This window comes from Draconibacterium orientale (assembly GCF_900111425.1).
Classification (GTDB): Bacteria; Bacteroidota; Bacteroidia; order Bacteroidales; family Prolixibacteraceae; genus Draconibacterium; species Draconibacterium orientale.
Genome location: NZ_FOHT01000031.1, coordinates 1 through 57,671 on the forward strand (window position 1 = coordinate 1; position 57,671 = coordinate 57,671).

49 protein-coding genes (1 of these 49 running past the window's edge) are annotated in these 57,671 nt (G+C 38.8%); 26 read left to right on the top strand and 23 right to left on the bottom strand.

The genetic code is table 11. The annotated features are described in order from the left end of the window. Positions 1–128: 128 nt before the first annotated feature. The 5 genes from BMW53_RS15575 (at position 129) to BMW53_RS15600 (ending at position 5,744) form a co-directional block, all read left to right on the top strand. A complete protein-coding gene (locus tag BMW53_RS15575; protein WP_038562884.1) occupies positions 129–1,079 on the top strand; it encodes an NAD(P)H-dependent flavin oxidoreductase in 951 nt (316 codons plus the stop codon). Positions 1,080–2,235: 1,156 nt separating this feature from the next. Further along, complete coding sequence (locus BMW53_RS15585; RefSeq protein WP_038562881.1) at positions 2,236–3,066, top strand: prephenate dehydratase; 831 nt, start codon at positions 2,236–2,238, stop codon at positions 3,064–3,066. A gap of 17 nt (positions 3,067–3,083) precedes the next feature. Next, on the top strand, positions 3,084–3,608 hold the full coding sequence (locus BMW53_RS15590) for a flavodoxin (protein ID WP_038562878.1): 525 nt from the start codon (positions 3,084–3,086) through the stop codon (positions 3,606–3,608). Positions 3,609–3,764: 156 nt separating this feature from the next. After that, positions 3,765–5,078 (top strand): aminotransferase class I/II-fold pyridoxal phosphate-dependent enzyme, encoded by a 1,314-nt coding sequence (locus BMW53_RS15595; protein WP_038562876.1) that lies wholly within the window; start codon positions 3,765–3,767, stop codon positions 5,076–5,078. A gap of 99 nt (positions 5,079–5,177) precedes the next feature. Further along, the gene (locus BMW53_RS15600) at positions 5,178–5,744 is read left to right on the top strand and encodes a Crp/Fnr family transcriptional regulator (protein WP_038562873.1); all 567 of its coding nucleotides are present in this window, start codon (positions 5,178–5,180) and stop codon (positions 5,742–5,744) included. A gap of 4 nt (positions 5,745–5,748) precedes the next feature. Here the strand turns inward: BMW53_RS15600 and BMW53_RS15605 are convergent, their stop codons facing one another. The 3 genes from BMW53_RS15605 to BMW53_RS15615 form a co-directional block, all read right to left on the bottom strand. Next, complete coding sequence (locus BMW53_RS15605; protein ID WP_038562870.1) at positions 5,749–6,585, bottom strand: mechanosensitive ion channel family protein; 837 nt, start codon at positions 6,583–6,585, stop codon at positions 5,749–5,751. Further along, complete coding sequence (locus BMW53_RS15610) at positions 6,585–7,355, bottom strand: DUF432 domain-containing protein (protein WP_038562868.1); 771 nt, start codon at positions 7,353–7,355, stop codon at positions 6,585–6,587. The genes BMW53_RS15605 and BMW53_RS15610 overlap by 1 nt, the downstream gene beginning before the upstream one ends. A gap of 165 nt (positions 7,356–7,520) precedes the next feature. After that, positions 7,521–7,889 carry a YccF domain-containing protein gene (locus BMW53_RS15615; RefSeq protein ID WP_038562865.1) on the bottom strand — a complete coding sequence of 123 codons (369 nt, stop codon included), beginning with the start codon at positions 7,887–7,889 and terminating at the stop codon, positions 7,521–7,523. A gap of 186 nt (positions 7,890–8,075) precedes the next feature. On the opposite strand from BMW53_RS15615, the gene BMW53_RS15620 reads away from it, so the two are divergent. The 4 genes from BMW53_RS15620 (at position 8,076) to BMW53_RS15635 (ending at position 10,811) form a co-directional block, all read left to right on the top strand. After that, positions 8,076–8,486, top strand: coding sequence for a secondary thiamine-phosphate synthase enzyme YjbQ (locus tag BMW53_RS15620; RefSeq protein ID WP_038562862.1), 411 nt, complete (start codon positions 8,076–8,078; stop codon positions 8,484–8,486). Positions 8,487–8,564: 78 nt separating this feature from the next. Continuing rightward, positions 8,565–8,831: a cupin domain-containing protein gene (locus BMW53_RS15625; protein WP_038562860.1), complete on the top strand. Its 267-nt coding sequence runs from the start codon at positions 8,565–8,567 to the stop codon at positions 8,829–8,831. 63 nt (positions 8,832–8,894) lie between these two features. Beyond that, positions 8,895–10,220 (top strand): alpha-L-fucosidase, encoded by a 1,326-nt coding sequence (locus BMW53_RS15630; protein WP_038562857.1) that lies wholly within the window; start codon positions 8,895–8,897, stop codon positions 10,218–10,220. A gap of 72 nt (positions 10,221–10,292) precedes the next feature. Next, complete coding sequence (locus BMW53_RS15635) at positions 10,293–10,811, top strand: hypothetical protein (RefSeq protein WP_038562854.1); 519 nt, start codon at positions 10,293–10,295, stop codon at positions 10,809–10,811. 18 nt (positions 10,812–10,829) lie between these two features. Here BMW53_RS15635 and BMW53_RS15640 read toward each other — a convergent pair whose 3' ends face one another. The 6 genes from BMW53_RS15640 to ligA all read right to left on the bottom strand — a co-directional run bounded on the left by BMW53_RS15640 (position 10,830) and on the right by ligA (position 18,807). After that, positions 10,830–14,084, bottom strand: a complete 3,255-nt coding sequence (locus BMW53_RS15640) for a UvrD-helicase domain-containing protein (RefSeq protein ID WP_038562851.1) — start codon at positions 14,082–14,084, stop codon at positions 10,830–10,832. A 62-nt stretch (positions 14,085–14,146) separates the two neighbouring features. Then, complete coding sequence (locus BMW53_RS15645) at positions 14,147–14,683, bottom strand: hypothetical protein (protein WP_038562849.1); 537 nt, start codon at positions 14,681–14,683, stop codon at positions 14,147–14,149. Between the two features lie 75 nt (positions 14,684–14,758). Then, positions 14,759–15,640: a 4-hydroxy-tetrahydrodipicolinate synthase gene (dapA, locus tag BMW53_RS15650; protein ID WP_038562846.1), complete on the bottom strand. Its 882-nt coding sequence runs from the start codon at positions 15,638–15,640 to the stop codon at positions 14,759–14,761. Next, positions 15,637–16,155, bottom strand: a complete 519-nt coding sequence (locus tag BMW53_RS15655) for a DUF6913 domain-containing protein (protein ID WP_038562844.1) — start codon at positions 16,153–16,155, stop codon at positions 15,637–15,639. Before BMW53_RS15655 ends, dapA begins: the two co-directional genes overlap by 4 nt. Before the next feature lie 11 nt (positions 16,156–16,166). Then, positions 16,167–16,742, bottom strand: coding sequence for a hypothetical protein (locus tag BMW53_RS15660; RefSeq protein WP_038562841.1), 576 nt, complete (start codon positions 16,740–16,742; stop codon positions 16,167–16,169). A gap of 58 nt (positions 16,743–16,800) precedes the next feature. Then, positions 16,801–18,807, bottom strand: a complete 2,007-nt coding sequence (gene ligA / locus BMW53_RS15665) for an NAD-dependent DNA ligase LigA (RefSeq protein ID WP_038565616.1) — start codon at positions 18,805–18,807, stop codon at positions 16,801–16,803. A 213-nt stretch (positions 18,808–19,020) separates the two neighbouring features. Here ligA and BMW53_RS15670 point away from each other — a divergent pair, with 213 nt between their 5' ends. Beyond that, positions 19,021–19,605: a thioredoxin family protein gene (locus BMW53_RS15670; protein ID WP_038562837.1), complete on the top strand. Its 585-nt coding sequence runs from the start codon at positions 19,021–19,023 to the stop codon at positions 19,603–19,605. Between the two features lie 444 nt (positions 19,606–20,049). Then, positions 20,050–22,383, top strand: coding sequence for a DNA topoisomerase 3 (locus tag BMW53_RS15675; RefSeq protein ID WP_038562834.1), 2,334 nt, complete (start codon positions 20,050–20,052; stop codon positions 22,381–22,383). A gap of 5 nt (positions 22,384–22,388) precedes the next feature. On the opposite strand, the gene BMW53_RS20980 is transcribed toward BMW53_RS15675, so the two are convergent. Next, positions 22,389–22,559, bottom strand: a complete 171-nt coding sequence (locus BMW53_RS20980; protein WP_157470893.1) for a hypothetical protein — start codon at positions 22,557–22,559, stop codon at positions 22,389–22,391. 42 nt (positions 22,560–22,601) lie between these two features. Between BMW53_RS20980 and BMW53_RS15680 the strand changes: the two genes are divergently transcribed. The 11 genes from BMW53_RS15680 to BMW53_RS15730 all read left to right on the top strand — a co-directional run bounded on the left by BMW53_RS15680 (position 22,602) and on the right by BMW53_RS15730 (position 36,971). After that, entirely contained in the window at positions 22,602–22,967 is a 366-nt protein-coding gene (locus tag BMW53_RS15680) for a response regulator transcription factor (protein ID WP_038562829.1), read from the top strand. An 11-nt stretch (positions 22,968–22,978) separates the two neighbouring features. Next, positions 22,979–24,187, top strand: a complete 1,209-nt coding sequence (locus BMW53_RS15685) for a sugar transferase (RefSeq protein ID WP_051568086.1) — start codon at positions 22,979–22,981, stop codon at positions 24,185–24,187. A gap of 1 nt (position 24,188) precedes the next feature. Next, positions 24,189–24,935 (top strand): TolC family protein, encoded by a 747-nt coding sequence (locus tag BMW53_RS15690; protein ID WP_168136448.1) that lies wholly within the window; start codon positions 24,189–24,191, stop codon positions 24,933–24,935. Beyond that, on the top strand, positions 24,932–27,196 hold the full coding sequence (locus tag BMW53_RS15695; RefSeq protein ID WP_139178203.1) for a GumC family protein: 2,265 nt from the start codon (positions 24,932–24,934) through the stop codon (positions 27,194–27,196). The genes BMW53_RS15690 and BMW53_RS15695 overlap by 4 nt, the downstream gene beginning before the upstream one ends. Before the next feature lie 119 nt (positions 27,197–27,315). Continuing rightward, the gene (locus BMW53_RS15700; RefSeq protein ID WP_074780945.1) at positions 27,316–28,461 is read left to right on the top strand and encodes a polysaccharide pyruvyl transferase family protein; all 1,146 of its coding nucleotides are present in this window, start codon (positions 27,316–27,318) and stop codon (positions 28,459–28,461) included. A gap of 17 nt (positions 28,462–28,478) precedes the next feature. Next, entirely contained in the window at positions 28,479–29,975 is a 1,497-nt protein-coding gene (locus BMW53_RS15705) for an O-antigen ligase family protein (protein WP_051568085.1), read from the top strand. Between the two features lie 11 nt (positions 29,976–29,986). Further along, a complete protein-coding gene (locus BMW53_RS15710; RefSeq protein WP_074780948.1) occupies positions 29,987–30,952 on the top strand; it encodes a glycosyltransferase family 2 protein in 966 nt (321 codons plus the stop codon). 146 nt (positions 30,953–31,098) lie between these two features. Next, positions 31,099–32,316, top strand: coding sequence for a glycosyltransferase family 2 protein (locus BMW53_RS15715; protein ID WP_051568084.1), 1,218 nt, complete (start codon positions 31,099–31,101; stop codon positions 32,314–32,316). 51 nt (positions 32,317–32,367) lie between these two features. Further along, on the top strand, positions 32,368–33,546 hold the full coding sequence (locus BMW53_RS15720; protein WP_081804920.1) for a glycosyltransferase: 1,179 nt from the start codon (positions 32,368–32,370) through the stop codon (positions 33,544–33,546). Positions 33,547–33,612: 66 nt separating this feature from the next. Continuing rightward, a complete protein-coding gene (locus tag BMW53_RS15725) occupies positions 33,613–34,803 on the top strand; it encodes a glycosyltransferase family 2 protein (protein ID WP_038562815.1) in 1,191 nt (396 codons plus the stop codon). 182 nt (positions 34,804–34,985) lie between these two features. Then, positions 34,986–36,971 (top strand): T9SS type A sorting domain-containing protein, encoded by a 1,986-nt coding sequence (locus BMW53_RS15730; RefSeq protein WP_081804919.1) that lies wholly within the window; start codon positions 34,986–34,988, stop codon positions 36,969–36,971. Positions 36,972–36,983: 12 nt separating this feature from the next. Here BMW53_RS15730 and BMW53_RS15735 read toward each other — a convergent pair whose 3' ends face one another. The 6 genes from BMW53_RS15735 to BMW53_RS15760 form a co-directional block, all read right to left on the bottom strand. Further along, entirely contained in the window at positions 36,984–37,850 is an 867-nt protein-coding gene (locus BMW53_RS15735) for an SDR family NAD(P)-dependent oxidoreductase (RefSeq protein ID WP_051568083.1), read from the bottom strand. Then, entirely contained in the window at positions 37,828–39,192 is a 1,365-nt protein-coding gene (locus BMW53_RS15740; protein WP_175463513.1) for an MATE family efflux transporter, read from the bottom strand. The genes BMW53_RS15735 and BMW53_RS15740 overlap by 23 nt, the downstream gene beginning before the upstream one ends. Before the next feature lie 199 nt (positions 39,193–39,391). Then, on the bottom strand, positions 39,392–41,131 hold the full coding sequence (gene menD, locus BMW53_RS15745) for a 2-succinyl-5-enolpyruvyl-6-hydroxy-3-cyclohexene-1-carboxylic-acid synthase (RefSeq protein ID WP_038562808.1): 1,740 nt from the start codon (positions 41,129–41,131) through the stop codon (positions 39,392–39,394). Between the two features lie 116 nt (positions 41,132–41,247). After that, entirely contained in the window at positions 41,248–42,357 is a 1,110-nt protein-coding gene (locus BMW53_RS15750; protein ID WP_038562805.1) for a hybrid sensor histidine kinase/response regulator, read from the bottom strand. A gap of 96 nt (positions 42,358–42,453) precedes the next feature. Continuing rightward, positions 42,454–43,404 (bottom strand): UDP-glucuronic acid decarboxylase family protein, encoded by a 951-nt coding sequence (locus BMW53_RS15755; protein ID WP_038562802.1) that lies wholly within the window; start codon positions 43,402–43,404, stop codon positions 42,454–42,456. 34 nt (positions 43,405–43,438) lie between these two features. Next, the gene (locus BMW53_RS15760; RefSeq protein ID WP_038562799.1) at positions 43,439–44,761 is read right to left on the bottom strand and encodes a UDP-glucose dehydrogenase family protein; all 1,323 of its coding nucleotides are present in this window, start codon (positions 44,759–44,761) and stop codon (positions 43,439–43,441) included. A 357-nt stretch (positions 44,762–45,118) separates the two neighbouring features. On the opposite strand from BMW53_RS15760, the gene BMW53_RS15765 reads away from it, so the two are divergent. Further along, a complete protein-coding gene (locus BMW53_RS15765) occupies positions 45,119–45,655 on the top strand; it encodes a heme NO-binding domain-containing protein (RefSeq protein ID WP_038562796.1) in 537 nt (178 codons plus the stop codon). 1 nt (position 45,656) lies between these two features. After that, positions 45,657–49,022 (top strand): PAS domain S-box protein, encoded by a 3,366-nt coding sequence (locus tag BMW53_RS15770; RefSeq protein WP_038562793.1) that lies wholly within the window; start codon positions 45,657–45,659, stop codon positions 49,020–49,022. Between the two features lie 14 nt (positions 49,023–49,036). Here the strand turns inward: BMW53_RS15770 and BMW53_RS15775 are convergent, their stop codons facing one another. Genes BMW53_RS15775 through BMW53_RS15805 form a run of 7 tightly spaced genes read right to left on the bottom strand, consistent with a single transcriptional unit; the run spans position 49,037 to position 55,228 of the window. Next, positions 49,037–50,143: a hybrid sensor histidine kinase/response regulator gene (locus tag BMW53_RS15775; protein WP_038565596.1), complete on the bottom strand. Its 1,107-nt coding sequence runs from the start codon at positions 50,141–50,143 to the stop codon at positions 49,037–49,039. Continuing rightward, positions 50,130–52,331 (bottom strand): ATP-binding protein, encoded by a 2,202-nt coding sequence (locus BMW53_RS15780; RefSeq protein WP_081804918.1) that lies wholly within the window; start codon positions 52,329–52,331, stop codon positions 50,130–50,132. Before BMW53_RS15780 ends, BMW53_RS15775 begins: the two co-directional genes overlap by 14 nt. Next, complete coding sequence (locus BMW53_RS15785) at positions 52,291–53,352, bottom strand: ATP-binding SpoIIE family protein phosphatase (protein WP_038562791.1); 1,062 nt, start codon at positions 53,350–53,352, stop codon at positions 52,291–52,293. The genes BMW53_RS15780 and BMW53_RS15785 overlap by 41 nt, the downstream gene beginning before the upstream one ends. After that, on the bottom strand, positions 53,343–53,768 hold the full coding sequence (locus BMW53_RS15790; protein WP_051568079.1) for an anti-sigma regulatory factor: 426 nt from the start codon (positions 53,766–53,768) through the stop codon (positions 53,343–53,345). Before BMW53_RS15790 ends, BMW53_RS15785 begins: the two co-directional genes overlap by 10 nt. Before the next feature lie 12 nt (positions 53,769–53,780). Beyond that, the gene (locus BMW53_RS15795; RefSeq protein WP_038562788.1) at positions 53,781–54,170 is read right to left on the bottom strand and encodes an STAS domain-containing protein; all 390 of its coding nucleotides are present in this window, start codon (positions 54,168–54,170) and stop codon (positions 53,781–53,783) included. 2 nt (positions 54,171–54,172) lie between these two features. After that, complete coding sequence (locus tag BMW53_RS20670) at positions 54,173–54,862, bottom strand: STAS domain-containing protein (RefSeq protein ID WP_081804917.1); 690 nt, start codon at positions 54,860–54,862, stop codon at positions 54,173–54,175. 3 nt (positions 54,863–54,865) lie between these two features. Next, entirely contained in the window at positions 54,866–55,228 is a 363-nt protein-coding gene (locus BMW53_RS15805) for a hypothetical protein (protein WP_038562785.1), read from the bottom strand. Positions 55,229–55,456: 228 nt separating this feature from the next. Here BMW53_RS15805 and BMW53_RS15810 point away from each other — a divergent pair, with 228 nt between their 5' ends. Next, positions 55,457–55,828, top strand: coding sequence for a hypothetical protein (locus tag BMW53_RS15810; protein ID WP_139178205.1), 372 nt, complete (start codon positions 55,457–55,459; stop codon positions 55,826–55,828). 50 nt (positions 55,829–55,878) lie between these two features. After that, positions 55,879–57,671, top strand: partial view of a TonB-dependent receptor domain-containing protein gene (locus BMW53_RS15815; RefSeq protein ID WP_038562777.1) — the 5' portion only. It continues 478 nt past the right edge of the window; the window shows 1,793 of its 2,271 coding nt (coding positions 1–1,793); it begins with the start codon at positions 55,879–55,881; the stop codon falls past the right edge of the window.

Genomic DNA, 57,671 nt, shown 5'->3' on the forward strand with positions numbered 1-57,671 from the left:
ATTAGTACGATTTGAAACAAATGCGACACATTGGAAAGCACTGAATTTACTTGCATTTACCGTGATTTTACTACGTAAACTTTAAACAACTTCATAATCACAATTTCTAATATTTTGAAGAAAGAACTATGAATCGTATTTGTAATTTATTCAATATAAAATACCCCGTCATTCAAGGGGGAATGGTTTGGTGTTCGGGATGGAAACTGGCTTCGGCAGTTAGTAACAGTGGTGGACTGGGGCTGCTTGGTGCCGGATCGATGCACCCCGGAACTTTGGAGGAGCACATTGTGAAAACAAAAGCTGCCACCGATAAGCCATTTGGGGTGAACGTGCCTTTACTGTACCCCGAAACTGAGCGGATTATGAATATTATTGCCGCACACGAAGTGCCGGTGGTTTTTACCTCGGCCGGTAGTCCTAAAAAATGGACCGGCTGGTTAAAAGACAAAGGGATTACTGTGGCACATGTGGTGTCGAGCTCTTTTTTTGCCGGCAAATGCGAGGCCGCCGGTGTTGATGCGATTGTTGCCGAAGGTTTTGAAGCCGGTGGCCACAACGGACGCGAAGAAACCACAACGATGACTTTGATTCCATCGGTACGAAAAGCCACCAACTTACCCTTGCTGGCTGCCGGAGGAATAGGATCGGGAGAGGCCATGCTGGCCGCAATGGTTTTAGGTGCTGATGGGGTGCAGATAGGATCGGCATTTGCTGTGGCCGAAGAATCGTCGGCGCACCCTGCGTTTAAACAATTGGTTACCGAGTTAGGCGAAGGCGGTACAAAACTGGCGCTAAAAAAACTGGCTCCAACGCGGTTGGTAAAGAACAGCTTTTTTAATCAGGTTGACGAAGCCGAAAAAGCCGGGCAATCACCTGAAGCAATGGCCGAATTACTTGGTCGTGGCCGCGCCAAAAAGGGAATGTTCGAAGGCGATCTCGACGAAGGCGAACTGGAAATTGGCCAGGTTTCGGTACAGCTAAATCAGATTAAGCCTGTTGCCGAAATAATGAATGATATTATTAATGCATACGAAGCTGCTCAAAAAGCTGCAGGGCAGGGGCGCTTTGCGTTTTAGCCGGAGAGCATTGGGAGGATGAGCCCGTGGGCGCTGAGACGGTAAGCACTGAGAGGGTGAGACTGAAGGAGATTGTAAAACTGTTAAATTGCAAACTGTTCTTCTCGATGACGTTTTTTCTTTCTCTCTGTGCAACTCTGTGCCTGCTTTGTGGTAAGAAAAGATTGATAGAGATTGATATAAGATTGAAGCAGATTGCAAAGTTGTAAAATAGCAAACAGCAACTGCGACTGATAACTGCGACAGAGAACTGCGACTGCTACTTTTCCTCTCTGTGCAACTCCGTGACTTCTCAGTGCAACTCTGTGGTAGAAATAATTGCAAAACTGATAAATTGCAAACTGTTCTTCTCGATGACGTTTTTTCTTTCTCTCTGTGCAACTCTGTGCCTGCTTTGTGGTAAGAAAAGATTGATAGAGATTGATATAAGATTGAAGCAGATTGCAAAGTTGTAAAATAGCAAACAGCAACTGCGACTGATAACTGCGACAGAGAACTGCGACTGCTACTTTTCCTCTCTGTGCAACTCCGTGACTTCTCAGTGCAACTCTGTGGTAGAAATAATTGCAAAACTGATAAATTGCAAACTGTTCTTCTCGATGACGTTTTTTCTTTCTCTTTGTGGAACTTTGTGCCTGCTTTGTGGTAAGAAAAGATTGATATAAGATTGAAGGAGATTGCAAAGTTGTAAAATAGCAAACAGCAACTGCGACAGAGAACTGCGACTGCTACTTTTCCTCTCTGTGCAACTCCGTGACTTCTCAGTGCAACTCTGTGGTAGAAATAATTGCAAAACTGATAAATTGCAAACTGCGACAGAGAACTGCGACTGCTACTTTCCCTCTCTGTGCAACTCCGTGACTTCTCAGTGCAACTCTGTGGTAAAAAGAATTGCAAAACTGATAAATTGTAAAATTGCAAACTGAGAACTGAAGAACTGCGACTTTTTACCGAATCTTCAATCCATAAAGTATTGAAAAATTAATTTCGTGAATAATGACGGTTGTTTTTTAAATTTTGAAGCATTCTACCCCTAAAAACTTTCACTTAGCGCATAATTCGTATATTTGGTCTGCTTAAAAGTAATGGGTGAAACGAGTCCGGAAAATTGGCGAGTTACATCTTGTTCCATAAAATATAAGCACTTTTAATAAAAATGAAACGGATAGCAATTCAAGGAATAGCCGGCTCTTTTCACGAGGATGCGGCCCGACGATATTTTGATGAAGATATTGAGGTGGTTGAATGTAAGACATTTACTACCGTATGCGATAAGATTGACAATGACGAGGTGGATTATGCGGTTATGGCCATTGAAAATTCCATTGCCGGTAGTTTGTTAAACAATTACCAGTTGATTCGCGATTATCATTTGCGTATTATTGGCGAAATCTACATTCATATTCAAATGAATTTGCTGGTGAATGATGGTGTGAAACCGGAAGATATTAAAGATATTCACTCGCATCCCATTGCTTTGCGGCAGTGTATGGAGTACATCGAACACAATTATCCGAATGCGCAGTTACACGAAAAACTCGATACGGCAGCGTCATCAAAATTAGTATCGGATAAAAACCTAAAAGATGCCGCGTCGATAGCCAATCTGCGGTCGGCCGAATTGTATGGTTTGAATGTGCTGGATACCGGAATTGAAACCAACAAGAAGAACTACACCCGCTTTTGGGTTCTGTCGAAACATGGTAACCCAACCGAAGGAAGCAACAAAGCATCGGTGTGTTTTGAAGTGGGGCACTTTTACGGATCCCTGGCAGCGGTGTTAAATACCTTTGCCAAAAATGAAATCAACCTCACCAAAATTCAGTCGGTACCAAAAATTGGTAAGCCCAATGAATACATGTTCCATGTTGACATCGAATGGGAAAAACCTGATAACTACGATCGCGCTATTCACCAGGTACTGAAATGTGCATCGAGCCTGTCGATTTTAGGCGAATATCAAAAAGGAAACCTGCATAATGAATAAAACTAAAACAATACGATATGAGTAAAATAGCAATTTTTTACGGTCCCGAAGGTGGATCAGTAAACCGCGTGGCAGACAAAATAAAAGAACTAATTGGCGAAGATAAAGTGGAGATGGTAGCCGTTAAAAATGCTTCGGCTGCCGACCTGGAGAAATACGATAAGATAATTTTTGGTCTTTCAACGGTTGGAAAAGATACCTGGGATTCGAGTTTCTCAAGCAACGACTGGGGAAAATTCTTGCCAGAAATTTCAAAGGTGGACTACAGCAATAAAACAGTAGCTGTTTTTGGATTGGGCGATCATGTTACCTATGCACATGCTTTTGTTGACCATATCGGGTTACTGGGAAAAGAGCTGATGAAAAACGATGCCGTTCTAGTTGGTCCGGTTGATACCGAAGGTTATGAGTTTGAAGAATCGGACGCTGTGGTTGACGGAAAATTTATCGGGCTACCGCTCGACGAAGATTTTGAGCCGGAGATGACCGACGAACGTGTAACTGCCTGGGTGGAACAAATTAAACCTGATTTCGGATTCTAAAGACCTTGATTACAGAGACTGGCGGACTGTGAGTTGATGAGACATTGAGCCTGAAAACTGCGATTGTGACTTTTCGCTTTGTGCAACTCTGTGATTTCTCTGCGGCGCTCTGTGGTAAAGGCTGAACGCTGAACTCGAAACCTTGAAATTTAAAGTATGAACAATTCACCTCTCAACAAAAAACTTGTTGAAGAAAAGATAGCGCAATTGCGCATCCCCAATATTGGCAAAGCATCCATTCGCGAAATTGTTGCCCTGGTAAACCTGGTGGAAGAAGCCAGCGATTTTAAATACGTGCGCATGGAAATGGGTGTGCCCGGTTTGCCACCGGCAAAAGTTGGTGTTGAAGCCGAAAAAGAGGCACTCGATCGTGGTGTATCGGCCATTTATCCAATGGTTGACGGAATAAAACCACTGAAGGAAGAATCGTCGAAATTCATTAAAAACTTTTTGAATGTAGATGTGGCACCCGCAGGCTGTATTCCAACTACCGGATCGATGCAGGGAACTTACGCTGCGTTTATGGCGGCCGGAAACTGCGATAAAAAGAAAGATACCGTTTTGTTTATCGATCCCGGATTTCCGGTGCAGAAACAACAAATGATGGTGCTGGGCCAGAAATACGAAACTTTTGATGTATTTAATTACCGCGGCGAAAAGTTGAAGGAAAAACTGGAATCGTTTCTTGCAAAAGGAAACATTAATTCCATTGTATATTCCAATCCAAACAACCCGGCCTGGATTTGCTTTAACGATGAGGAATTACAGATTATTGGCGAGCTGGCCAACAAATACGATGTGATTGTAATGGAAGACCTGGCTTATTTCGGTATGGATTTCCGCACCGATTTCTCGAAGCCGGGAGAAGCGCCATATCCGCCGTCGGTAGCTCATTACACCGATAATTATGTGCTGTTTATAAGCAGTTCGAAAATATTTTCTTATGCCGGTCAGCGCATTGGCATAATGGCCATTTCCGATAAATTGTTTAGCCGCGATTATCCCGACCTGCAGGAGCGTTTTAAAGGAACAACCTTTGGCGCAACCATTACCCTGCGTTTGTTGTATTCGCTTTCGTCGGGTACCAGCCATTCGGCACAGTGGGCACTGGCGGCCATGTTTAAAGCGGCCAACGATGGCGAGTTCAATTTTGTGGATGGCGTAAAAGCCTATGGCGAACGTGCCAAAGAGATGAAACGCCTGTTCCTTGAAAATGGTTTCAAGGTGGTTTACGAAAACGATTTGGGCGTACCCATTGCCGACGGTTTTTATTTCACAATCGGTTATCCGGGGATGACAGGAAACGAGCTGGTTGCCAATTTACTTTTCTACGGAATTAGTGCCATTGCACTCGATAATACCGGTAGCGACGAAGAAGGTATTCGCGCTTGTGTTTCGTTTGTGTTGCCCCATCAGTTTGGCGATCTGGAAGAGCGCCTGAAATTGTTTAACGAGAATTTTTCAAAATAAACTTTTGTCATTCGGAACGCGGGAAGCGAGAGAGAAATCTGTTTTGAAATAGATTTCTCTCCGTTTCTCTTCGAAATGACGGATGAAGATTAGAGCGAAATGGATAGACAAAAGATAATATCGCGATTTGAGCATACCCTGAGCCTGATTGATACTTTCGATTTGAAGAACGAGCCGGTGGTGCTAAAAAAGGGCGAATTATTTATTGACTACGGCGAAAAGAATAAAAAACTGGGCATTCTGCTCGATGGTTTGCTTTTTGCTTCCTATCTGTCCGACAGTGGTACCGAGTGGGTTTCACGCTTTTTCTTTCCTCCCAACAACTTTATTGTAAGTAATCATCGTGGTTTTGTGCTGGGCAAAGATTCGTCCGAGGCCATTCGTGCCTACGAAGATTCGCGCCTGATTTTTATCGAAAAGGACGAGTTTAAAGCTTTGCTCGATGAGAACCATAAGTTTGAACGTACGGTGCGTATTCTTGCCGAAGAAAGTTACATCCAGGCGATGGATCGGATACACTCTTTCCAGTCGCTGAATGCTGAACAACGCATTCGCAAATTTTTTGTAGAATACCCTGAGTTGGCACAGAAATTACAGCGCCAGCACATTGCATCGTATCTTGGAATTCACCGAAACATATTAACCCGGATTCTGTATAAATTGTAGATCTTTATTTGCCTGCTGTTGTATTTATAACCGGAAAAGGCTTTGTGGCTTCGCCCGTGTACAAGGTAAGGTGTGGGAACGGAATTTCGATTCCTTCTGCATCAAAACGGGCTTTTATTTCCTGGAAAACAGAGTTTTTTACCTTCAGGTAGTTTTGCTTCTCGAACCATATTCCCACCAAAATATCGATGCCACTGGCACCAAACGCTTTAAACGTAATCAGTGGTTCAGGCTCGTCTAAACTTAGCGGATTGGCTTTTACCACTTCTTCCAGCACGGTTTTTACTCTTGCCAGGTCTTCTTTATAGGCCACGCTAACAATAATATCGAGGCGTCGGATAGGGAAGCGCGTAACATTTATCAGCTCGGTAGAAATAATGGTCTGATTTGGAATTCGCAAAAGCTGGTTATCAAAAGTTCGTATTTTAATCGACAACAGATCGATGCTAAAAACAACTCCTGCTTTATCGCCAACTTTAATCACATCGCCAATCTCGAACGACTTTTCGCCAACCAGGAAAAATCCGCTAACAATGTTACCAATACTGGTTTGCGAGGCTACACCTATAACCAGTCCGATAACACCTGCAGCACCAAAAAACGGGGCCAGGTTAATCTTTAGCTGGGCAATAACAATAAATGCCAGCAACAGAAAACCGGAGTAGTACACCAGGCGTTGGATAATCATTTTTCGTTGCTGCGACAGGGATTTTGGCAGCAGCCTTTTTACCATAAATGCCACCAGGTAAATAACAGCAATACCAACCACCAAAATGATCAGTGCCCACATCAATCTTTCCAGATTTTCAGCATTAAAATATTTCGAGAAGTCAAATTCCATTATTCTGAGCGATAAATGTTTTTAATAAAATGAAAGTTAATTTTTAGCATGCTTTTGCCTTCGGGGTTTCGTGGTTTGGCAACTATTTCCTGGTTTTCGCCATGCAAAATTTTCGAGAAACCATAACTTACTGAGCTCAGGTAATCTTTTCCCCGGTATTCGAGTTTTACCTGGCTGGTAATAAGGTGATCGTTAAACTTTACCAAGTGCATTTGATCTACACGAATAATAAGCCGTTCGATCTCGAGAGCTGCATTGTCGTTGTTGAAAATGCTTATGGGGCAAATGGCAAATCGCTCATCTGCTTCAATTGTTTTTAAATCGAGGTAGTGATCTGATTCCAGCGCAAATGCTGGTTCGCCATTTACTGTTTCTCCAAACCAGGTGTTCGAAATTTGGTGCAAGGGAAATTCTGTCAGCAGGTTTTCATCTTGTTTTTTACTGGCGTACACCTGAAGAACAAGAGGGATCTTTACAAAAAAAGTTAAACGTTGCCGGGGTGAAATGATTATTCGGCTGCTTTTAAAAACCATTGGTTTTACTGGCAGTGCAGGAGTCAGTATCAGTTTGTTCGATTTCCCGGAGTGGTAATAAGTTCCGTTAACAATTTCGTCGATATTAATCTCCTGTCCGGCGTTTACTCCGTCAAACGATTTTAGGTACCAGCCTTCTTCGTTGCGCTTAATCCCCAGCGTAAAACTGCTGTAGTCGATTAAGGCACTTTCGCCCGGATTCAGTTGCTTTTTACCGTATATAGATAATTTTCCCATAGTCAGATTTTGATAACTAAAATTACCAATTTTTTAGTCCGAAAAGTCATGTGTTGAAAAAAATCCGGCAATACCGGATTGATTTCTACAGCGCTTATTTTAATATAACTGGTAAGTTTGATTTTTGTTGGAGAATGCCAAACGTATTAATCGGAATAATCTGGATTATACAATTCTTCGGCCAAAAGGTGTAAGCGCCAACGATGCCATTTTAAAGTGTTGTTTTGCCCACGGAATACCGATAATTGTGATACCCAGTAGAAGACCAAAAAGTACGTGGGTTAGCATGATCCAGATTCCGCCGATGAATAACCAGAGAATATTCATGATGGTTGAAAGACAGCCGGGAGCATAATTCATGTATTCAATTTTTTGCCCGAAAGGCCAGAGTGCGAGTATGCCCAATTTAAAGGATTGAATACCAAAAGGGATTCCCACAATTGTTATACAAAGTGCGATGCCTGCCAACATGTACTCCAAAAAAATGGCGAAACCGCCGAATAGTAACCAAATTAAGTTTCCTAAGATTTTCATTCGTTTCTTGTATTTGTGTTAAAAACATAACGAAATTACTTATTTCATCGGTTTTTCTGTCGCCAGAAAAGGTAAAACGCCGATAATTACAGACGAGCGTTAACTATTCAGCATTGAAAAGGCAGTATTGTTTCTGCGGTAAACAAATACTTTTTAATTTTAAGCTTTTGAACAGAATGCAAAATTATGATTGAGCAGAAAGAAATAACGCTTCCCGCATTTCGGCGCGGATACCATTTAATTACCCGTTTAATTGAAGAGCAATTACCGGATTTGCCAGAGAAAGGATTGCTGCATATTTTGGTTAAACATACATCGGCCGGAATTACTTTGAACGAAAATGCCGACCCCACTGTGCGCACTGACTTTGAGAATTTTATCAATAAAATGATTCCGGAGAACGATCCGGTTTATGTGCATACTTACGAGGGAGCAGATGATATGCCTGGGCACCTGAAATCGTCGGTTATTGGTGCGGAAGTAACCATACCAATTACCCGCCATCGCTTAAATTTAGGCACCTGGCAGGGCATATATTTTTGCGAATTTCGCGATTACGGCGGATCAAGACGTGTCGTGCTGACCGTTTATAGTTGACAGCATTTTCCATTACAATTGATGGTGTTTTATTTCCACTTTTATTATAATTTTACTTTAGAATTAATTTTATGATATATGAAAATTTCTGTTGATAACTATTCTGAAGAAGAATTACAGGAAGAGGGAGTTTTTGAATGGCCGGTTCGTAAACTCGGGGAGGAAAAAATGGACTGGTATTACGAGGAAACGGAGTTGTGTTATATTCTGGAGGGAGAAGCGGTAATAACAACCGAGTTTGAGGCAACAACAGTGCGGGCAGGTGATTTTGTCACCTTTCCGAAAGGTCTTGAGTGCGTTTGGGACGTTGAGGACGAAATTGAGATGCACTATTCCTGCGAATAATCATTTCTGTTTTTAAAATATTTTATAAAGTTTGTATTAGAACTAACTATTGAATTAGATCTCATGCGAAAAATTTTATTTTTGGTAGTGGCAATCGTTATGTCACTTGGTGCAAACGCTCAGGAAATCGGTAAAGAAACTCAGAAACGGATGCAGTGGTTTGGCGATGCCAAACTGGGCATTTTTATTCACTGGGGCATTTATTCGGTAAACGGCATTGATGAAAGCTGGTCGTTTTTTAACGACTACATTTCGTATGACGATTACATGAATCAACTGGCCGGATTTACTGCCGAAAAATATAATCCGGAAGAGTGGGCGGAATTGATTGCCGGTAGTGGTGCCAAATACGCTGTTCTAACTTCGAAGCACCACGATGGAGTGGCACTTTGGGATACCAAATGCAACGATTTAAATGTGGTTGACAAAACACCGGCCGGTAAAGATTTGGTGGCGCCTTTTGTAAAAGAACTTCGTAAAAACGATTTAAAAGTTGGATTGTACTACTCGTTGCTCGACTGGTCGCATCCTGATTATCCGAATAAAACCCGTAAAATAAAACGTTACGAAAATGACTCGCTTCGCTGGGCCAATTTTGTCGATTTTAACTTGTGCCAGTTGGAAGAGTTGTCGAAACAATTTAAACCCGATTTGTATTGGTTTGACGGCGACTGGGAGCAATCGGCAGAAAAATGGAAAGCAAAAGAGTTGAGCGAGTCGCTACGGAAATGGAATAAAGACGTGATTCTAAACAGCCGCATTCAGGGCTATGGCGATTATGCCACACCCGAGCAGGGACTGCCGGTAACACAGCCTGATGCTCCGTATTGGGAGTTGTGTATGACCATGAACGATAGCTGGGGATATCAGCATAACGACCACAATTATAAAACGCCTAACCAGGTAATTCGCATTCTGGTTGATTGTATCAACAAAGGAGGAAATTTACTGCTGGATATTGGCCCGAAAGCAGATGGCTCAATTTCTGACGAACAGGTTGAAATTTTAAAAGAACTGGGCCGCTGGACCAACAAACATGCTGAAGCCATTTACGGAACACAGGCCGGAATTCCATACGAACATTATTACGGCCCCACTGCACTGAACAAAACCGGGGATATTCTTTATTTATTTGTGCCACACAAACCAAATGGTTCGCTGGTGCTGAAGGGAATTAAAAATAAGATTAACCGGATGTGGGTGGTCGGTAACGGTACCAAGTTAAACTGGGATGTAAAAATGAAGCAATACTGGAGCGCTGTTCCGGGTATTGTTTATATTGATGTTCCGGAAAAGGTATTGGACGAACAGGTTACAGTAATTGCAGTTCTGTTGGACGGAAAAGTTGATCTTTACCGCGAGCAGGGACAAGTGATTGAGAGTAATTAGTGTTGAATGATTATTGAAGAAGTTGGAAGCAACCGAAAATTTATATATTTAAACAGTTTTAAACTTTAGTTTATGAAAACCCAAGAACAGTTAAGTAATGTAATTTTAGCTTTCGTGTTTACCTTGCTTCTTTCGGCGTGCCAGAAGAACCATAATGAGGAGCAAGCTGACTATAACGGAATCTGGGAAATTTATTTCAATATTCCGACGAACACAGGTTATTCAAGTCTGCGATACGAAATAGAGTTGAACAATTCGACCTACTCGGAAAGCTTTCTGGATTATTATTCTGCATCTAACGAATATATTTATAATGTTTGGGAAGGAGAAGTGATAAAAACCGGAAACAAACTTCAATTTGAAGTAACCAGTATGAAAACGTACAATTACGACCCGATTGAAAAAGAAGTGCTTGAGCTGATTTCGGAAACCGTACCCACCGAACCTCACATTGATAGGTCTTTAACGTTAAGTTGGGAAACCGTATTATACACAATGAATAATGGCAACCTTGAAATTCGGGCAGACTGGAACGAAGATGGTGATTACGAGGATACGGACGAAATAATGATTTATATGCCTGTGGATTAATAACTGTAAAAGAATAGGCTAACATACTTTTTCCAATTCACCGGTGAGCAAATACCATAAATAGCCATTTACTTTTGAAAAACCGGTGCTCTGTAAAACTTTGGCATATTCTTTTACCTGATACAGGTATTTGTCTTGTCGTTCGCCGGTTTTGTAATCCACAACAATTGCTTCGTCGCCCGAGAACATTATCCGGTCGGGGCGCAGCAATTTGTCCGAAGTTAGCAGATCGCGTTCGTTAAGCACTTCATAGCTACCATCAAACCACTTTTTAACTTCCGGTAACTGAAGGTTGTTTTGTATGCTTGTTTGAATTTCATCAAACTCTTCTTTTGATACTTTGCCATCGTGCAGCGCTTGTAAACAAGCCGCATTGGCATCGTCGGCCAATACAATTTCAGATAGTATATCGTGAATGATTTTCCCGGTATTTTTTACCGAGTGCTGTTGTTCGTTTTCCATTAAAAAATCCTCGCCATTCAATCGTAAACTTATCTTATCCGAAATGTCGTTAAAGTTGTAATGTTTGATCAGAATGGCTTTCTGATCGTTGTCATCTTTTGGCTGCAGGTCGATTCTGCCAAATTCAAAACGATCCTGTTCTTCGTTAAAACAATCGGCAAATTCCTCCTGCTTGCTCTGGTTTGCCAATGCTTTGTGCAATAAATAATGAATGGGTTTGCCCGAGCCTGAATTATTTTTGCTCTCTTTTGGCATAGGGCAGTTGGCGATAAGTACCGACGCGGCACGTGTAAAGGCTACATAAACCAGGTTCAGCGAATCAATGTAATAATTCATTTTTTCCTCGAAATACATGGGCGCAAATTCCGATGTTTCCATGTGTTTACCGGCCTGAATGGGTAGTAACGGAAATTTATTGAACGGCTCAGATTGTGGCTTGCACCAAAGCAGCGGTGCCGTGTTTCCGCTCCAGCTGGTTTTCCAGTCGAGATAGGGGAGCAACACAGCTTTAAACTCCAGCCCTTTTGATTTGTGCACGGTCATCAGGCGAATGGAACTTACTTCTTCGTTTACATTTACCGATGTGTTGCTTCCTTTTTCATTCCACCAGTACAGCAGGTTCGACAAATCGTTGGATAAGGATATTTTTAACTCGCCGGCTTTATCGATCAGAGTTTGCAGAAACGGCAATTCCGACTCGAAATTAAACAAGCCAAAAAGTGAACAAATATGTGTGATGGTTTCATCCAATGAAGTCAGTAAAACCTTACGTTTTACCTGATCCAGTTTGCCGGCTAATTCAGCCTTAAATTCTTCGTCAAAACCGGGTTGAAGGTGCCAATTGCTATAATCGTTAAAATCAAGCAAACTTTGTCCGTTGTTTGAATGAACCGGTATGCCCATGCTTTTTAAGCCGGATTTTAGCCAGCTCTGCCACAGGTGCAGCAGGGTGGCTTGTGTAATTTTATTTTCCGGATCGATCAACAATTCGATGGTACTTATCACAACCAAAACGGCTTTCGAGGCATGTAAAAACAACGATTCGTTTGACAGTACCGAAAGGTTATACTTTTTATTCTCCGGGAGCTTGGCAGCCGCTAAAAAGGCTTCGATAATGGGGCCGCCTTCTTTGTTCTTGCGAATTAAAATGGCAATGTCACGGGCTTTAATTCCCTGATCCTGCAAGTATTTTAACTGCTCAACCAATTGTTCGGTAGCTGTTTCCTGAAAGTCATCTTCCGGCAGAAAATTGATTTGTGTGAAACCTGTTGCTTCATCATTTGTTTTGCCGGCTTCCTGTTGGTACGACGAGTATATATGATCGAACTTTTGAATGTAGGCCTCCCGGTTTTCAAGCGAACCGATCAGGTAATCTGCAAAAGCTGTTTTTAGCTCACCAAAAATAGCGTTGTTAAAAGCGATGATATTTTTATCGCTTCGCCAGTTTTTTTCAAGAGTAAAGTCCTGTTTTTGTTCCGGCGAAAACTGAGCATCCAGCTGCTCGGCCAAAATGCTCCAGTCGCTGTTGCGCCAGCGGTAAATCGACTGTTTTACATCGCCCACAATAAGGTTGGCATTTCCTTCGGCCAGCGAGTTTTCAAGCAGCGGACGGAAGTTTTTCCATTGCAAACCCGAGGTGTCCTGAAACTCATCGAGCATAAAATATTTGTAGTAATTACCGATTTTTTCGTACACAAAAGGCGAATCGCTTTGCCCGATAATTTTGCTCAGCAAAAGGTTGGAGTCGGAAAGTTGCAAGGCGCCTTTTTCCTGTTGAATTTTTTGAATTTCTACTTTTAGATCGGTTAAAATTCCGAGCATGCGAAGCTGACTGAGAGCGGCAAGAGCGGTGTTGTATCGTGTCCAGTTTGTATCGTAATATTGTACAATATCAATTAACATTGGCTGCAGACGGGTTTCGGCAGCTGACAGAATTTCATCGCGACGTTTGCTGCTTTTCGAACTCCATTTTTCAATATCTTCAGCACAATTGCGCACTGTTTGTGTGAAGTTGGGAAGAAGGCCATTGGCGAGCTTAACAAAAAAGCTGCCGATACTTCTGCTTGCACCGCCTGAAAAATCTGCCGGTCCAAGATTTAGTGCTTCCATGGCAGCCACTGTATTTTCACCTTTTGACTTTAGCGTGCTTTCAAAATGTCTTTTTATCTGGCGCAACTCTTTACCAAATTCATTCAGGTTTTCGCGGTTATAAACCGATTCGCCTTCATCGGGAAAAAACACCTGGAACGATTCTTTAAACAACTCTCTTCCCAGGTTTTTTATATCGTCGTCGATGCGCTGGCTGCGGTTGGCTTCAATTTTTTCTCTACTGAATTCGCGCAACCATTTCAATAGGTTTTTATCGTCATTTATGCGGGTTAGCAACCGGTCGGAAGCTTCCTGTAAAAGAAGGTCGTTGTCGAGTTCTACCGTGAAATTTGGCGAAATACCCAGCTCGCGGTTAAAGGATTTAATTACTTTCTGCGTAAACGAATCGATCGTATTTATGGAAAAACGATTGTAGTCGTGCAGAATATTTTTAAGCACTTCTTTGGCGCGTTGCCGAATAAATTGCTCGGTGTAATTATTGTCTTTTTGCAGAGGCTCAATGTAGGGCGAGTCTTTCTCAATGGCCAGCAAATGCAGTTGATCGAGAATCCTGCTTTTCATTTCGTTGGTGGCCTTATTGGTAAAAGTAACCGCCAGAATATGTTTGTAATTGTAAGGATTGCTCAGGATGATTTTCAGGTATTCAACAACCAGTTGAAAGGTTTTCCCTGATCCGGCAGAAGCTTTGTAAACGGTAAGCATGAATGTGATCTGAGTTTAAAGTTCAGTTTTTAAAGATAAGATTTTGCGTGGAGGAAGCAAGACTAAAATCCCGGTGGTCCCATTCGGTTTTGCTGAATGCTGATGCTGGTTTCGATCTTAAATTTCTTTGAAACCTTGTATTGCATAAATAGGGTAGAGCCGTAGGCATCAAAATAGTTGGAATTCTGATTGGGAAGCGGTGCCGAATTAATGAGATTAGCCCCGTAACTGTAACCGCCAATTATAAATTTGTCGCCCAGTTCGAATGCAGATGAACTTAGCAGTTCAGCATTGTAATAATAAGGCGAAACAATATCAGATCCGTGAAATGACAAACTGGTATAATTAAATTGAGGGAAAGCGGCCAGTGCCAGGGTGTAGCGGCTTTGGTAAAACTGGTTCATATTAAATGCCGGAAGCTGCAAATCATCCATCAGGTAATTGGCGCCCATACCTCCGTTAATCAGGTTGTAATATTCGATTTGGCGGTGCTGAAAGACTTCGCTCGAATCCACTTCGCCAAAATCCATTTGCAAACCTTGCTGGGCAAATGCCTGCAAACCCAAAAACAGTAGGATTGTAATTAAAACTGATCGCATAGCTTTTATTATATAATGCTATACAAAAGTATCATTTATTACGAGGGCATTTAAAAAAAATGAGCTTAAAAACTGTTAACGCATTATCAGTTCGTGGCGCTGTTTTATCTCGTTGTAAAGTTCGTCGTTGATTTTATACAACGGTAAACGAAGGATATTTTCAATGGTTCCCTGAATATTCATAAGCGCTTTAATACCGCCCGGATTACCTTCGCGAAACAGAAGCTGGAACATTTCAATTAATTCGAAATGTATTTTTCGTGCCCCTGCAAAATCATTGGCCAGTGTCAGATGCATCATTTTACTGATTTTCTCGGGGTAAGCATTTGCTGCCACCGAAATAACCCCTTGTCCGCCAATAGCAGCAATGGTGATTGCCAGCAGGTCGTCGCCCGAAATTACTGAAAAATCATCCGGCGTGTATTTGCCAATTTTAGTTATTTGCGAATGTTGGCCCGAGGCTTCTTTAATGGCCACAAATTTATCCGATGCTTCCGTTAAACGCCCAACAGTGGTTGCCTCCAGGTTTATTCCTGTGCGCGATGGTACATTGTAAAGAATAATTGGCACCGGACTGGCTTTGGCAATTTCAAGGTAGTGGCGATACATTCCTTCCTGCGAAGGTTTGTTGTAAAAAGGTGTTACAACCAAAATTCCGTCGATACCTTCAAAGTTAAAATTGTCGATTTGGTTGCACATGGTGCGGGTGTCGTTACCGCCCATTCCAACAACAACCGGCAAACCATTGGCTTTTTCTTTCACCAGTTCAACCACATGTGCTTTTTCATCAGTGGATAATGTAGCTGTTTCAGCTGTTGTACCCAAGGCAACAAGATAGTCAATGCCACCTTTTACCTGGTTTTCAATTATGGTTTCCAGTGCTTTGTAATCAACCTGATCGTTTGTTGTGAACGGAGTAATTAGCGCTACTCCTGCGCCTTTGAAATATCGACTCATGAATCTGTTCTGTTGTTTAGTTGCGCAAGATAGAAAATTTGTTGTTCGGCTAAAAACATTGCATCCTTATTTTGGTCAAGCTTAATATTCAGATCGAAGTAGGAATTATCGGCTTCAGAACTTCCAATTTTGAATTTAGCATGCGATAATGCTGTGATATAATCGACGGCGTAATTTTTCTCGGCAGCCAGGCATAGCAGCAGATCGAGCTCCATTTCGATAAAGTCATTCACTTTTTCGGGTTTCGGAATTCCCCACCAATTCAGGTCGTTTACTGTTAATGAATTGGCTTCAGCGGCCGGGTTTGAGTCGCTGTCGAATAGGCAGTAATCGCGAAAAATAGCGCCGTGGTGGTTAAAATAATCGCGGAGATATTGTGCCGCCGGTTTCTCCGATGGTTGCCAGATTACTCCTACTTTTGAATGTAAAGCCAGATCTGGAATTACCGGTGTACGTTGCTGTGCTGCTACCATCTTCCGGAGTTTTCGGTAGGCATATTTTTCTTTCCATCCCATAATGCAGTGTCTTATTTTCTTTGCTTCTTTTTTGGATTACAGGTTTTACAAAAATCACCCAGCTTGTCCAGTTCTTCCAGCGACCATTGCATCCACTTTTCAATTTCCGAATCGAGCGTGCCGTTAAACGTGTCGCTTTCTACCTGCGAAAGCAGTTTGGCATGCTCGGCATAAGCTCGCTGATGCAGTTCCGATGGCCCTTTTGTTAGCATCGTTTTACGCTCTTCAAAAAACTTTTCACGCATGTTGCGGGCCTGAATTTCGTACAAATTAAAAATCAGTTGCTGATAGCGCAATAAACGTGCTGTAGCTTCTTCCGTTCCGTCATCCATGTAAGAAGCGTCTTTTTGAAATTTGCACGATACATTTTCATTCATGTTGCGGTTCAGCACCAGGTTCAGTCCACCGGTTTCGTACTCCACCGAAAAACTTCCCGAGGCGGTTTGCATTTGCCCGCTGTTGGGCGCTTTTGCCTGAAAATCGCTTTTTTGAAGTTGATAGTCGGCCGACCACTCAATAATATTTTGAGCATTGGAAGCCACTGATAAAAGGAGTGTTATTGATAAAAGAAGAATTGTTTTTGTCATAGTATAAACAACTTATTTAGCTTCAACTGTAATTTTTTGCGTCATTATTTTCTACAAACTATTCGATCATTTTCAGGAAATCTTCCTCGCTGATCATTGGAATACCCAGCTTCTCCACTTTTTGAAGTTTACTTGGCCCAACATTGCTTCCGGCGAGCATGTAGCTCGTTTTTTTCGAGATGGAGCCCACATTTTTGCCACCATTTTGCTCAATTAATTTTTTTAGCTCGTCGCGCGAATGTTGCTCGAATGTACCCGAAATAACAATGCTTAATCCTTCCAGTTTGTTGGTTTGTCCTTCCAGCTGGTCTTCGCTGATGGAAAACTGAAGTCCGTATTCTTTCAGGTGTTGAATAAACTGCAGGTGTTCCTCGTTCGAGAACCACTCCACAACACTCTCGGCAATGCGGTCGCCAATTTCATCAATTTCAACCAACTGTTCTTTGGTTTGCTGCTGAATATTTTCGATGGTATGCAACTTTTTTACCAGCGTTTTTGCTACTGTTTCGCCAACAAAACGAATTCCCAGCGCAAAAAGTACCCGCTCGAACGGAACTTGTTTTGATGCTTCCAAACCATCGAGAATGCGTTGTGCTGATTTATCGGCCATACGTTCAAGGTTTAGCAGTTGCTCTTTTTGTAGTTGGTAGAGTTGCGTAATGTTTTTTGCCAAACCTTCGTTGTAAAGCAAATCAATGGTTTCCTGACCAATGCCATCAATATCCATGGCTTTCCGGCTGACAAAATGCTCCATTTTACCTTTTATTTGTGGCGGACAGGCATCTTCGTTCGGACAATAATGAGCGGCTTCACCTTCTTTTCGTATCAGTTTTGTTCCGCACTCGGGGCACGATTCGATAAACTGTACCCGCTGAAACATCGGGTGGCGTTTGGCCGGATCAACGCCTGTGATTTTCGGAATGATTTCGCCACCTTTTTCCACAAAAACCGTGTCGTCTATGTGTAAATCCAGGTTGCTGATAATATCGGCATTGTGCAGCGACGCCCGTTTTACAATGGTTCCGGCAATAAGCACCGGTTCGAGATTAGCTACCGGCGTAATGGCTCCTGTGCGGCCTACCTGGTACGAAACCGATTTTAAAATGGTGGCAACGCTTTCGGCTTTAAATTTATAAGCAATGGCCCAGCGTGGCGACTTGGCTGTAACTCCAAGGTTATTTTGCAACTTGCGCGAGTTTACTTTTATTACAATGCCATCGGTAGCAACCGGCAGGTTAAAACGTTCAGAATCCCACTTTTCGATAAATGCGAACACTTCATCAATATTTTTACAAAGCTGAGTATGCTCCGAAATTTTAAAACCCCATTCGCGTGCTTTTTGCAGGCTTTCGTAATGACCGTCTTCCGGCAAATTTTCGCCAAGCACATAATACAGGTAGGCATCCAGTTTTCGGGAGGCTACAATCGACGAGTTTTTCATTTTTAGTGTTCCGGCAGCTGTATTTCGCGGATTGGCCAGCAACGGTTCGCCTGCTTTTTCCAGGGCTGCATTCAGTCTGTTAAACTCGTTGAAAGGCAGTAAAATTTCGCCACGAATCTCAAAACTTTCGGGGTAATCGTTTCCGCGTAATTTTAAAGGTACCGATTGAATGGTGCGTACGTTGTTGGTTACATCGTCGCCTTTAACACCATCGCCGCGGGTGACAGCGCGCACTAATTCGCCATTTTCGTAGGTCAGGCTAATCGATGATCCATCGAATTTCAACTCGCACACGTACTCATAATCGTTGGTGCCAATAATTTTATGAATGCGGTTGTCGAAATCCTTTAGTTCTTCCTGCGAGTAAGCATTCGATAACGACAACATGTTGTACTTGTGCGTTACCTGCTGAAAGTCGGAGCTTAAATCGCTTCCCACGCGCTGCGTTGGCGAGTTGGGGTCGTTAATGTCGTATTGTTTTTCAAGGCGCTCCAGCTCTTTTAATTTCATGTCGAAATCAAAATCGCTGATTGATGGTTGCGCCAAAACGTAGTATTTATAGTTATGTTCGGCCAGTTCGGCCTGCAATTCTTTAATTCGTTGTAGATCCAGTTCGCTGCTCATTCGTGCACTAATTGTAAATGTTTCAAGATGATTTTTCAAAGATAATTCGTTGGACGAAACGAGCATAAATTTTTACACTCCAAATTTCAATTAACCTCTAAATCGCCTAAAAGGGACTTGGTCGTATTCCTCTTTAGGGGGCGGGGGTAAAACAACCCACCGATTAAACAATTTGCACTCGAAATTCTTTATGTAGTAAAAGGAGATACAATTATGGCATTTACACTCGAACCAGGAAAAAAAGCAATCGATTTTAATCTTCAGGCTACCGACGGGAAAAGGTATTCATTGGAAAGTTTTAAGGATTCGAAATATTTAGTGGTGTTTTTTACCTGTAACCACTGCCCCTATGTGATAAACAGCGACGAAGTTACCCGCAGAACGGCTGAACGTTTTAAACCTCTTGGTGTTGAGTTTGTTGGAATTAACTCGAACAGCAAAAATACCTACGAAGAGGATGATTTTGACCACATGGTGGAACGCATGAAGGAGCACCGTTTTCCGTGGAAGTATTTGTACGACGAATCGCAGGAAGTGGCATTGGCCTATGGTGCGCTGCGGACTCCACATTTTTATGTTCTCGATGAAAACCGCGAATTGGTTTACACCGGAAGGGGAGTTGACAGTCCGCGCGATGCATCAAAAATAACGGTAAACGATTTGGCGAATGCGTTGGAAGAACTGACCCGGGGAAAGGCCATTTCAGTTCCGGTAACCAACCCGATTGGGTGCAACGTAAAATGGGAAGGTAAACACAAACACTGGATGCCCGCTGATGCGTGTGATTTGGGTTGGTAGTGTTTCAAGGCAAAAGTTAAAAGTAGAAAGGCAAAAGTTACTAGCGACTAGCCGCGAGTTTTTAGTCGCAGTTGGCAATTTTACAATTGGATTTTACCACAGAGTTGCGCAGAGAAGACGCGGAGTTTCGCAGAGAGAAGGAAGACGCAGACTGCTTAAAATTACAATTTAACAGTTCGGCAATTTAACAATTAAGTTCTGCCACAGAGTTGCACTGAGAAGACGCGGAGTTTCACCGAGAGGAAAAGTCTCATTCACTGTTTGCAATTTTTACAATTTATCAATTCTACAATCCCGGAAAATCTCATTGTCTCAAAGTCTCAGTGCTCCATCTTCATTAATCTCAAAACCAATCTCCATCAATCTAATAATCAATCTTTCTTAAAAGCTTGTTAATAACTCGCTTTTTCATCCCCCATCATTACTTGTATATTTGCAACACTTATGATTGTTTGTATTGCAGAGAAACCAAGTGTTGCCAAAGAAATTGCTCAGGTAATTGGGGCAGGTTCGCGAAAAGATGGTTATTACGAGGGAAACGGTTACCAGGTAACCTGGACCTTTGGTCACTTTTGTACGCTCTGGCCGCCAGAGGATTACGACTCGAAGTGGAAACGCTGGGATTTGCATACACTGCCCATGTTGCCCAAACGTTTTGAAACAAAAGTGATGACAGGCGACGGTGGCGTAACCAAACAATTCAATACCATTAAAAGCTTATTGGATAAAGCCGAACAGGTAATTAACTGTGGCGATGCCGGTCAGGAAGGAGAGCTTATTCAGCGCTGGGTGATGAAAGAGGCCGGCTACAAAGGCGAAGTGAAGCGATTGTGGATTTCGTCGCTAACGAACGAAGCCATTAAAACCGGTTTTCAGAAACTCGTACCGGCTGAAAAATTTGACAACCTGTATTATGCGGGCAGCTCCAGGGCTATTGGCGACTGGCTGCTGGGAATGAACGCCACACGTTTATATACACTGAAATATGGTGGTTACAAACAGGTTTTGTCCATCGGGCGGGTGCAAACCCCAACATTGGCGATGCTGGTAACGCGCCATTACGAAATCGAGAATTTTAAACCCGAACCGTATTGGGAGCTGCAAACCACCTATCGCGAAACGGTTTTTAGCAATACCGAAGGAAAGTTTTTCAAAAAAGAAGACGGCGAAAAACTGCTGAACCAGGTGTTGGGTAAGGATTTGTACATTACCGATGTTGAGAAGAAAGACGGACAGGAATATGCGCCGAAACTTTTCGACCTCACCAGTTTGCAGGTGCATTGCAACACCCGTTTTGGACTAACTGCAGATGAAACCCTGAAAACCATACAGCGCCTGTACGAAATGAAAGTGGTTACCTATCCGCGTGTTGATACCACTTTTCTGCCCAACGATCAGTACCCAAAAATACCCGGAATTTTAAAGGGGCTAAAAAGTTACAGTGACTTGGCGCAGCCGCTTTTGGCAAAGAAAATACGAAAATCGACTAAAGTTTTTAACGACAAAAAAGTTACCGATCACCATGCGATTATTCCAACCGGCGAAGAGAAATTGCTGGGCGGTAACGAGAAAAAGGTTTACGATGCCATTGCCCGACGTTTTTTGGCCGCGTTTTATCCCGATTGTAAAGTGGCCAAAACACAGGTGAAAGCCGAAGTTGATACGGTGCAATTTGTGGCAAACGGAAAACAAATTCTGCAACCCGGATGGCGCGTGGTTTTTCAGGATGAGAATTCGAAAAGCGGTGACGGCGACAGTATTTTACCTGCCTTTACAAAAGGAGAGCATGGTCAGCACGAGCCGTCGTTTACCGAGAAGGAAACAAAACCGCCACGTTATTACACCGAAGCATCTTTACTTCGCGCCATGGAAACGGCCGGTAAAAATGTGGACGACGACGAACTGCGCGACCTGATGAAAGCCAACGGAATCGGGCGTCCGTCAACACGTGCTGCAATTATCGAGACTTTGTTCCGGCGTAAATATATTGAAAGGCAGAAAAAGCAGATACATCCTACAAAAGTGGGAATTCAGCTAATTGACATCATTCATAATGAACTATTAAAATCGGCAGAATTAACCGGACAGTGGGAAAAACGATTGCGTGACATTGAGCAGGGAGAATACAGCGCCTCGAAATTTATTTACGAGATGAAACGTATGGTTTACGATTTGGTCGTTGAGGTGCTACGCGATCGTAGCTCGGTAAAACTGGTTGCTCCTGAAGCGGAAAGCAAGGAAAAAGGTAAAAGGCAAAAGGCAAAAGGAGAAAGGCAAAAGGCAAAAGGAAAAGGGCACAAGTCGGATGATGCTGGCAACGGTGAAATGACTTGTCCGAAATGTTCGGAAGGAAAGGTGCTGAAAGGTAAAAATGCTTATGGCTGTAACCGTTGGAAAGAAGGTTGCGATTTCAGGCTGCCATTTGTTTTTATGGAGAAAAAGCTCACCGACAAACAGGTTGAGCGCTTGTTAAAAAAGGGAGCCACCACAAAACTCAAAGGTTTTAAAATGGGTGATAAAAAAGTGGAAGGTATTCTGCAGCTCACTTCGGATTGTAATGTGGAGTTTGTGGATAAATCTCCGGCTGAAAAGAATACTGCCGACTCAACGCCAAAATGTCCAAAATGTGGCGGAAAAATTATAAAAGGAAAAACCGCTTACGGTTGCAGCAACTGGAAAGAGGGCTGCGATTTTAAATTCACCTTCGATGCTATTCGCGAAAAAGCTGCCGGCCGAAAACTGACGAAAGAGTTGGTGCTGGAAATCATTAGCAGCTAATTAATCTAAATAAGTGTTTTAGGCTTTATTGAATACCGTTTTTGACTTTTGATGGCAAGAGCGTACAGAATTCCTTCCGTTTTTCTTAGAGGTTTATCAGCAAAATTGAAGTAGGCCTGGGTGATTTGCCCAAAATCGGGCAATAACGCATGGAGTGGGTGTTTTGTTACCTTCATAATCATATATTTGTGTAAGAGGACAATACAAACCATTAAGCGATGAAAAAGATTTTAGTTGTCGACGATAAATCGTCGATTAGCAAGCTAATCGTACAGTTTCTAAGTACCAATTACGAAGTTGAAACCAAAGAAGATGGACTTCAGGCTTTAAGTTGGCTGCAGGAAGGAAACATTCCCGATTTAATTTTAACAGATTTGCAAATGCCGAATCTCGACGGATTTGAGTTAATCGAACATGTACGATCGAGTGGATATTTTAAAGACGTGCCAATTATTGTTTTGAGCAGTCTTGACAGTAGTAATGATCGTATAAAGTGCCTTAAAATGGGTGCTGAAGATTACCTTGTAAAACCATTTAATCCGGAAGAACTGATTATTAGAATCGACCGTATTCTTAAACGCTAAAACCAACCGTTATGAAAGCCAAACATAACCGAAAACTTAGCGTTTTGTATATCGGAACCGATGAGCGTATAATCAGCGGATTCGAATCGAAAAAGAATCTTCTTGAGTTGATTCACCATTCAAATGCATTAAGTGCTGTGAATTGGTTAAAGGAAGGAAATTCGTGCGATGGGGTAGTTTGTGATAAAGAACTGCCGGGGCGCAATGGGATTGATTTTCATGAAACGTTTATTGCTGAAGTTGATCAGGGAAATAAGATTCCTTACCTGGTTATTACCGATGAGCGTAGTGCTGAAGATATTCAATTGGCGTTTAAAAAGAAGGTAGATGATGTATTTCATCAGCCGGTAAACACCGAGGAGCTTTACAAGCGCATAAAAACCCTTACGGTTTTAAAACCACGAATGTCGTTGGTGCAGAAAGAAAAGAACGACCCGGAAACTACGATTTACAAAACGCCATTTTTCAAACGTACTTTCGATATTGTTTTTTCAGGCCTGGCTTTGCTCTGTCTGTCGCCATTGTTATTGATTTTTGTAATTGCAATACGTTTGGAGTCGAAAGGAAAGGTTTATTACATTTCAAAAAGGGTAGGTACCGGATACCGGATTTTCAATTTTTTGAAATTACGATCGATGTATCCTGACGCCGACAAACGACTGAAAGAATTTCAACATTTAAATCAATACCAAAATAACGAGGAAGAGCAGACTGATGTAGCGGAAAATGAAAGCAATGAACAACAGGAAAGCTCCAAGGCAAATGGAACAATACTTTTTGGCGATGATGTTGAAGTTGATGAAGCCGCTCATATTCAGGAGAAAAAGCAGCAGCAGGAAAGTGCATTCGTGAAGTTTGAAAATGATCCGCGAATAACAAAAGTTGGTCATATTATCCGCAAATTAAGTATCGATGAATTACCACAATTAATAAATGTATTAAAAGGCGATATGTCGATAGTTGGAAACCGCCCTTTGCCTTTGTACGAAGCCGAGTTGCTAACGACCGATGAGTGGACCGACCGCTTTAACGGACCGGCCGGAATTACCGGTTTGTGGCAGGTTGAAGCCCGTGGGAAAACATCAAAAATGTCGCCTGAAGAACGTAAACAGTTGGATAATACTTACGCAGAAATTGCCAATAGTCGCTTTTCGTTTTGGAAAGACATTTGGATTATTATCAGAACTTTCAAAGCTGTTTTTCAGAAAGAGAATGTTTAAAATGAAAAAAAAGATAATATATATTGCTCTGTTGGTGTTTGGAGTTCATGTTTTGCATGCACAATCCTATGATAATTTAATTGCCGCCACATCAGAGGGTAATGATATTGCAGAAGTAATACCTTCTATTTCGGAATTACAGGCCCTTGCAATTGAAAATTCTCCTTTGTTAAAACTCTATGATGCTGATATTGTAATTCGCGAGATGAAAGTGCAGTTACTTCGACGCGAGTGGATGAATGGTCTTGGTGTGGAAGCTGGAGTCAAATATGGTTTGTTTGATAATTTAGTAATTTCTCAGGATTTGGGCTACGATCAAAGCCAAGCACAAACAACAGAACAAACGCGTTATAATTTAGGCATTACCTGGAAATTACCGCTGTTATCATTGGCAGGTGGGAAAAACAAAAGTATGGCGATTGCCGAAAAAGAAAAAGCTCAATATCAGCGTGAAGCATCGGTAAAAGAATTAAAGGAACTCATAATTATACAATACGGTAATATAATTCGAGCTCACCGGAAATTAGTGATATACATAGCAGCCGTTGAATCTATGAGAACACAAATGATAGAGGCCGATGTGAATTATAAAAACGGTATTATTGATATGGCCGATTATGCCCGGTTACAAAATATGCAATTGAATGCAGAGATATCTTACGAAGAGGCAAAGACCGAATTGATAACAGCTATGAGAATTCTGCAGGAAAATATTGGGACAGAAATTAATTTAAATCTTGGAAATTGAATTTAATATATTTCATACGGTTATTGCTAAAGCATTGGTTACTTATGCTTTTGGGACCAATTATATTGTTTTGTGCCATTTTTTTCTTAACAAAAGATGAGCCAAAGGTTTACAACTCTTTTACCAGTATATATACTGGTTTAGCGTCAGGTTCGAGTTTAACATCGCTTGAAAGTAGTAAGATTGATCGGGTTACGACCATGACTGCTTTTGATAATCTAATAAATATTGTAAAACTCAGAAGTACTATAGAAGAAGTTGGGTTACGTCTTTTTACGTCACATATGATATTGGAAGAGCCCAATCCGGAGGTGATTAGTCGGGAGTCGTATTATGAATTAATGAATTCAGTTCCGGATAAAATAAAGAAATTAGTAGTTAAAAATGATTTTGATGCAACTTATAAGGCATTTGTAAACTATAAAATTCAGAATAATCAAAACTATATTTATAAGCTTATAGAGCTTGATAATACATATTACGGATTTGAAAAAATTTTGAAAGAATTAACAGTAAGGCGTAAAAACCTTAGTGATATGATTGAGATTAGTTACTCAGCCACAGATCCGGGCATCTGTCAACAAACATTAGTCATTTTAATCAATGTTTTTATTAAAAATTATGCTGATGTAAAGATTAATCAATCTGATGCTATTCTGAGGTATTTTCAAGATCAACTTAACCTTGCCCAGGAAAAACTTGATTTGGCAGAAGATGAACTACTTCAATTTAATAAAGACAATAACATTATTAACTATTACGAGCAAACTGAATACATCGCTTCTCAGAAAGAGAGTTTTGATGCAAAGTTTAACGAAATAAGAATGGAATATGCCAGTGCTGCAGCTGTTCTAAAAGTTCTTGAAGAAAAGCTTAGTGTTCAACAAAGACGTGTTATTACTAATTCCAAAGTTTTAGAATTAAGAGATCAATTAGCGGCTGTAAATATTGAAAAGGCATTGAAGGAGTATCAGTCGCAATTTGATACAATTAATCAACAATTATATATTGATGAAATAGCAGAATTAAGTACCGAATCTACTGCGCTGCAAAATCAGTTAAGAGAGCAAGTAAATAAGGCGTATTTTATGTCTAATAGTATTGAAGGAGTAGAGTCAAATTCTGTATTAACTCAATGGCTGGAAACTGTTATTAACCTTGAATCTTCGGAAGCTAAACTTGTAATAGGAGAACAACGCAAGGACGAATTCAGAAGTACCATAACGGAATATGCTCCGAAAGGTGCTCAAATGAAGCGATTGGAAAGAAAGATTGCGATTGCAGAGAGAGAATATTTAAGCATTCTTGAGAGTTTAAATCTTGCAAAATTAAAGCAACAAAATGTAGAGTTGAATTCAAACTTAAAAGTTTCAGATCCTCCTTTGTATCCTAATAAATCCTTACCAAGTAAACGAAAAATTTTGTTGTTGGTTGGATTAGTAATTGGTTTTATAATACCGGCAGCTCTTATAATATTACTTGATTTTATTGATCAAAGTTTAAAAACAGAAAAACGTGCTGAGGAGTTTACTGGTTTAACGGTTGCTGCAATTTATCCGAAAATAGGTAAAAAAGTAAGTAGGAGTCTTGATATAGATAATATTAAAGCAAGGGCAATTGATGTATTAGCCCGAAAACTTATACTAAGTAAGGAAACGAACAAAGCCCAGGAACAAAAGCCAGATACCAATATTGTTTTTAGTATTCTTGATGAAGAAGGTAAATCAACGATATTAGGTTTGCTCGCTGAACGTCTCGCAGATATCGGGTATAAGGTTCTGGTATTATCAGATGAAAAATATACACGTTTGAGTAACGTCGAAGTGTATGAATATGTTATTAATGATTCTTTCCATAAATGTGAAGTTATTACAGATTTGATGGATGAAGCAGACAGACACAAGTGTTACCAGAATGATTTTGTGTTTGTTGAGATTCCTGGAATTTTGCAAAATTCATTCCCGATAAATTTATTTAACGGAACCGATCATTCGTTTATGGTAACACGTGCAAATAGAGCATGGACTAAATCTGATACAAATGCAATTAAGGATATACTTTCGTTTACCGAAGATAAAAAACCACAGATATTATTAAATGGTGTGGAAATCGAGGAAATGGAAAATGTAATTGGTGATTTACCACGAAAAAGAAGTTTTATCCGACGATTTGTAAAAAATGTAATTCGTTTACAATTCTTCTCCAAAGATCGAATTAACGGATCGAAAAAGAAGCAGAAAAAAAAGCAGAAAAAAAGATGAAAAGGTCGAATTAAAAAATGGTGCAGAAGTAAAACAAGCTTAAAAAGTTAAGCAAGAGGATTATTTCTTCATTTAAGGAAAAATAGCTAATCCAATTTAAACCAATTAGGAAGATAAAAATGAAAATAGGAATAATTACACTGCCTTTTAATTGGAACTATGGAGGTATCCTTCAGAATTTTGCACTTCAATGGGCACTCAAAGAGCTGGGACATAGTTCAATTACAATTAATCGAATAGATGAGGTAAACTTTGCATTAAAAGATAAAATCAAAATCATAATTAAACGTTCCATAAAAAAGTACTTGTTACGAAAAAAAATAAGCCTGCGTTCATGGCCTAACTTGAACGAATTAAAAACCATTAAAAAGCATACCGATCGGTTTATCGACGAAAATATTGCAGTCACAAATCAAGTTAATTCGGATGCTGATTTAAATAATATTGGCAAATCTGATTTTGATGCATTTATTGTGGGAAGCGATCAGGTTTGGCGACCAAGGTATTCTCCAAAAATTGCAAACCATTTTCTGGATTTTTTAAAATCAGATTCTACAAAAAAACGCATTTCTTATGCTGCCTCATTCGGAACTGATAATTGGGAATATAGCCCAGAACAAACTAAGGCCTGCGCTAATCTAGCCAAACGTTTTAAAGCTATATCTGTTCGGGAAGATTCTGCAGTAGAATTGTGTCGTAAAAACCTGGGAGTCGATGCTATTGTTACACTTGATCCTACCTTTTTAGTACCCAAATGGGAATATGAAAAATTGGTTGAAAAGGATGAAGTAGAAAAAATGCCGGGCAAACTTTTTAACTACGTTTTGGATATAAATCAAGAGAAGAAACAAGTTATAAATGATGTAGGAGAAAAATTGAATCTGGAAGTTTTTTCAGCTTCTGCCAAACAGTCGTTTTTTGAAACAGGTAAGATCGGTTTAAAAGATTGTATTTATCCACCGGTAACATACTGGTTAAGATCATTCATGGATGCTGAATTCATTTTAACAGATTCGTTTCATGGAACAGCTTTTTCTATAATTTTTAATAAGCCGTTTATTTCGATAGGGAATTCAAAACGAGGATTAAGTCGTTTTCAATCAGTATTAAAAATATTTGGACTTGAGGAGCGATTAGTCGATGAAAATGAACTACACAAAGTTTTCGAATTATTAAAAAGAGATATTGATTTCAAATCAGTAAACAAAATTTTAGCCGAGGAGAAGGATAGGTCGATTAGATTTTTGAAAGATGCATTGAATTAAAATTGCGAAAACAAAATATGTTGAAACCAGAAAAAGATAACCCATTTAATGAAATAAGAGGAAGTGATTTCTTAAAGTTACCTCTACCTTTTATTATGGTGTTGTTTACATTCTTGGTAGTGGGAGCGTTTATCGTAAAAATGGGGCCGGTTTCAGGAGCGGTTATTGTTGCACTAATTATAGTTGGTGTGTACCTCTATTATCAATTTATGTATCCAAAGCTCGGATTATTTGCATTATTGATTTTCAATTATTTTATTCTGGGAGTTGGCCGATACGTTTCCAATTTTCCTATTCCGTTAGGAATGTTTGTCGATTTAAGTTTGGTGATTGTGCTCTTGTCTCTATTTTTTAAAGCATTTTTTAAAGATGTTGGATGGCAAAAAGCCAAGGGAGATTTATTTGTTTTATGTATAATCTGGTTTGGGTGGGTATTGTTTCAATTAGTAAATCCATTTGCAATTGCCCGTATGGCCTGGTTCTATTCCATGCGCAATATCGGCTTGTACCTGATTCTTACTGTACCCCTCTTTTTAATTCTGTTTGATAAACACAAAGATTTGCATACTTACTTTAAGTTGTGGGCTATTTTTACAATTATAGGAGCTGTAAAAGGGATCATTCAAAAATTTGTTGGGCTCGATCCTTTTGAAGATGCCTGGGTACACGGCCCCGACAGTGTAACTCATATATTGCACGGAAAAATCAGGTATTTTTCTTTTTTCACTGATGCTGGGCAGTACGGAGCTTCAATGGGGCACTCGGGAGTTGTATTTGCCATTCTTGCATTAGGACAAGAAAAATCAAAGAAACTAAAATATTTCTATGCCATAACAGCAGTTTTAGCTTTATATGGAATGATGATCTCAGGAACCAGAGGAGCCATGTTTGTTCCGGTAGGAGGTTTAGTGTTGTTTGTAATTGTTAAGCGTAATATTAAAATGATGATTTTAGGAGGTTTGGTCGGACTTTCCGTTTTAATATTCTTTAAATACACATTTATAGGACAAAGTAATTACACTATTGCACGAATGCGGACTGCATTTAATCCCTCGCAAGATGCTTCTATGCAGGTAAGGTTGGCTAATCAACGTTACCTAAAAAAAGTAATGAGATCATACCCCATAGGTGGAGGAATTGGAGCAACAGGGCCAATTGCTGAAAAGGTGGCGCATTCTCATCCAATATCAAAAACTCCGCCAGACAGTTGGTTTGTGCTGGTTTGGATGGAACATGGTATAATTGGATTGGCTTTGCACTTATTTATTCTGTTTTATGTCGTTATCAAAAGTTCCTATGTTATAATGTTTAAGTTAAAAGATCCATGGTTAAAAAGCCAAATGAGTGCATTGGTATCCGGAATGTTTGGAATAATGGTTGCCTCATACGGTAATGCAGTTTTGGGGCAAATGCCTACGGTTATTCTGATATATTCTACTATGGCATTTTTGTTTTTAGGGCCAGTATACGATAGAGAGATCGCAGAAAAAGAAAACAGGCGAGTAACGCATTAAAGGTTTAAAGTATGAAACATGAGAAAAAATATCCTTTGGTATCTATAATATGCGTGAATTATAATACCGCCAAAGTTACCATTGAAACGATAATTAGTTTAAGGGCTATTACATATCCAAATATTGAAATAATAATTGTTGATAATGGTTCAAATGAGAGTACTGAATTGATAAGAGAAGAGTGTCCGGAAGTAAAACTTATCAAGCTTAACAAAAATCTGGGATTTGCAGGAGGTAATAATGTTGGTATTCAACAATCAAAAGGTGAGTATATTCTTTTATTAAATTCAGATACCGAAGTAGAACCTGATTTTCTCGAACCTCTTGTGGATTTATTGTTATCGGATAATACGATCGGAGCTGTTTCTCCTAAACTGGTTTATTATTTTAGTGAAAATAGGAATGTAATTCAATACGCAGGCGGAAACAAGATTAATATGTTTACCGGGCGCAACTCAACAAATGGGAAACAACAAATTGATGATGGCTCTTATGATTATATAGCAGAAACAGATTTGGCTCATGGCGCGGCAATGATTATACCTCGTAAAGTAATTCGAGAAGTTGGATTAATGCCCGAGATTTATTTTTTGTATTACGAGGAAGTGGATTGGGCAGAGCTAATAAAAAGACACGGTTTTAAAATTTACTACAACGGGCAGTCTAAAGTATACCATAAAGAATCCATGTCTGTGGGTAAAGAGAATCCAATGAAAACATATTATTTAAATAGAAACAGGTTAGTTTTTATGAGACGAAACAGTAGTATTTATACTTATCTCGTTGTATTTCTATTTTATACGTTTGTCTCTATTCCCAAAAATCTGATCGTGTTTATTCTTAATGGGAAATACCTGATGGCTAAGAAACTTTTAGAAGGGTATTTCTGGAATTTTAAAAATAGGAATGTGAAAATTAATCCATATTTAACTGAGGATAATAAAATTATTTACTCAAAAATTAGAGCAATTACATGAAAAGGAAGTTAATGACAATTAAAAAAGAATCTGTTGAAATACAATTCTCGTACACTTCAAATATATTATTGAAGTAAACGAAATCAATAGAATATTAATACTTAAAAGGCAGTATTCTTAAAATTAAACCAGCAAATTAAATCATTATGGAAGTAGTAGTTTTACTAATAAAAATTATTGAAGCAATCATTTTTGTATACTTGGGAATTGCCAGTGTATATTTCTTTATTTATGCATTTGCAGGCATTTTCCCTATTCGTCACAAAAAAGAAATTAAAGATGGTTTCAATAAGTTTGCAATTCTTATTCCGGGATATAAGGAGGATACCGTAATTATTGATGTTGCAAAAGATGCTTTGCTGCAGGATTATCCAAAAGATAAATTTGAAGTTGTTGTAATTGCTGATTCATTTAAAGAATCAACACTTGAAGAACTAAAAAAACTATCAATTACATTAATTGAAGTATCGTTTGAAAAAAGTACAAAAGCCAAGGCATTAACAAGAGCCATGGATGTGCTGGGCGACGAATATGATGTAGCATTAATTCTTGATGCGGATAATTTAATTGAAAAAGATTTTACCTCAAAAATGAACCTTGCATTCAACAGGGGATACAAGGCCGTTCAAGGTCATCGTATAGCTAAAAATACCAATACCGCCTTTGCTATTCTTGATGCGGTTAGCGAAGAAGTAAATAATCATATTTTCAGAAAAGGACATCGGGTATTGAATATGTCGTGTGGCTTAATTGGGTCAGGAATGGCATTTGATTATAAGTTTTTTAAAACCACGATGAATAATGTATTTGCAGTAGGTGGATTTGATAAGGAATTGGAGCTCAAATTGTCGCGCGAAAAAATAATGGTTGAATATTTACCTCATGCCTATTGTTTGGATGAGAAAGTACAGGATTCGGGGAATTTTTCAAACCAAAGAAGAAGATGGCTGTCGGCACAGGTAATATACTTACGTCGTTATTTCTTTTCGGGGATCTACCATTTACTTGCCAAGGGAAATCTTGTATTTTTTGATAAAATGTTTCAAATGTTGCAGCCACCGCGTATTTTGCTGCTGGGTTTTGTAACGTTACTAACCTTGGTTCATGGCATATTCTTTATCCTTGGAGAAAGCCTTTTCAATACCCCATTTATTACGTTTTTCAATTGGTTAGTTGTTTTTTGCTTGGTGTACTTTTCATTTATGTTGGCGGTACCTCGTAAGTTTTACAATAAAGAAACGCTTAAAGCTGTACTAACATTACCAAAAGGTTTTATTCTGATGTTTATTTCGCTTATTACAATTAAAGGAGCTAATAAAAAATTTATACATACACAACACGGGACTGTAAACGACAAAAGCTAGCAAAAGCTAAATTTATTTGGAGAATTAAGACGAACCAATAAAAAAAAATCAATGATTAGTAATAAGGATATTATATGTGTTTCAAATACTACTTGGTATGGAGAATATACTAAATCAACAGTACAATTGATGTCGCGACTTGCGCAAAGAAATAGGGTAGTATTTGTTGAATATCCGTATACGCTAAAGGATTTAATATTTGCTATTTTAAGAAAAAAAGAAGCACCGGTAAAGCGAATGTTGGGTATTCGAAGAAGATTAATCACAATTAAATCAGATGTTGACACATCGGTTTACAATCTGGTTATGCCACCGGTTTTACCCGTTTACTGGATTAAGAAACAGAAGATTTTTGATTTGGCTTTAAAATTTAATTCATGGATTTATAAAATCACATTAAAAAAGCTTATTAAAAAACTTGAGTTTAATGAACCGATAATAGTAAATGCCTACAATCCTTTTTATGGAACGCCATTGATTAACCAGTTAAATCAATCTTCAAACATTTATTACTGTTACGATGGGTACGATACAGGATTCTACGGTGATAAAGTATATGATGTTGACCACAAATATACAGAGCTAGCGGATGCTGTAATAACAACTTCTGATTACTTGAAAGAAGATAAACTTCAGTTCAATAAAAAATCGTATGTAGTTAAAAACGGAGTTGACTATGAGGTTTTTGCCTCGAATGTTAAGACTGACGTGAATAAAAGCGGTGACAAAAAAGTTGGCTATATCGGTAGTCTCGATCATCGTTTTGATATTGATATTGTAGAACATGCCATTCGTCAATTACCTGAATTTGAATTTCATTTTACAGGTAATCTTCGAAATCTGGAGATAAAAAATCGTTTGGAAAAATACAATAATGTGCAATTCTTCTCAGCTATTGGCCCAAATGATGTGCCCGCATTACTGGCATCATACGATGTGGGAATTATTCCGTATACCATTACCGAGTACAATAAAAACATATACCCGTTAAAAATAAACGAATACCTGGCAGTTGGCGTTCCGGTGGTAATGACTGCATTTGCCGATTTAAAAGATTTTGAAGGAATGGTTAGTGTCCCTAACGACAAAGAGTCATTTGTTGAAGCATTGAAAAAGGAAACAAATTTAGATACACCTGTTTTGATAAAAGAAAGATGTGAGTTTGCTAAAAAGAATTCGTGGGATAAGCGAACAGAAGAATTTGGAAAAATACTCTTTGATAGTTTGTAGAATGGGTGTTGATTAGGATTCATCAAGAGAAGTTAAATAAGTATTTATTATTTAAAAATGTAGAAAATGAAGATATTAGAGATTATATTTTGGCTGGCTCTTTTTATAATTTTTTATTCTTATTTGGGGTATGGTATTTTGTTGTATTTCATTATAAAGATTCGAAGGGTATTCGGTATCCATAAACCTTTTACAGGTAACGATGACTACGAACCCGAAGTAACACTTTTTGTTGCTGCATATAACGAAAAAGATTATGTGGATGCAAAAGTAAAAAACTCTTTTGGTTTAAATTATCCACAAGAAAAAGTTCGTCATGTGTGGGTAACCGATGGCTCAGATGATGGTACACCTGATATTCTAAAAAGTTACGAAGGAGTAGAGGTTTATCATGAGGATGCTCGTGGAGGAAAAATTGGAGCAATGAATCGGGGAATGAAGTTCGTAAAAACACCAATAGTAATATTTTCTGATGGTAATACCACTTTAGGAAAAGAATCGATAAAAGAGATTGTTAACTTATTTAAAGATCCGAAAGTGGGGTGTGTATCGGGTGAAAAACGTATTGTAAATAAAGATGCAGATGCCGCTGCTGGAGCGGGAGAGGGTATATATTGGAAATATGAATCGACATTAAAAAAATGGGACGCAGAGTTGTACTCCGTAGTTGGTGCTGCCGGAGAACTTTTTGCTATAAGAACTGAACTCTGGCAAGAAGTTGAAAAGGACACCTTATTAGACGATTTCATTATATCGTTGCGAGTAGCAATGCAAGGTTACACCATACAATATAATCCTGAAGCCTATGCCATTGAAACAGCTTCGGCCAATGTGAAAGAAGAGCTTAAACGTAAAGTTCGAATTTCTGCAGGAGGTATACAGTCTGTTGTTCGATTAAACTCTTTACTAAACGTGTTTAAATACGGTACTTTGTCTTTTCAATTTATTTCGCATCGTGTTTTACGTTGGACACTAACACCACTTCTTTTACTTTGCATTATCCCTGTAAATCTTGTTCTGGCATTACATTCAGGCATGAATATTCAAAATATTTATACTGTACTTTTTTATGGTCAGGTATTGTTTTATATATCGGCATTGCTTGGGTGGTTTTTGGAAAACAGGAAGATTAAAATAAAATTACTTTTTGTACCATATTATTTCTTTATTATGAACTTGTCAGTTTACCTGGGATTTAATAGGTATTTACGAGGTAATCAGTCAGTAAATTGGGCACGAGCAAAACGTGGAGCATAATTAAATGTGTTCGTTTGTTTAAAAACTATTCCGGATTTACATAAATTATACTCGATTATTTGTTTGTAAAGTACTTTTTGTAAAATAAAATCAGAAATAATTACCTGAATTTTAAGATTTAATCCCTACAGTAGGTAAATGATATTATGTATTTTAGTGGTACTTAAAATACAAATCCTATCATGATGTTATTTTCTCTTTCTTTTTTACAACTTCTACTTAAGTTTAATAAGAGATTTTATGCTTTAATCTCTGTGCTGGTAATACTGGTTGCTTCTACGGATTTAAGTGCATCTACAAAAAAATATTTAGTTGAGGAGAGTTTTGGTTATTACATCGATGCTAATACTTGGGCTGTTGCTCCGACGGGAGGTGATACTGTTTTTATTTCTTCAGACAGAACTAAGGCATTAAAAATTCGAAATCTTAAAGGGTCAAAGGAAACCCCCATTGTTTTTATAAATTTTGGAGGCCAGGTTAGAATAGATTCGCCAACAGCATGGGGTGCATTAACATTCGAAAATTGTTCGTATATAAAAGTTACCGGTACTGGTGATGAAAGCTGCAAATATGGTTTTCTTCTATCGGCTAATACTTGTGGACTTGGTTTTACTGAGTTAAGTACTGATTGCGAAGCTGAATTTATAAAAATTAGCCATGAGGGATTTATGGGAATATGTGTCAAAAAAGATTATGATGGTAATCCTCCTTCGCCAGCACCTGTTTTTTCAAATTTGGTTATCCACGATTGTTTTGTAGAAAATGTTACCGAAGGCATGTATCTGGGTGAAACCAAAAGCCCGGGAATGGAATTTAAACATGTAAAGGTGTATAATAACATTGTGAGAAATACCGGTAGAGAATCGATACAAATTGCAAATATGGTTGAAGATGTTGAAATACATAATAACACCTTATTAAATGCCGGGATGGATAATGTTGGTTCGCAAAGAAGTCTTTTGCAAATTGGCGATAATTCGGTAGCTAACGTTTACAACAACATTTTAATAGGTGCACCTGCGCATGGAATTATAAATATGGGAAAAGGAAATAATGTTTTTACCAATAACTACATTAGTAACTGTAAAGGAATGTTTATCGATAATCGTCTATTCACCGATGTTAATCAACCAATCGTAGTTTCAGGTAATTACTTTAAAGATAATACTCATTCAGAGATTATTGAGAGTATGAATGAACTGAATGTGGTTGTTATTAACAATAATAAGTGGAATTCGTTAATCCCATTTTTTTTGAATAATTCTGGAAGCAAGAGTAATCACATTTTTGCAAACAATATTCACACTGCAATTGATGAGATTGGGTTTACCAACGAACAAGAAAATGATTATTCTCTTGCCGAATCAACTCCTGTTAAATATTTATTGCTTGGTGCTCCCGGCGGACCAGAATATTTCGAAGATAAAAAGAACAATTCAAAGAATACAAAATCCGCACAAATTATTCTCTCTTCTGAAATGATTATTGATGAAAAGGAAGGGATAAATATTTATTCAGCCGATTATTTGGTTGATGAACAGGGCCTATCGTTAGATAAAAACGAACATGCGTCTAGCGAAATTTGGAAACCTTACTACAATATGGATTACGGTCCATATCATATTTATTTTGATTTAGGACGTCAATATCAATTAACCGAAATTGCATTACATGATATGCAAGGAATAGCAGATATGGAGGTTTCAATTGGCGAGCCGGGCGATTGGCAAGAAGTATTTACAGAGCCTTGCGATGAGTACAAATCGTGGAAGAGGCACTCGGTTAATGTATCTAGTAGGTATGTACGACTGACGATTGATGAAAGTCTGTCGGCTGCAATTAATGAGATTGTGCTTTTCGGTTATAAAGAATCGGGTAATCTGAAAAGTGCTGATGCTGAAACTGAAGAGGATAAAACTTTAAAGTGCCAAAATCCGGTGAGTAAATCTTTAAAAGTTAGTATTGATGAAGATCTTGTTGGAGAATATAATTTAGAAATATTTGATTTAAATGGACAAATGCTTTTTACACAAGAATACAGTGATTATTCTTCGTCAGAAATTAATATCAATCTTTCGAATATGGATTTAAAGAAAGGTATGTATATTATAAGGTATAGAAATGATGCAGGAATAACAAGAAGCACTAAATTTATAAAACAAAGTTAATAATGTTCACGCTTAATCTCCCTTTAAGCCTAAACTTCTGCCACCGTCAACAATAAAATTCTGACCAGTTATAAACGAGGCTTCGCTTGATGCTAGAAAAGCTACCATATTTGAAATATCCTCTGGTTTGCCAAAAGAATTCATGTAGTTTTTCTTTTTTATTTGTTCCATTTGGTAGGGGGTAATCTCGTCGCGTTGAACAATGCCAGGAGAAACGCAGTTTACTGTTATCCCATATTTGCCCAGTTCCATGGCCAAAGATTTTACCGATGCATTTGTACCTCCTTTGGCTGCAGCGTATTCTGTAAAACCCGCTTTGCCATGATCTCCAATAATTGATGAGATGGTGATAATTCTTCCCTTCTTTTTGGTTTTCATGGCTTTTGCAGCTTCCTTAGAACATGCAAGCGATCCAATTAAATTGATATTAATGTTTTGTTTTATTAGATTAATATCCTGACCGGTAAGTTCATTGCTTTGCCCACGTAAACTGCCTCCTGCGCTGTTAACCAAAATATCAATTGTGCCGTGTTTTTCAATAATCTGCGCAAAGGCGGTTTCTATATTTATTAAATCAGTGACATTCAGTTTTAAAGGATAAGCTTCTCCCTGCAATTGCGTTTTTATTTCTGCAACTACCTCATTAATTTTTGATTCAGTCATACCACAAACATAAACTATGGCACCTTCTGCAGCTAGTCGGCAGCATATTGCTCTACCAATGGCTCCTGATCCTCCGGTAACAACTGCAACCTGGTGTTTAAACCTATTCTTTTCTTGCAACTCAATAAGGTATGGTTTTGTAACATTAATGGTTGGTTTGCCCGATAAATTATTTAAGGCAGTTCGCTTAATTTTATGATAGATATTTCGTAACATGTTTTAATATTGGTATTTTATTAACAAAAAGTTCAAGTACTTTCTTCTTTTCATTACGTTTTAACCCGATTGAAAAGAAACTTATACTAACACATAATACAGCCAGACAACATACTATAAAAGTATTTAATAAGTTAGGATTTAAATACAGATGAAGTAATATTGGAAGTATTGATGCTGTTACAGAAATGAAGAATGCCCGAAGAATTACATTGTAAAAAAACTCTGAGACATCTAGTTTTATTGATTTTTTTAAAAATTTTAGCCTTACATACGTTAGTACAATTGATTGTACTAATGTAACAATTAACGGCATATACGGAGGATACCCAAGTTTTAGTAATAAATAACTAATCGGAAGATTTACCAAGCCAATACTACTTAATGTTATGTGGTACGCTTTTACCTTCCCGGTGGCACTCTGAGCTGTCCAAAGCGTATTGTTTAATGAATCAATAAGTGCAGTAATTATAACTAATCGGGTAAAAATAGTGGTATACTCTGGAACCTCTTTAAGCCATAAACTTAAAATCGGTTCTGTTTCGATTAGTATGGGCAACGCAAAAGTTAAAATCAGAAAAAAGGAAAATTTTGATCCAAACATGATTAGTTTTTTCATTTCAGATAACTCGCCCTTTGCAAAATTTTTAACGATTTGCGGATTCATGGCCTGCATAAAATTTAGCACAAAACCGGTAACCACATTATTTAACTTTGTAGCCAACGCTCGCGCAGCATTTACTACAGTTCCAAAAAACAGATTTAACAGAATGTCAATCCCTTGTTTTTTTAGCATTACGGAAAAAACACTTAAGGTATTCCACCCCGAGTAGCTAAGCATTTCTTTAAAATAGATTTTGCTGTAGCATATTTTTAACGAACATTCGGCGAACTTTCTTTTTGCGTAAACTAAAAAAATTAAGGAAACAGTAATAGATAAGACTAATAACAATCCCGAATACAAAATGAGTCTGTCAGTGTGTTGGCTGTTATTAATGCCTAAAACAATTAATAGTGTCATTAATGCTTCAAAAATACTTATGTAAGCAAAAGCCGACATTTTTTCGTGAGCGATAATTGACGCATTATAAGGAATTGCAATAATTTGGAATATTAATGTTAGAATGGAAAACTGAAACACCCAATTTGCAGCATGTAGCCGATCAGCATCAATTTGTAATTTATGATTTACAAACCAAAGGCCGATTGTTTCACTTAAAGCAAGTACAACAAAAGCAATAATTATATGTAAAAATAAGCTGGTACTAAAAACGGTTTTTAATGCGTTTGATTGACCTTTTCCCATTTCGTAATTCAGAAAACGCTGGGTAGCCGATGCCATACTATTGTTTAAGAACGCGAACATTGCAACGGTACCACCCACAACATTATACAGCCCGTAATCGCTAAAGCCAAGTGCATCAAGAATTATGCGAGAGGTGATTAACGAAATCAGTAATTTAAAAATCATCCTGAAATACAGGAAGAGTGTATTTTTTGCTATGGTTTTATTATGCGCTTCCAAATTGTGCTTTTTGGGGTTAAAAATTATTCAGATATTGCTTCGCAATTCTGTACGCTTTTCGTTTTGCTCTGTCGATGGTTTTAACTTTGTTGATGCTGTTGTAGTATGATTTAACAATTTCAACATCTTCTTCTTTTTTCGTAAAAACTTCAATTAACATTGGCGTTTCCATGGTCTCATCAGTTATCTCGGCTATGGCTTTTTCAGCTTCATCTTCGTTTGTTACGCTGGTATAGGTAATACCAACTGATTCAGCCCAACCCTTTGCAGATGTATTGTGGTAAGCCGAGGTGTATTGTTCCAATTCTCTGGCCTGGCTTTTTGGAAATGGCATATGCATAACAGCACCACCTTCATTGTTTATAAGAACAATTCTTAATTTCTTTGAAATATATCGGTTCCACAACGCATTCATATCATAAAAGAATGTTAGATCGCCGGTAACGTAATAAACAATTTTATCTGAACTTGCTGCAAAACCAACTGCAGTTGACATGCATCCGTCGATACCATTAACACCACGGTTACAATAACAGCGTACTGTTTTTTTAATCTTGAATAAGTGCATCAGCCTGATCGCGTTACTGTTGGCAATTTGAAGTACTGAGTTCTCTGGCAGTTTCTTTACCAGTTTCCCCAAAACCTGTAATTGACTGTATTGAACTTCTGGTTCGGGAACCGCTTGGGCAATTACGTCCCACTGTTTAAAGTACGAGTCGCTTTCACCAGGCGTTGATGAATATTTTGTAATTTTTTCAAAGAAAAGGGTAGGAGACATTTCAAAAACGCGGGTTAAGCGTTTAAACGGATCACTAATTTCTCCACCATTATTTATTTGCCAGTTTTCTAATTTATTTTTATAGGCTCCTAAAAATCCTTTAATCTCAAGATTAAAAACAAAGTTGGCACCAATGGTAAAAACAAAATCAGGTGCAAGGTTGTCTTGATCGGGTATTGAAAGGGCACGAAGAGTTGTAAATGTATTCAGTATTGCTCGGTGGTGGGTACAATTCGAAATACTATCGGTTAGTATTACATAGTTTTGTGTTTTACTAAATTCGTCTAACGCAGCAGATAGTTTATTTGACAAAGGCTCGGACTGGCCCCACACGATCATTATTCTTTTGTTCTCTAGCATTGCTGCAGAATCTTTCCAGTCTTGTTCTGATAGCTCCGGATCGTGATGGAAAATTCTGCGAACTTTAGGTAAGGTTTTAGTTTCAAATTTAAGGTCGCGGTGTTGTTTTATCGGAATATTAATATGTGTTGGACCATTATCTTTTTTGGTTAACTTTATTAATGCTTCATTTATTAATCGATTACTATGCCAAATATCCATCGCATTATCACCCATCGATAACGTGCATTCAAAGTTTACAAAATTCTCGTAAATGTTTGTTTGCTTGATCATTTGGTCTTCTGTTTGGCCTAACAAAGCCGATAACCTGTCGATGGTGATTACAAGCAGCGGTAGTTTTTGATAATAGGCTTCACATACTGCTGAGCTGTAATTAACAGATGCTGTGCCCGATGAACAACAAATAGCAACAGGAGAATCACTTTCCTGTATTAAACCTAATGCAAAAAAAGCTGCGCTTCGTTCATCAACCACTGAGTATAGCTGAAAACTTTTATCTGCTTCTAACGAATGTGTTAATGGATAGTGGCGGCTTCCCGGAGAAATTACAACCTTGCTTATTCCATATTCTTTAAGAAGAGATATAAGATGTAGGATTTGTGTATTATTTGTGTACATGATTTAATTTTTCTGGTCAATTTAATATTTCCAATTTCAAGAATTCTTTTTAAAACAGAAGATAAAACTTACGGTTATAAAAAGTATACAGTCATTTAGATGTTGTTTATCTATCATTATACTTCAATAAAGAACGTACTGCCTTTGCCCAATTCGCTTTCTACCCAAATTGTTCCGTCATTCTTTTCAACAAAGTCTTTGCACAGGGTTAAACCCAGTCCGCTACCAGCTTCGCGGTTAGTGCCATAAGTGGTGTGATGTGTATTCGGATTTAATACCTTTGGCAGGTCTTCTTCCGAAATTCCAATGCCCGAGTCGGCAACAGAAATTATTGTTTTTCCATTTTTTTCGGTAGCCGAAACGGTTATTGTTCCTTCATCAGGAGTAAATTTTATGGCATTTGAGACCAGGTTGCGCAGTACAACTTTCATCATACTCAAATCGGCCGTTACTTTTGTCGTTTCACTAACTTCCGATTTAAAAGAAATCTTTTTTAGTTCTAAATTGCCTTTATTCAGAATATAAACACTGTTAACAACATCCGAAATTTGCAGCTCCTCTTTATTGATACTTAGGTTTCCGCTTTGCGATTTTGCCCAACCTAAAAGATTTTCGAGCAAGCCAAAAACTTCGTCGGTGGTTTTTAGCATGATGTTTATATTCTCGGCAACCGGATTGTCTTTTGTGTCGGTCATTTTCGAGAGAAATTCCAGTGTCATTTTCACACTGCTTAATGGCGATCTTAAATCGTGACCAATAACCGAGAACATTTTGTCTTTTAGTGCATTAAGTTCCGATAAATGGTGAGTGGTTTTCTCCAGCCTGTCGCGTGTTTGTTTTAATTCAAGGTGTGTTTGTACTCGACTAACCAGTTCGTCTTTATTAAAAGGTTTTGTAATGTAATCAACACCACCGGCTTTAAATCCTTTTACCAGGCTTTCGGTGTCGTTTAATGCGGTAATAAATATTACCGGAATATTTGCGTTCTCCTCCTTTTCTTTGATGATTTTGCACGCATCGTATCCATCCATTTTAGGCATCATAATATCAAGCAAAATCAAGTCGGGTCTGGTTTGTTCAACCAGTTCTATTGCTTGTTCGCCGTTGGTGGCAATAACAATTTTATACTTTAAGGTACGCAGTATAAGCGCAACAATTTTAATGTTATTAGGGTTATCGTCAACAATTAATATGGTAGGAGTTTCTTCCTGTAGATTTAAGTGCATAATTTATCTTTCTAAAAAAAACAGATGAAACTTGCATGTAAAGGGTGTTTTCATACAAGTTTCATCTGTCAAATCATTATTCGTGAACAACGTTGTTTACACGTCGCCGTCTTTCAGTAATTGGTCGAAATAAGCAATGGTTTTTGTTAAACCCTCGCGTAACGGAACTTGTGGTTCCCAGCCGTTTAATTGCTCTTTTGCCAAAGTAATATCGGGTTGTCGTTGTGTCGGATCATCTTTAGGTAAAGGCAGATGAATGATTTTTGATTTTGATCCGGTAATATCAATAATCTCGCTGGCAAGTTCAAGCATGGTAAACTCTCCGGGATTACCAATGTTAATTGGGCCGGTAAAACTATCTTCAGTATTCATCATTCTAATCATTCCTTCTACCAGATCGCTAACGTATTGGAAACTTCGGGTTTGCTGACCGTCACCAAAAATCGTGATATCCTGGTTTTGAAGTGCCTGCATAATAAAGTTTGAAACAACACGACCGTCATCCGGTTCCATTTTTGGTCCGTAGGTATTAAAAATTCGGATGATCTTTATGAGTACATCGTTTTGAACGTTATAGTTTATAAATAACGATTCAGCACAACGTTTTCCTTCGTCGTAACACGAGCGAATACCAATTGGGTTTACATTTCCCCAATATTCTTCGGGTTGTGGATGAACATCCGGATCTCCGTATACTTCGCTGGTTGATGCCTGAAGTATTTTTGCTTTTATTCGTTTGGCTAATCCCAACATATTTACCGCGCCCATAACCGAAGTTTTTATGGTTTTTATGGGGTTGTATTGGTAATGCACAGGTGACGCCGGACACGCCAGGTTGTAAATTTCGTCCACTTCAATATAGAACGGTTGAGTTACATCGTGACGTATTAATTCGAAATACGGATTATCCAATAGGTGTATAATCTTTTGCTTTTTGCCTGTAAAATAATTGTCAAGACAAATAACCTCGTTGCCTTCGTTTAACAACCTTTCACACAGATGAGAGCCCACAAAACCGGCCCCTCCGGTTACTAAAATTCTTTTCATTTCGGTAAGTTTTGTTTGTTAAAAAAGGTTCAGGTTAGTTCTTACTGCGACCAATGGCATAATATTCAAAACCGAGTTCTTCCAATTCTTCCGGATCGTAGATATTACGGCCGTCAAAAATTATTTTGTTATTCAGTAATTTTTCAAGCACACGGAAATTTGGCAATCTAAACTCCGACCATTCGGTAACCAGAATTAGCGCATCAGCATCAATAAGTGCTTCATATTCGTCTTTTGCATACGAAATTTTATCGCCTAAAATTCTATTGGCTTCTTCCATTGCTACGGGGTCGTAAGCAACAACCGATGCACCGGCATTTAGCAATCGTTCAATAATTACTAATGAAGGAGCTTCGCGCATATCATCGGTTTTTGGTTTAAAAGCCAATCCCCACATGGCAAACTTTTTGCCTTTCAGATCGCCATTAAAACGTTTGTTTAATTTGGTAAAAAGTACCTCTTTTTGGCGATAGTTAACCGACTCTACAGCTTTTAATATCTCGAGCGAATAGTTGTGTTCGTCGGCAGTGCGAATAAGTGCCTGAACGTCTTTTGGGAAACATGACCCGCCATATCCGGTTCCCGGATATATGAATTTATTTCCGATTCGTGCATCGGAACCAATACCTTTTCGCACATTATCAACATCGGCACCAACAATCTCACAAAGGTTTGCAATGTCGTTAATAAAACTAATTTTTGTTGCCAGCATCGAGTTGGCAGCATATTTAGTCATTTCCGACGAGGTAATGTCCATAAATAAAATTGGATGGCCGTTGAGCAAGAAAGGTTTGTACAATCGTTTCATAACCTTTTGGGCTTGTTTCGATTCTGTACCAATTACGATTCTGTCTGGTTTCAGAAAATCAGCAACGGCACTACCTTCTTTCAAAAACTCAGGATTCGAAGCTACATCAAACGGAATGTTTTCACCTCGTTTTTCCAATTCTTCCGAAATGGCTTGTTTTACTTTCATTGATGTACCTACCGGAACCGTACTTTTGGTTACCACCACCAGGTAGTGATCCATGCTTTTACCAATTTCGCGGGCTACACCCAACACATATTTTAAGTCTGCACTTCCGTCTTCGTCAGGCGGTGTACCTACTGCAATAAATACCGAATCGGCATCTTTTATACTCTCTGCAAGGTTTGTTGTAAACTCTAAACGACCTTTTTCTACGTTCTTTTTGTAAATGTCTTCCAATCCGGGTTCATAGATTGGAATAATTCCATTGTTTAGGTTGTCAATTTTTTTCTGGTCAATGTCAACACATGCTACGTTAACTCCGGTTTCGGCAAAACATGTTCCCGATACCAATCCAACATAACCTGTCCCTACTACTGATATTTTCATACTTGATTCTTTAAGATTTAGAAAATTACTTTTTTAATAAACTTTAATTTAATGGTTTGTCTGTACCGTGTTCTCAGGAGATTTAATGGATGCCTGAAAACTGAAATTAAATATATACAAATAATATGTAAGGCATTATTCCTGTTCTGTTTTTTTCCCTTTTTTAGCATAAAATCATCCAACCAAAAATTTTCTAACAAATTCAGTAAGCAAAAGCCTTACGTTTCTTGGGGAATTTTACTTAATTTATGTAAGAATTTAGTACACGCCGGATTTGGTTTAAGCAAAAATTTTAAATTTATCAGACTTCTGTTGATATACTAAAAGCAGGTAATTGTAACGAAATAGACAGGCAAGATGAAAGGATTGGTTTTTAGGGAATTTTTGGAGATGGTGGAAAAAGAATACGGTTACGAAACTGTTGATACCATTATCGAAAAATCGAAAGTACCTAGCGAAGGTATATACACTTCGGTTGGCACCTATCATCATTCAGAAATGTTTGCATTGATTACCGAGTTAAGTAAACTAACCAAGCTGAATACCGATAAGTTATTATTCGCTTTTGGAGCGTATGTTTTTGACGTATTCGTAAAGGCTTATCCGGTATTTTTCGAGAACAAAACCAGCTCGTTTCAGCTACTTGCCGATGTTGAAGGAACTATTCATGTTGAGGTGTTAAAGTTGTATCCTGAAGCAGAGTTACCTACTTTTAGCATTGAAGAACAAAGAGAAGACAAGATGGTAATGATTTACCGCTCGCAACGTAAAATGGCCGATTTTGCCGAAGGTTTGATACAAGGATGCGCCAAACATTTTAACGAGAATATTACCATTAGCAGAGAATATATTGAAGAGGATGGAACAGTGGTTTTATTTAGAATAACAAAATAGAATGAGTAAAGAACTTGAACTTCTGAAACGCAAATTACAACGAGAAACTGCTGCCAGAAAGGAAGCAGAACAACTTCTCGAGAAAAAGGCACTTGAACTTTATCATTCAAATGAACAGCTTAAGGATTTAAATTCGAATCTTGAATCGTTGGTTGAAAAGCGAACCCTTAAACTAAAAGAATCGGAGCTGGAATATCAAACTATGGTCGAGAGTATCAACGATATGATCTTTCGCCTTGATTTGAAAGGCAATATAAAATTTACTAACCAGATTGTAAACAAGATTATTGGAACAGAAGATCAGAACCTGATCGGAAAAAATATTCTGGAATTTTTACCCGCTGAAGAACAGAAGAAAACATTTATACATTTTGCAAAAAGTTTTATAAAACGTAAGTGTCTAAATTATCACGATGTCTCGGTACTTTCGGCCCGTGGAACAAAAATATGGTTACGACTTAACGTACAATTTGCCAGCGAAAACTGTCAGTTTTGCCCCATAAAACAGCAGGCACTTGCCGAGCCGGGATTCGAACTGGAATCGGAAAAAAAGTGCAGGTTTACCGAAATTATAGTTGTTGCCCACGACATAACACACCAAAAACTGGGACAAGACAAGTTAGAGAAAAGCGAAAAACGTTACCGGGAACTCACCGAAGCCTTGCCCGAAATGATTTGCGAACTGGACAAAAACGGTGTTATAACTTATGCCAACCAGTTTGCCATTGAAAAATTTGGTTACACAAAGGAAGAGGTATTTAACAACAACTTTAATATTCTTAAAATATTTCCGTCGGAACATCGTAAAAAGGTGCGCGAAAATATTCGAAAGATTTATGAAGGCGGAGAGTCTACTACCTCAGAATATGTAGTAGAACGAAAGAATGGAGAACCTATTTCCGTGATTGTGAATACAACGCCGGTTTATGAACAAGGAGAGGTAGTTGGGCTGCGCGGAGTAATGTTTGATATTAGCATAAGGAAAAAGCACGAACTGGAGATTGCCCACAACCTGGAACAACAGGTTTTGCTCTCGCAAATATCAGTAAGTTATAACACATTAACCGATTTTGAGAAAAAAACCGATGATGCATTAAAGCTAATTGGCCAACACCTTGATGTAAGTCGTGTTTATATTTTTGAAGACAGTGCTACTGATTTAACTACCAGTAACACATACGAATGGTGTAACACCGGAATTGAACCACAGATGGATGAATTGCAAGAGTTACCATACAGCGTAATACCATCCTGGGAAAAATTACTGGATGAAAAAGGAATGGTTTTTTCGGAGAATATTACTGATTTGCCGCAGGACTTAATTGATATTCTCGAACCTCAGGAAATTAAATCGATTTTGGTATTACCGTTAATTGGTCGGAATAAACGAATTGGGTTTATCGGCTTTGATGAATGTGCGAAAAAACGTAAATGGCGACAATCAGAGATCGAATTACTTCGTACCATCTCTAACCTGCTATCTCATAATTTTATTCGTCAGCGGGTACAGAATGAGTTGATTGAGAGTGAAAAAGAAAATCGGATAATAATTGAATCCATTCCCGATGTAATTCTGCATGTTAACAACAAAGGGGAAATTCTGGCCTTAAAATCGGCGGCTCATTCCAATTTATCAAACCTGATAAAAAATAAAGATAGTAAGACGATTGAGTTGGCTTTCAATAAAAAACTTTCAGGTTTATTTCACGATGCCATTAATGAGTGCCTCAAAAACAATGAACACCAGGTTGAATTTGCAAACCTGAATTGGGATGAAAAAGAACATTACGAGGCGCGCCTGGTAAAGCTTAACGATACTGAGGTTTTAATGATCATCAGGGATGTTAGTATTATTAAGCAAAACGAAAAAGAGCTGGAAGAGGCGAAAAACCTGGCAGAAGAGGCATCGGTTCTTAAATCGGAGTTTTTGGCCAATGTGTCGCACGAAATACGCACACCATTAAATGCCATTTTAGGATTCAGCCAATGGTTGTACGAAAACACAAACACCAACCTGCACAAAGGTTATTTGTCATCGATAATAAATAGTGGTAGACATTTATTAAATGTCATTAATGATATTCTTGACTTGTCAAAAATCGAATCGGGGAAAATAGATGTTGAATACAGCCCGATGAAATATACCGAAATTGTTACCGACATTAAAATGGCTTTTGAAAGTGAGGTGGTTAAAAAAGGCCTCAATTTTAAAGTTACCACCGAAAGTTCGGTGCCGGAATATATTTTAATGGACGAACTTCGTTTGTACCAGGTAATTTTCAATTTGGTGTCGAATGCAGTTAAATTTACCGATAAAGGCTATATACACATCTTTGCTTTTGCCTCTGAAACCGAAAAGGAAGACGAGGTTGATTTAATGATAACTGTTGAAGACACCGGAATTGGAATTGATGAAGAAAAGCAACAGAAAATTTTTACATCCTTTGCACAGCTTGATGGGCAAAGTACCCGGAAATACGAAGGAACAGGTTTAGGACTGGCTATTGTTGATGGTTTAATAAAACGCTTAGGAGGAACAATTTCGCTAAAAAGCCAGAAGGGAAAAGGAACAACTATTACCGTAACATTAAACGGGGTAAAAATAGATCACTTTAGTAGTGCAAACAAACATTTGCACCAGGAGACCGAAAATATGAATGCCAAACTGGGGCCGTGTACAATTATGGTTGTTGACGATATTGGCTATAATATTGAGGTTATAAAGGCACTTATAAATTCGAAGGATGTCGAATATGTTGAGGCTTTTGATGGATCGGAGGCGCTGGCAAAATTAAATACGGTAAAACCGGATTTAATTTTTATGGATATTAGAATGCCCGGAATTGATGGTTTTGAGGTTACCCGAATGATTAAGAATGATAACAGTTTAAAAGATATTCCTATTGTTGCTTTCTCGGCTTCAACGCTAAAATCGAGAAATGATTTAATTGAATTATTCTTTGATGATTTTCTGCAAAAACCGGTATTTAAAAAGGATTTGGAAGCGCTGCTATTGAAGTTCTTACCCGATAAATTTGAATATCAAACAAAAAGCGTTGAAAATAATGAAGAAGATAATGAAGAGTTCTCTGCAGATTGTTTAAAACGATTACCCGAAACAATTGAGGCGCTGGAAACGGACTTTATGCCGATTTGGCAAAAACTAAAAGGCAGCTTGGTTATTTACGAAATAGAAGAGTTTAAAAACAAGTTGAAAGAACTGGCACAGTTAAAAATGTGTGCTCCGTTATCGCGCTATTGCACCGAGCTTGACTTGGGTTTACAATCGTTTGATATTGAGTTGATCGACCGTAAGCTTTCGGGATTTCCTGATTTGATCGATTATCTCAAACAAATTACGAAGTAAAACCCAATATAAAATCAAGAGTTTTCGAGTGGCTGAGTTGGTAGTGTAAACCAGACAGTAGTACCTTGGCTCGGTGTGCTTTCTAAACCAATTTCTCCCTTATTTATTTTTACAAATTCTTTGCATAAAACAAGTCCCAAACCATGACCTTGCTCGTTGGCCGTACCGGTTGATGTTGTTTTCGAATCGATTGAAAACAGCTGGTTTAATTTATCCGCTTCAATTCCAATTCCGGTGTCTTTTACAGAAATCTTAACTTCATCGTTAGTTTTTTCTGCTGCAATGGTTATTTGTCCGCCTTTCGGTGTAAACTTTATTGCATTCGAAACCAGGTTGCGAAGTATTAAAAGAACCATATTCCTGTCGCCGTAAACTTCAACATCTTCTTTTAATGCGGATGAAATTTTAATTTCTTTGGCTTGTGCAATATTGGTGTGATTTCTGTTTATCTCGTCAAAAATACAGCCTAGCATTAATTTCTCGGGCGAAAATTTAATTGCTCCGGTTTGTGATCGTGCCCATTTTAACAAATTCTCAAGAAGATCTAAAGTATTTGCCGAGGTGGTTTGAATATCGTTTAGCAATTCCTCTTTTTCCTCGTTGGTAAGAAAATCGCCTCCTTCCTGAATAAGCTGAACAAAATTGGTAATTATGCCAAAAGCCCCACGCAAATCGTGCGACATAATGGAGAAGAACTTATTCTTTGAATGTACCTCTTCGCTTAACGTTTGCTGTGTTTGGCGTAGCGTGAGGTGCGTTTTTACGCGGGCAGCCAACTCTTTTCCGATAAAAGGTTTGGTAACGTAATCAACAGCGCCAAGCTTAAAGCCTTCAACAATATCCTCAGTCTCGGTTTTGGCTGATAGAAATATTACCGGAATATCTTTAGTTGCTTCGTTACTTTTTAATCTTCTGCAGGTTTCGTGCCCATCCATTATTGGCATCATTACATCCAGCAGAATTAAATCGGGTTTTACTTTTTCGACGGTATCCAGGGCTTGCTGGCCGTTCATAGCAACCGCCAACTCACATTTAAATTTTGCCAGTAAGGTTCCCAGTACCTGAATGTTTTTAGGCACATCATCTACAATAAGTATTACCGGTTTCTTATTTTGCATCATTGTATGTTCCAGATTCTTTATTTTTTGCATTAAACATTTGCCATATATTTTCAAAATCTTTAATGGTAACTGGCAAGTGTTCCATGTCTAAATTTACAATTTGTTTTTGAATTTTTAACCCCCAGCCAATTAATTGTTTGGCATTATATTCTTCACCTTGATTAACGCAATTTTTAGCAAAATCATTTATCTCGCCCAATATAAATGTATCCTTTACTGTTGCCCACTGCTTGTAGAGCTGATTATTCAGGATATCTAAAAATTCTTCCGAGTAGGTGGTTATATTTTCATCGGTTTGATTGGGCTGAGTTGATGGCATTACTACATTGTCTTTGTCTTTTTCGCTGCTATTATGCTTAAGTACTTTTGCAAGTTCGGCTATAATTTTTTTTCGTGTAAATGGTTTTTGAAGGTAACCATCAAAACTGGATTTCCGTATTTCTTCAATTTCTTCTTTTAATGCCGATGCAGTAAATGCAATGATGGGAATATGTTTAAATTCTTTATTACTTTTTAAAATTTCGGTGGCTGCAAACCCATCCATTACCGGCATTTTTATGTCCATTAAAATAACATCGGGCATTATTTCTTTTACTGCATCCAGTGCTTCTTTTCCGTTTCGGGCACAGTTTACTCGAAAGTCAAAACCTTTGAGGAACGTTTTTACCAGTTTACGGTTTGTCGAAATATCATCAACAAGCAATATTGTTGCAGGCTCAAACTGAAACGAATTATTTACCGGTTTATGTTCTTCTTTTGCATGATCAATATTTCCAATTTCAACATCGTTCAACACAACATGAAAAATACTTCCTTTATCAGCCTCACTTTCAACCCATATTTTCCCGTTCATCATATCAACCAGGCGCTTGGTAATGGTTAAACCAAGACCGGTTCCGCCGTATTTGTTAATATTCTGATTTTTTTGCTGTTCAAAAGCGCCAAATATCAACTGCTGCTGGTTTTTGTCGATACCAATTCCGGTATCCTGCACCATAAAATGTAGATTTTGTTTCTCTTGATTATCGGTATTGTTTTCCTGATTTACTTTTAGCTTTACAAATCCGCTCTCAGTGAATTTTATGGCATTTCCAACGAGGTTTATCAGAATTTGCCGCAAGCGCACATCGTCAATAATTATTGCCGAAGGAACGGCTTCCTGAACTTCGATTATAAATTCAATTTGCTTTTCATCGGCTTTGTGTTTGAAAATTTGGGCTACCTCGTTTAGTAACGATTGAAGTTTGACAGCATGGTAGTTTAGTTCCGTTTTACCGGCTTCAATTTTTGATAAATCGAGAATGTCGTTAATAATGCTGAGCAGGGCAGAGCCGCTTGAAGAAATGGCCGAGGCATATTGTTTTAAAGCATCGTCTTCAATTTTTGATTCTATAATTTCGGCAAAACCAAGAATGGCATTCATCGGCGTCCTGATTTCGTGACTCATATTTGCCAAAAACTCACTTTTTGCACGGTTGGCCTGAATGGCTTCCTGTTTGGCTTTTTCGATGGCAATGGCTTTGTCTTCCAGTTCGCGGTTAAGAGCAACAACACCTTTGTTTGTTTCCTCCAGTTCCTGGTTCATGGTTTCAATTTCGTCGTTACGTTCCTGCAGTTTTCGCAACAGAAAAACCAGTTCGTTGTTTTGAGAATTAATGGTGTCGACCATGCTCGAATCGCCATTTTCTATCGTTTTCTCAAAAGCCTCTTTTATTTTTTCTATTCGTTTGCCTTCAATTTGTCGCGAAAATTTTGGAAGCCATTTTGCGGTTGTAATTATGGTTCCGGTTTCGGGGCCGGTTTTAATATCAAACTCATCCATTAAACGCTGCGAGCCGCTTAAACCCACGCCCATACCGGTTTTCGATTGAAAATTTCCCGATTGAATGAGGTTCAGATCATTTATTCCTTTCCCTTTATCTTTAAAAACAATAACGATACCTGTGCTTTGGCTTTTGCGTTCAGCAAGCATAAATTCAATCGTTCCTTGTCCGGCATGCTCTATAATGTTTCGGCTAAGTTCTGATACGGCCGTACCAATTCTAATGCAAGTGGTTTTATCGAATTTGGTTTCTTGTGCCAAAAGCGATGCCAGATTTCTTGCCCGAACAACGTCAGACTCGAACTGAACCACAAGCGTACCCACGTTATGTATCGTAGCGGATGATAAGAATGGTAGCGTCGTCATTGTTTCGTGCGTAATTCGTTATTAAATTTTCGGCTATGCTTTGCGGATGATCTTTCCAGTTAAAGTCTTCGTGTCGCCAACGCGAAGTAATTCCGTCGGATGACAGGCAGATATAATCGCCGGGCTCAAAACTATACTCAAACACACGAGGTGTTCGCATATTGTGCCCAATTATTCCACCGTATGATAACAGGTTCTTTTTTACGTTTGAGCTAACGATAAAACTTTCGATATTTCCTATTCCACTAAATTGTAATTTGTTTTTCTCGGTATCGATTGACACAATTGAAGCAACTAAACCTCGTGTTCCGCGTGTTCCGGCATTCATGTGTTGCAATAAAAGGTCAACCGGTTGGTTCGCTTTCAGAATAATTTGCTCCCGAGCCAGTTGCGAAGCTAAATGCGCTTCTTTGCCATGCCCCAAACCATCCATCACGGCAGCAATCGTTTTAGTTGGAGAAATATGATTGATCACATAACAGTCGCCATTTAGATTTTCTCCGGGTTTACCACGCGATGCAGCACCAATACTTATCGATCGGTTTGTGCCAATCCATTTTTTATTGGGTACCCATTTTAGGGTTCTTATGCATGTTTTATAGGTTTCGAGTCCGTGAAGCGCATTGTCGTTTACAAAAGGAGTGTGTTCCGGGTTAATCTCAAACACATCGGAAAAACGACGAATGGAGCCCAATCCAATACCTAACGAGATTTTATTTGAAAAACCGTCTTTTATCGCTTTTTCAATGTCGGGTATTCCGGGGCCGGAGTCGCAACACCAAACTTCAATTGCTTTTTGTCCTTCATCGGTTTTTAATTCGCAAACCAAAATCTTGCCTTTTCTTCCGCCGTGTTTTAAAACGTTGGTAACAAGTTCGGTTACCATAATTGCAATTTCGCCGGTTTTAACATCGTCAAAACCAAGTTGTTTTGCCAGACTCACCGATTTGCGTCGGCTAATACCAATGTCTGATTCATGCTCAATTTGCAATGTTAGTATTTGTTCGCGAACTATCTCCATTTCATAACCCTTACAATAGTGCCTTTATCTTTTTCCGATTGGATTTCAAAACGATCTACTAAGCGTTTGGTTCCGGGAAGTCCGTATCCCATTCCCATTCCGGAAGTATAGCCGTCGCTCATTGCCAGTTCAAGATCTTCAATTCCCGGACCCTGATCGATACAGGTAACAATCAGCGCATTTTTTCCGTCAATGTTTCCCCGCTCAATTAAAACATCACCTCCTTCGGCGTAATTAAACATATTCCGAAATAGTTCGGAAACAGCTGTCGTAATGCGTGTTTGTTCAACAATTCCCATGCGCGCTTCTTTGGCATGGTGACGAACAAGTTGCCTGATTTTTACAATGTCGTGTTCTGTAACGATTGGATATTTGCCGAGTTGTTCCCAATTATTGTCGAAACTAATTTCGTTCATGGGCATCGCCTTTTATAAAGTGTTATAATTTGAGAGGCGTTCTTCCAGCATTTCTATGCCCTTTTCCATATTTAGTGCTGTGTCAACACCGGGCATTTCTAATCCAAGCTCTACTAAGGTTATTGCCACTGAAGGTTGCATACCTACTATAACTACGGCCGCATCCATAATGGCGGCCATTGATGCCATTCCTGATAGCATGCGCCCAATAAATGAATCGACCATTTCAAGTACTGAAATATCGATAAGTACTCCTTTGGCACCAGTCTTTTCAATCTCTTCAAGAATTTGCGATTGCAACTGAATGGCCAGTTTGTCGTGCATATCTACCTGGATAGAAACGATCAGGAAATCGCGTATTTTAATTATGGGTATTTTCTTTTCGTGTAAATCAATGTTCATACCTATTCTGTTTCTTCGGTTTCAGACAAATGATCTGATTTTATTTTGCCATGGGTAAGTTGGTTGTTTTTTCGCATGGCATAAATCATTGCATCTTGTAGTGTTGCTTTGGTTTTTATAACCGAAAGGTCAATTCCGAGGTGAACAATTGTTTGTGCAATTGCCGGGCTAATTCCTGAAATTATACAATCGGCACCCAGTAGTCGGGCAGAAGTTACAGTTTTTAGTAAGTGATTGGCAACCTGTGTATCAACGGTTGGAACACCGGTAATATCAAGTATTGACATAGTACAGCCGGTATCAACGATTTTTTGCAACAGATTTTCCATCATTATTTGTGCACGCTGGCTGTCAAGTGTCCCAATTACCGGAAGAATAAGAATGTTATCCCAAACTTTTGATACTGGGCTCGAAAGTTCCAGTAAGTCGTCTTGCTGGCGTATAATTGTTTTTTGCTGATCTTCAATTTTTGAAAGCTTTTCTTCTAGCTCTTCGCGCATTTTTTTGCTTTGCTTTAACTCGTAGGTTAAATCTTCAATTAAAATATTAATTGCTTCTTCTACTCCGGTTAAATCATCTTCAATCTCTGCTTCAATTCTAACATCCAGATCTCCGGCAGCAACCGATGATAATACATCTTCAATGTGCTCAATTCTTTCTTTAGCTTTTTCGAATACTATTTTTTCTGACATAACTTATCGTTTACTCATTAACCAATTTACTCCTTCGTCAACTGTTTTAAAAAAATCGCCCTTAATTTTTAGTGCCCCGGTTTTCAACATTACTTTTGCAATCATTCGGTTGGCGGCGCTACCTCCGATAAAGGCAACATGCGATATTTCAAACTCTTTCAAAAGTTGGTTGGATTGTTCACGGGTTTCGCGATTTTCAACTTTAGCTGTTTTGCTGATATGAATACACATTTGACGATACGGTATATCATCAAAAAGTTCATTCATCTTGCTTCTGATGTCCGGGATGTCGGTTGTTAGGTAATCGCGTGTAAATTGCAAGTGTATAACTTTAGTATCTTTGTCATACCATAGATTGTGTTCCATTATTTGCTTTTTTAGGTTTGTAAACTTGGCGTAAAAATATAGTATTTATGCTGAACATAGCGGTGAATTGCTGCCTTAGAATGCTGTTTTTGCAGGTTTAAAAACCTTAAAAGGTATGGGGTAAAAGATGATTGATTATGGGAAAAATGCCTATCCGCTCTAAGGATATGAACTTTTGATTATGATCGATGTTAAATTAGTAACTTTGAAAAAAATCAACTGACAGACGTGAAATACCTGATTTCCTTAATAGTAACATGTTCTGTTTTTATGTTTCAGTTTTCTGAACTTTTGATTTTATTCTCCTTTAAAATCAATCAGGATTATATTGCCAAGAATTTGTGTATTGAAAAGGACATTGAGGGATCAACGTGTAAAGGTTGTTGCCAGTTAGAAAAACGAATGCACGAACAGGATGAGCAGAAAAAGGAACTTCCTCCGCAGCAAACCGAGAAGCAAAATATTGATTTTTGTGTTCCACTCTCAGGAATTAATTTTGCATTGTGTACTATAAAAGAAAACTTAGCAGGTAAAGTTGCTACCCAATATTCATTTCAAAATCTTTTTAAGGTCTTTCATCCTCCGGCTGGTATATGTTAAAATTTGCCCCCTTTAACTTATTCAAAAAACATTACTAAATCATTTTTGGAATGAGAAAGATCTTTTACAATTCCGGAATAAGAATGGCGTATGTATTGGTATTGCTAGTAGTGGTACATACGGCTTATTCACAGGAAAAAATAATTAAAATAGCAGACAAAAAAACAGAATTGGGAATTGCTGATGTACATTATCAATACGATAATATTCGGGGATTTTCGGATAAAGAAGGAAACATTGTTTTGTCTTTTACCGAAGGAGCACAATTGTTTTTATCGCACCTGCAATATGGTAAAGTTGCATTTAGTGCCAATGAAGTTGAAACTTTTGTTGAGAAGGGAGTTCTTGAACTTCAGCAGTCGTCAACCTATTTGCCGGCAACCGTAGTTTTGGTGCATCCAACGGCCGGCGACAAACGAAAGATGAAATTTACCGTACAGAACAAACTGGCGCATGATGCAGGAAATTTGTTGGAGTCAGTTCCGTCAATATCTACAATCAGGAAAAGCGGTGCTTATGGTTTCGACCCGGTTCTTCGCGGATTTAAATACGACCAGATTAACCTGGTTTTAGACGGAAGTCAGACGGCTTCGGCAGCTTGCCCAAACCGAATGGACCCGGCTGCCAGTCAAATTCCCATTAACATGGTCACTGAGGCAGAAGTGTTAAAAGGACCGCATAGTCTGCGTTACGGAAATGCTTTTGGAGGAACTATAAATTTTAAAAGTTCCGCACCTGATTTCAAAGAGAAATCAACGCCTGTTGGCCGATTAGGAACCAGTTACGAGAGTAATGGGAATATCTTCAGAACAGAAGGAGTGGCAGGAGTTTCCGGTTCAAAAGTCGACTTTCGGATGTTTGGTGCCTATTCAACCGGCGATGATTATACCGATGGCGATGGAATGGATATTGCAGCACGTTTTAACCGCCTGAACTGGGGCGGAAAAGTGGGCGTAAAAATCAGTCAAACACAAAATGTTGGCGTGCTGGTATCAAACAATATTGCCAAAGATGTTGATTTCCCTGCCTTACCAATGGATTTACGCGAAGACAATACCTGGTTGGTAAACGCCAGTCATTCGGCCGTGTTTTACGACAAAGCGCTTAGCTCGTGGAATACCAGTGTGTACGGAACCATGGTTGATCACCTGATGGATAATTACGATAAAGTACTTGATCCGCGCATGGTGGATGCGATTACCGATGCCGAAACGCGGAATTACGGTGGAAGAACAGAACTGCGTTTCGATTTTAACAAAAGCTACCTGTATGCCGGTGCCGATTATCGTTTTGAATCGGCCGACGGATATCGCGAGCGTACCATGTTAATGGGGCCAATGGCTGGCAAAGTATTAAGCGATAATGTATGGCAGGATGCAGAAATTAAACGCACCGGATTGTTTGGTGAATGGCATATTGCACAACCGGGATTTCAGTTTGTGGTTTCGGGGCGCTTAACTATCAATTCTTCCAAAGCCAATAATCCTGATCCGCGTTTTGAGGAAATTTATTCCGGATTGAAATCTTCTCAGGTGCATCCGTCGCTTAGTGTTGGCGGAACACGTTTGTTCAACGAAAATATTTCGCTGGGCTTATGGGCAGGCATGGCCACACGCAGTCCGGGAATTGCCGAGCGTTACATCAATCAGTTTCCGATTGGGCTCGATCCGTATGAAATGTTGGGGAATCCTGATCTTGATCCGGAAATTAATAATCAGCTCGATCTGGTTTTTCGCTATCAAACGGTAAAAACAAATATTAATATAAACGTGTTTACCTCGGTTTTGCGCGATTATATTTCATCCGAAATTCGTGAGGATTTGCAGCCGGCAATGAATACTTC

Coding starts and splice junctions, on each gene's coding strand:
- BMW53_RS15770 (WP_038562793.1), top strand. CDS start 45,657: ATGAGTAAAGAACTTGAACTTCTGAAACGCAAATTACAACGAGAAACT.
- BMW53_RS15700 (WP_074780945.1), top strand. CDS start 27,316: ATGAAAATAGGAATAATTACACTGCCTTTTAATTGGAACTATGGAGGT.
- BMW53_RS15780 (WP_081804918.1), bottom strand. CDS start 52,331: ATGACGACGCTACCATTCTTATCATCCGCTACGATACATAACGTGGGT.
- BMW53_RS15605 (WP_038562870.1), bottom strand. CDS start 6,585: ATGGAATTTGACTTCTCGAAATATTTTAATGCTGAAAATCTGGAAAGA.
- BMW53_RS20980 (WP_157470893.1), bottom strand. CDS start 22,559: ATGAAGGTAACAAAACACCCACTCCATGCGTTATTGCCCGATTTTGGG.
- BMW53_RS15760 (WP_038562799.1), bottom strand. CDS start 44,761: ATGAAAATATCAGTAGTAGGGACAGGTTATGTTGGATTGGTATCGGGA.
- BMW53_RS15615 (WP_038562865.1), bottom strand. CDS start 7,889: ATGAAAATCTTAGGAAACTTAATTTGGTTACTATTCGGCGGTTTCGCC.
- BMW53_RS15720 (WP_081804920.1), top strand. CDS start 32,368: ATGATTAGTAATAAGGATATTATATGTGTTTCAAATACTACTTGGTAT.
- BMW53_RS15620 (WP_038562862.1), top strand. CDS start 8,076: ATGATTGAGCAGAAAGAAATAACGCTTCCCGCATTTCGGCGCGGATAC.
- BMW53_RS15710 (WP_074780948.1), top strand. CDS start 29,987: ATGAAACATGAGAAAAAATATCCTTTGGTATCTATAATATGCGTGAAT.
- BMW53_RS15805 (WP_038562785.1), bottom strand. CDS start 55,228: ATGGAACACAATCTATGGTATGACAAAGATACTAAAGTTATACACTTG.
- ligA (WP_038565616.1), bottom strand. CDS start 18,807: ATGAGCAGCGAACTGGATCTACAACGAATTAAAGAATTGCAGGCCGAA.
- BMW53_RS15690 (WP_168136448.1), top strand. CDS start 24,189: ATGAAAAAAAAGATAATATATATTGCTCTGTTGGTGTTTGGAGTTCAT.
- BMW53_RS15725 (WP_038562815.1), top strand. CDS start 33,613: ATGAAGATATTAGAGATTATATTTTGGCTGGCTCTTTTTATAATTTTT.
- BMW53_RS15715 (WP_051568084.1), top strand. CDS start 31,099: ATGGAAGTAGTAGTTTTACTAATAAAAATTATTGAAGCAATCATTTTT.
- BMW53_RS15655 (WP_038562844.1), bottom strand. CDS start 16,155: ATGGGATGGAAAGAAAAATATGCCTACCGAAAACTCCGGAAGATGGTA.
- BMW53_RS15625 (WP_038562860.1), top strand. CDS start 8,565: ATGAAAATTTCTGTTGATAACTATTCTGAAGAAGAATTACAGGAAGAG.
- BMW53_RS15765 (WP_038562796.1), top strand. CDS start 45,119: ATGAAAGGATTGGTTTTTAGGGAATTTTTGGAGATGGTGGAAAAAGAA.
- BMW53_RS15670 (WP_038562837.1), top strand. CDS start 19,021: ATGGCATTTACACTCGAACCAGGAAAAAAAGCAATCGATTTTAATCTT.
- BMW53_RS15595 (WP_038562876.1), top strand. CDS start 3,765: ATGAACAATTCACCTCTCAACAAAAAACTTGTTGAAGAAAAGATAGCG.
- BMW53_RS15645 (WP_038562849.1), bottom strand. CDS start 14,683: ATGCGATCAGTTTTAATTACAATCCTACTGTTTTTGGGTTTGCAGGCA.
- BMW53_RS15740 (WP_175463513.1), bottom strand. CDS start 39,192: ATGGCATCGGCTACCCAGCGTTTTCTGAATTACGAAATGGGAAAAGGT.
- BMW53_RS15750 (WP_038562805.1), bottom strand. CDS start 42,357: ATGCACTTAAATCTACAGGAAGAAACTCCTACCATATTAATTGTTGAC.
- BMW53_RS15600 (WP_038562873.1), top strand. CDS start 5,178: ATGGATAGACAAAAGATAATATCGCGATTTGAGCATACCCTGAGCCTG.
- BMW53_RS15685 (WP_051568086.1), top strand. CDS start 22,979: ATGAAAGCCAAACATAACCGAAAACTTAGCGTTTTGTATATCGGAACC.
- BMW53_RS15755 (WP_038562802.1), bottom strand. CDS start 43,404: ATGAAAAGAATTTTAGTAACCGGAGGGGCCGGTTTTGTGGGCTCTCAT.
- BMW53_RS15730 (WP_081804919.1), top strand. CDS start 34,986: ATGATGTTATTTTCTCTTTCTTTTTTACAACTTCTACTTAAGTTTAAT.
- dapA (WP_038562846.1), bottom strand. CDS start 15,640: ATGAGTCGATATTTCAAAGGCGCAGGAGTAGCGCTAATTACTCCGTTC.
- BMW53_RS15795 (WP_038562788.1), bottom strand. CDS start 54,170: ATGAACATTGATTTACACGAAAAGAAAATACCCATAATTAAAATACGC.
- BMW53_RS15585 (WP_038562881.1), top strand. CDS start 2,236: ATGAAACGGATAGCAATTCAAGGAATAGCCGGCTCTTTTCACGAGGAT.
- BMW53_RS15590 (WP_038562878.1), top strand. CDS start 3,084: ATGAGTAAAATAGCAATTTTTTACGGTCCCGAAGGTGGATCAGTAAAC.
- BMW53_RS15640 (WP_038562851.1), bottom strand. CDS start 14,084: ATGCTTACCGTTTACAAAGCTTCTGCCGGATCAGGGAAAACCTTTCAA.
- BMW53_RS15775 (WP_038565596.1), bottom strand. CDS start 50,143: ATGATGCAAAATAAGAAACCGGTAATACTTATTGTAGATGATGTGCCT.
- BMW53_RS15610 (WP_038562868.1), bottom strand. CDS start 7,355: ATGGGAAAATTATCTATATACGGTAAAAAGCAACTGAATCCGGGCGAA.
- BMW53_RS15675 (WP_038562834.1), top strand. CDS start 20,050: ATGATTGTTTGTATTGCAGAGAAACCAAGTGTTGCCAAAGAAATTGCT.
- BMW53_RS15705 (WP_051568085.1), top strand. CDS start 28,479: ATGTTGAAACCAGAAAAAGATAACCCATTTAATGAAATAAGAGGAAGT.
- BMW53_RS15785 (WP_038562791.1), bottom strand. CDS start 53,352: ATGGAGATAGTTCGCGAACAAATACTAACATTGCAAATTGAGCATGAA.
- BMW53_RS20670 (WP_081804917.1), bottom strand. CDS start 54,862: ATGTCAGAAAAAATAGTATTCGAAAAAGCTAAAGAAAGAATTGAGCAC.
- BMW53_RS15635 (WP_038562854.1), top strand. CDS start 10,293: ATGAAAACCCAAGAACAGTTAAGTAATGTAATTTTAGCTTTCGTGTTT.
- BMW53_RS15630 (WP_038562857.1), top strand. CDS start 8,895: ATGCGAAAAATTTTATTTTTGGTAGTGGCAATCGTTATGTCACTTGGT.
- BMW53_RS15575 (WP_038562884.1), top strand. CDS start 129: ATGAATCGTATTTGTAATTTATTCAATATAAAATACCCCGTCATTCAA.
- BMW53_RS15680 (WP_038562829.1), top strand. CDS start 22,602: ATGAAAAAGATTTTAGTTGTCGACGATAAATCGTCGATTAGCAAGCTA.
- BMW53_RS15660 (WP_038562841.1), bottom strand. CDS start 16,742: ATGACAAAAACAATTCTTCTTTTATCAATAACACTCCTTTTATCAGTG.
- menD (WP_038562808.1), bottom strand. CDS start 41,131: ATGTACACAAATAATACACAAATCCTACATCTTATATCTCTTCTTAAA.
- BMW53_RS15735 (WP_051568083.1), bottom strand. CDS start 37,850: ATGTTACGAAATATCTATCATAAAATTAAGCGAACTGCCTTAAATAAT.
- BMW53_RS15790 (WP_051568079.1), bottom strand. CDS start 53,768: ATGAACGAAATTAGTTTCGACAATAATTGGGAACAACTCGGCAAATAT.